We start from the raw sequence: 55,621 nt of genomic DNA on the forward strand, positions 1-55,621 counted from the left end.
ACCTCTCGGGCCTCCTCCACCTCTCGGGCCGCCTGTACCCCCCGAACTGGCTCCGCCCCTGTCTCCCCGGCTGACACCGCCCGTGGTGCCCGAGTCGGCTCCGATCGTGCTTACCGGGCTGGCACCGGCCTGGCCTTCCGGGCCGGCTCTGACCTGCTCTTCGGCGCCGGTGTTGACCAGGTTTCCCGGGGCGGCTCTGACCTGCTCTTCGGGGCCGGAGCTGACCTGACTTTCCGGGGTGGCGCTGACCTGGCGTTCGGGGTTGGCTCTGATCTTGCCTTCCGGGGTGGCGATCCTGAGGCGTGGCCCGCGGCCGATCCCGCACTGCGGGCTGCCGTGGCCTCGTTGTTCCCCGGGGGCGTCGATCCTGAGCGGTGGCGGCCCTGGCAGGCGCTGGCCGCCATGCACCTGATCGCCTCTGCCTACTGAGCCGCGTCGTCAGATGGCGGCCTGGAAGGTGCTCGCCCGTACGCCTGCCAGCAGACCGGCCGTGTGCTCATTGGTGAAGCGGCGGGCGGGGTCGTGGTGCAGCAGGCCCTCCAGCAGCGGGCGGAGGATTCCGGCGCGGCGGGGGGTCGGGAAGCTGCCGGTGCGGGCCATGGCGAGAACGGTCGCGGCGTCCTGGCCCGGGTAGGGCGGCTGGCCCTCAAGGGCGCTGTACAGGGTCGCGCCGAAGGACCACATGTCGGCCTCTTTGGTGGCGGCGCCGCCGTACAGGCGCTCGGGAGCCATGAACGCGGGGGTGCCGCGCAGACGGCGGGACGTCGTCGTGCGGATGTCGCCCTCGGCGGTCGCGATGCCGAAGTCCGTGAGCACCACGCGGTCGCCGGTGAGCATCACGTTCGCCGGTTTGATGTCGCGATGCAGAACGCCCGCCTGATGCGCGGTACGCAGGGCGGCGAGCAGGTGCTGCCCGATCGCGGCGACGCTCTGGGCGGGCAGCGTGCCCACCTGGGAGAGCAACTGGTGCAGGGAGAGGCCGTCAAGGTACTCCATGACGATCCAGAGCTTGCCGCTCTTCTCGATCAGGTCATGGACCGTGACGATGTTGGGGTGCGTCAGTCCGGCGGCCATGCGGGCTTCCCGCAGCACTCGCCTGCGCACCACCTCGGCCTCACCGGCCAGCGTCAGCTCCTTGAGGGCAACCTCTCGATGGAGGAGCTGATCGAAGGCCCGCCAGACGACTCCCATACCCCCACGACCGGCCTCCTCGCTGAGGAGGTACCGTCCGCCGATCTCCCGCATGCCATCCCCTCGTTGCTCCGGGGCAATCATGTCATCTCAGCGCAAGCCATAGGGTACCTAACGTGATCTGGTTATGTCGGGAATAGTCAAGGTCCAGCTCAACCCCCCGGAAATTAGATCCACCACCCGACACGCCCCCAACCCCCAAAGCCCCCACAACCCGACACCCCACCCCCAAACCCCCACCCACAAGGCCTCGACACCCTCCACCCCCACCCCCACCCCCACCCACCCACCGCGCGCCACCCTCCCCGCCACGCGCCACCTCCTCCGGCGTGCGCCCCACTCCTCCGGCGTGCGACCCTCTCCACCGCGCGCCGCCCACTCCTCCGGCGTGCGACCCTCTCCACCGCGCGCCGCCCACTCGACCCGCGTGCCACCCTCTCCACCGCGCGCCGCCCACTCGACCCGCGTGCCACCCTCCCCGCCGCGTCGCCACTCCGCCGCGCGTCGCCGCTCGACCGCGTGCCGCCCACTCGACCCGCGTGCCACCCTCTCCACGGCGTGCCACCGTCTCCACCGCCTCGCCCTCTCCACCGCGTGCCACACACTCGACCGGGGCCGTCGTGCCGTCTCGTTGCGCCCACCGGAGCGCCCACCCCTGCTCCCGTGTCACCCGCTTGTCAGGACGCCCACTCCGTCGCCGTGCCTATGGCGAGTTGGCGGGGTTGGCGGGGTGAGGAGGTGGCGGGGTGGGGTGGTGGGTTAGGGGTGGGGGGTTGAGGGGGTGAAGGCGGGGATTGCGCGGGCGATCAGGGCTACGGCGGTCAGGCAGATGGCTACGGAGGCGATGAAGACTGAGAGCAGGCCCCAGGTCTCGCCCATCAGACCGGCCACTCCCGCGCCGATGGGCATGCCGCCCATACCTATCAGTCGGTAGGCGGAGTTGACGCGGCCGAGCAGGCCCTCGGGGATGATCCGCTGGCGGGTCGAGATGACGATCACGTTGGACCAGGTGTTGGTGGCGCCCCACAGGACCGCCACGGGGAACAGTACGGCCGGGTGCGGGGTCAGGATGGGGGCTGCCAGTAGCAGGCTGCTCGCCAGCCAGGAACCCACCAGCGTCCGTCCCTCGCCGCCCCATCGGATCACCTGGTCGCTCACGAACGATCCGCCCACCGCGCCGACGGCGAAGGTGGTCATCATCAGGCCGTACGCGGCGGGTGAGAGTTCCATGCGCGATCCCGGGCCGACGACCCACAGCACGAACACGGCGAAGAAGGCGGCGTTGCCCAGGTTCAGCATCCCGCTGGAGATCGCCAGCAACCTCAGGAACCTGTGCGCCCACAGGTACCGCAGGCCCTCGGCGACGTCACCCATCAGACTCCGCCTGTGCGGCCCTGGCCCACCGCCGGCCCCGGACGGCTCGGGATCCGAGGGAGCGGCGCCCTCCGGATCGGGCCCGGCGTGTCCGGGCGAACCGGCCGGGTCGGGGGTGCTCGAACAGGCCGGGTCGGGGGTGCTGGCCGGGCGGGCTTCGGTGGTGTGGGACGCGTCCGTGTGGGCCTTGGCGTGGGTGACGGTGGTGGCGGGCTGGGAAGAGCTCGTGGTGGTGGCAAGCGTGTTCGTGGGGGTCACCGCGGGGGCGGCGGTGGTGGCGGGGGTGAGGGTGGTTGTGGGGGTGGAGGTCACTGCGGGGGTGGGGCGGTAGGTGCCGCGCATGCCCAGGAGCAGGAGGCCGGCGGCGCCGTACAGGATGCCGGGGGCGCCGAGGATGGCGGGTGGGAGGAGTGTGACCAGGACGCCCGCCAGCGGAGAGCCGATGAAGTCGTTGCCGACCGTCTGGGCGCCCACGATGCGGCCGTTCGCCCAGGCCAGGCGGTCGGATGGGACGGTCATCGGCAGGACGGACTGGGCTGAGGTGTCGGCGAAGACCTCGGCCATTCCGGACAGGAGTACGACGGCCAGCAGGATCCAGAGCGACAACGTGCCGGACCAGGCGAAGGCGGCGACGGCGACCAGCAGGGCGGCGCGGAAGGCGTTGGCGAGGACCATGATGCGGCGCCGGTCCTGGCGGTCGGCCACGGCCCCGGCGGGCAGGGCGAGCAGGAGCCAGGGCAGCGTGGTGGCGACTCCGGCGAGGGCGACCTCCGCGGGGGAGCGGGTCAGGGTGACGGCCAGCAGGGGGGTGCCGACCTTGAGCACGCCGTCGGCGAGGTTCGACAGCGCCGACGACGACCACAGAAACCTGAACGAACGCATCCCGCCCCCGCTAGTGTGTAAGGAAAACTGTGCATGTGTTTCTTTGCAAAGATAGGTTTGCACGCTGATGGCAGGCAAGCGGTTTTCGAAGAGGACGCTCGATGTGAACGCCATGAAGTCGTTCGCCCACCCTCTGCGACTGCGGCTGTATGAACTGCTGGAGGAGCTCGGCCCCTCCACCGCCACCCAGCTGTCCGGCCGCGTCGGCGAGAACACCGGTTCCACCAGCTACCACCTGCGCGAACTGGCCAGGCACGGGATGATCGAGGTGGCCGAGGGGCTGGGGAAGGGCAAGGAGAAGTACTGGCGGGTGACCCCCGGCGGCTTCGGCTACGGCACCCCCGAGGACGCCGCCGACAGCGAGACGCTCGGGGTCATCCGCGTTCTCCTCCAGGATCTGGTACGGCAACGCGGCGCCGAACTGGAGCGCTGGCTCACCGAGGAACCCGGCACCCCGAGGGAGTGGGTGGAGGCCAGCGGCCTGTCCCGCCGTTCGCTGAGGCTGACGACCGAGGAGAGCATCGCCATGCGCGACGCCGTCATGGAGGTGATCGAGCCCTACCGCGTGGTGTCGGACGAGCGCGGACCCGATCATCCGGACACCTCCCGGGTCATCGTGCACTTCGACGTCTTTCCCACGGGGGCCGGGTAGAGTGTGCGCGGACATTCATGCCATAACTGGAGGCCGCGTGGTATCCGACGAGGCTCTCCGTTATCCGCCGGGTTCGCTCGTGATTTTCACCGGGCTGCCGGGCGCCGGAAAGAGCACCCTGCTGACCCGTCTCTACGGCCTGACCGGCGACGAGCACGAGCCCGTCGCCATCGGCCCGGTCCGGGTGATCGACTCGCGCCAGTCGCGTAACCGGTGGGGGCGAAGGCTGTCGTGGGCGCCCAAGCCGGTGCGGACGTTCGTGGTCTACGTGGGGCACGTGTCGCGGATCGGGCGTGAACTGGCCGCCGGGCACTCCGTGGTCGCGCACAACCGGGGCGCCTGGCCGCATGTCCTGCATGGGTTCGCGTGGCTGGCCAGGCGGCGCGGCCGGCCGTTCCATCTGATCCTCTTGGACGTGGACCCGCGCACGGCGCTGGAAGGGCAGCACGCGCGCGGCCGGGTGGTGCCCGCCGCGACGTTCGACCGGCACAGCCGTCGCTGGCGGCGGCTGCTCGCCCAGGTCCAGGGCGGTTCGCCGGCGCCGGCGGCGAGCGCGACCGTGCTGGACCGCGCGGGGGCCGACGCCCTGCGCGCCCTGGTGTTCGAGGACGTTCCGACGGTGGTGGACACCGGCTCGTAGCCGGGTTCAGTCGTGCCGGGGGATGCCGGAGACCTCGTGGTCGGCGTGGAACAGGGCCTCGTGGATCAGCGCGCGCACGTGGGCGTCGCGCGCCCGGTAGAGGACCCGGCGGCCGTCCCTGCGGGTCTCGACCAGGCCCGCCAGGCGCAGCTTCGCCAGGTGCTGCGAGACCGACGGCCTCGGCACGTCCACGGCCTCGGCCAGGGACCCCACGTCGTACTCGCCCGATGACAGCAGCCACATGAGGCGTAGCCGCGTGCCGTCGCTGAGCATGCGGAACGCCTCGACGGCCGCCTTCACCTGCTCGGCGGTCGGTTCGGGTGCGCGCATGACTCCCTATGCTCCCCGTGGGCCCCGCCGCTGGCAAACCCGCGCGCCGCCTGAGGCAGTAGGTTCGCTGTATGTCCGCGCCCTTACCCGAGCTGGTGCCGCCCGACGAGCCGCTGGCCCTGCTGCTGAGCTGCCCGCCCGCGCTGCTCGACACCAGCCTCGACCAGCTCAGGACGCTGGCCGTGGTCCGGCGGACGGGCTCGGCCCTGCAGGCGGCGCGGCTGCTCGGCAGGGAGCAGTCCAGCGTGCAGAAGCAGCTCGACAGCCTCAACCGCACCTACCAGGCGCTCTGCGGCGAGGTCCTGGTCAGCAAGCGCGGCAGGGGCAAGGACTTCGTCTTCACCCCCACCGGCGAGACCCTGGTCGAACGGGCGCAGGAGGTGCTGGCCGAGCTGATGGACGACGTGCACGCCCGCCGCAGGCGCATCGGCACGACGCTGACCGTCGGCACGACCGAGTTCACGCTGTGGATCCTGTCGCGGGCGTGGGAGCGGGTGGCGCCGGAGTTCACCCGGCGCGGCGTGGAGTTCCGGCTCGTGCACGTGCGCACCAAGGACTTCTGGCCGCGCCTGGACGAGGGCCGGGTGGACCTGCTGTGCGGCAGCGTCGTCACCCCGGTCGGCGCGCCCGCCGCCCACGACGCCTACGACGTGCTGGAATGGCGCCGCGGCAGCCCCGTCCTGCTGACCAACCTGCCGCCCGAGGACCTGCCCGGCCCCTCCGCGCCGGTCAGCGCGCTCGCCAAACTGCCGCTGGTCGTGCCGGGGAGCGGGCTGATCGCCGACTTCCTGACGCGCTGGTTCGGGCCGGCGTTCCGTGAGCGCCTCACGATCGCCGCCGAGATCGAGGATGTCCAGTACGGCCTCGCCCTGCTGCGCTCCCGCCTGGCCAGAGGCTGCATGATCGTCACCCGCACGCTGGCCAGACGCGTCGCGGAAGGCGGATCGCTACGCGTCGTCGACCTGGTGCACGACGTCGAGCCCAAGGTCGAGATGGTCTCCGCGGTGTTCACCAGGAAGGGCGAACGCGAACGCTACGCCCCGGACCACCCGCTGAACCTCCTGTGGGAGGCCCTGCGCGAGGAGACCGCCGAGACCGGGCACCCGTCAGTTCGTTAGCGCCGCCAGCCTGCGGCTCGTCTCGTACGCCTGCTGAGCCCCGGTGTCGTCGCCGTGCCGGGCGCGCACGTGCCCGATCTGCTCGGCCGCCTCCACCACGTCGCGCGCCAGGTCGCCAGCCACCTCCAGCACCCAGCCGAACGCCCCCTCCGCCTGCGCCGGGTCCCGATGCAGCACCCACAGCAGGCAGGCGGCGGCCGGGAAGGCGTCGCGGGCCGTGCGGGGGACGGTGCGCCAGGCGGCTTCGGCCGCGTCGAGGTCGCCATGCCGTACGGCCAGCACCCCGAACAGCACCCAAGCCCTGGGCTCCAGCTCGGCCCGTCCCGCCTCGTTCAGCCGGGCGATGCCCACCTCGGCGCCCTGCCTGCCCGACTCGATGGAGAACAGGAACCCGACATACGCCGCGCCCCACGGCGCGTGCAGCGGATGGCCGCTGTCCATGGCCAGCTCGAACTCGCGCAGCGCCGCCTCGGGTTCGCCCTCCGCCAGCAGGTGCGCGCCCCTGGCGACGGAGTCGGCCGGGTCGAGGAGGCTGAGCCGTTCCAGCATGTCGTGGGCCTTGGCCTGGTCCTCGGGCCCGCCCACCCGTACGGCCAGCCGCCAGGCGGTCTCGGCAGCCTGGAGATCGCCCTCCCTGGTCTCCAGGATGCCGAGGTTCACCGCGGCCTTCCCGCTGAACATCGGCTGCCCCAAGGCCACCGCGTCCTGGTACGCGCGCCGTGCGCCGGCGGCGTCGCCGTTCTCCTCCAGCAGGGTGGCGAGGTTGAACAGCCCGCCCGCGGCCGCCATCGGGTCGGAACCGGCGGCGACGCGGCGCAACTCGGCGAGACCCGCGTCGAGGTCGCCCAGCTCGCGCGCGAGCAGCACCCCGATGTTGACCGCCGCCATGGAGGCCGCCCAGCCCTCGCCCCGCTGCGCCTGCCTGAGCACGGCGATCGCCCGGTCGTGCTGCCCCCGGCCGCTGAGGATGGACGACAGGTCGACCGCCGCCATCGGGCCGTAGCGGGGGTGCCCGGTGGCGATCGCGCGCTCCAGCGCCGGCACGGCCCGGTCGGGCTCGCCCGCCAGCGCCAGCGCCGAGCCCAGGTAGGCGAAGCCCTCCGCAGCCAGGTCGGGGATCGGCGACTCCGTGGCCTGCTCGAACGCGTGGCCCGCCGCCCGCAGGTCGCCCTCCGCGACCCACATGCGGCCGCGCGCGAGCGCCGCGAGGCCGACCACCTCCTCGGCCGTGGCGGGGCTGGTGCGCGGTTCGACGTCGTGGCGGGCGAGCACCTCGAAGTTCTCGCGCGCGGTCATCGCGACCCGCTCGGCGCCGTGGTCGGCGGCGTGGCGCCAGGCGGCCTGGGCGGCGCCCATGTCCGCGTCGATGAGCACGTCGCCGATGCGCAGCGCCGCGTGCGGGGCGAGGTCGGGCTCGCCGCCCTCCACGATCAGCGAGAACCAGTCGAGCGCGTCGGCGTCGTCGCCCTCGGCGAACAGCGTCTCCGCGCACTCGGCGAGCATCTCGGCGCTCTGCCGGTCGCCGGACATGGAGGCGGCCATGGTCAGGATCACGATGTTGAGACCGCTGTCCGGCGGCAGCTGGGGGACCCTGCCGATTTTTCGCGTCAATGCCTTGCCTTTCCTGCGCTCCGATCAAGAACAGAGTGCTTTCTACCAAGAGGCATGAAGGAAATGGCTGGATTTAGCGGTAATTATCGGAGGATCATTCGGGGTTATCTGCTGGACATTTCTCCTAGTCAGCGGCGTGACCGCCGCACCCAGAGACGCCCACCCGGGCATGCCACCTGGGGATCGCGGGTGAGCGGGCGAGGGGTTGTCAGGTGGGGCGTTTCAGCAGGGTGGGGGTGAGGCCGGGGGCGGGCATGGCGGGGTCGAGGGGGTGGATGGGGCGGGTCAGGCGGGTGTAGGGGAGCGCGGTCAGGTCCTGGCTCACGCCGCCGGGTGTGAGGGCGAGGATCGAGGCGGCGGCGGCGCGGTGCAGGTCGGGTTCCAGGTAGCCGATCTTGATGGCGGTCAGGTCGTGCTGCCACGGGTCGAGGTTCAGGTCGGTGAGGTCCTTCACGAGGTGGTACGGCTTGCGCCGCGTGGTCAGGACCGCGTAGACGCCTCCGGACCTCACCGCGGCCAGGTCGCCGCCTACCGGGTCGGCGCGGCGTACCGCGTGGACGGTGCCCTTCAGGGGCACGGGTGGGTCGCCGGAAAAGACGCCGCCTATCTGCAAGGTCACCTCGCCGCCGACGCCGGCCGTCATGCAGACGGCCACGGCCGGCGGGTCCACGCAGGATGCCCAGATCGCGGTCTTGCCGCCGTCGGTCAGCGCGGGGGTGGAGAGGAGGTCGGACAGGAAGAAGGACGCGTCGCCGGAGCCGCCGGCCGTGGGGTTGTCGCCGGAGTCGCTGATGAAGAACGGGCGCTGTGGCAAGGACAAGGCTTGTTCGATGGCGGCGCGGGGTGGCAGGGCGGGCATCGCGAAGGCGAAGTCGTCGCGGGAGCGCCACAGGGCTTCGGCGAGTTCGGTGGTGGCGGTGGTGACGGCCTCCGGGGAGGTGCCGGTGGTCAGGACGTTGACGCTGGAGCGCGGGGCGTCGGCCCAGGCGTAGCCGATCCAGATCGAGGCGTCCAGGACGCCGGGGCGTCGCTCGATCTCCGGCAGGCGGGCGTAGATCGCGGCGGCCGGGTCCAGGCGGGTGCTGGTGCGTTCGCCGGGCAGCAGCAGCGGCAGCCGTACCCAGGAACGGACCACGTCCAGGTCCTCGGTCAGCGCGCGGACGAGCAGGCGGCAGGCGCGCTCGCGCGTCTCCTCGACGTCGACGTGCGGGGCGGTGCGGTAGGCGGTGGGCAGGTCGACGAGTTCGGCGAAGCGGCGCGACACCTGGCCGTGCAGGTCCATGGAGGCGGCGATCGGCGCGGCGGGGCCGACGACGTCCCTGATCGCGGCGGCGAGACCGGCCTCGGCGTCGTCGCGGCCCTCGACGTGCATCGCGCCGTGCAGGTCGAGATAGACGCCGTCGAACGGCCCCGCCGTCCACAGCCCGGCGAGCAGTTCGGACTCCAGCCGTTCGTACGCCTCCCGGGTGACCTGGCCGCCCGGCAGCGCCCGCGCCACCAGGATCGGGACGAACTCCACCCGGCCCCCCGACTCAGGCCACCGCCCAGAGTCCTGACAAAGAAACGGATAACGCGAAAAATCGTGCCAAAGGATGAAGTCGTCATAGCCCGTGCGGTGCGCGCTGAACGTGCTCGACTCCGTCCCGATGCCGCAGATCGCCACGCGCCTAGTCACGGGTGTGGTCACGGTAGACCTCCAGTTCCCCGTCCAGACGGACCTCCAGCACCGTGCACAGCGGATCGAGGTCGGAGTCGGCCAGGTAGACGTACTCCCATCCGGGCACCTCGTGCAGCCCGCCGAACCGCTCGTGCCGCAGCTCCGCGCCGCCGCCCAGCACGCGCACCGAGCTGACCTTGTTACGCACCCCGCGCAGCACCACGAACTCGTTGGGCCGGTCGAACACGAACAGATACAGCGTCCGCCGGTCGGCCGAGACCGTGCTGGCCCCGTTGAAGTGGCCGGGCGGCAGCCCGCGTCCCGTCGGGTAGATCGCCTCGGCACGCGGCCGGATCCAGGCGCCCAGCTCCCGCAGCCGCGAGGACTGCTCGGGGGTGATCGTCCCGTCCGCGCGCGGTCCCACGTCGAGCAGCAGGTTGCCGCCGCCGCCGATGGTCTCGGCGAAGATCCGGACGAGCTGCCGCACCGACTTGTGGTTGGTGTCGTGCCCCTGGTGGCCCCACGAGTCGTTGATCGTCAGGCACAGCTCCCAGGGCCCGGCCGGCGGCTCGATCGGCACGCCCTGCTCGGGCGTGGCGTAGTCGCCCTCACCCTGCATCCGCCCGTTGATCACGACCTTCGGCTGCCGGCCGAGCAGCTCCTCGCGCAGCTCGGTCATCCGCCAGGTCGCCGCGTCGCGCTCCCAGTCACCGTCGAACCACAGCAGGTCGGGCGCGTAGCGCTCCTGGAGCTCCCGCAGCTGCCCCCGGTGGAAGGCCAGGAACCGCTCCCACGCGGCCGGATCCTCCTTCCCCGGCTCCGGGTGGGAGAAGCGGTTGTCGCCGGTGCCCACGCTGGCGTAGTCGGGGTGCGACCAGTCCAGGTGCGAGAAGTACAGCCCGGCGTGCAGCCCGCGCTCGCGCATCGCGCTCACGTACTCGCCGACGAAGTCGCGTTCGGTACGCAGCCCCGACAACGCCGTCGGCCAGAGCGCGAAACCGTCGTGGTGCTTGGCGGTCAGCACCGCGTAACGGGCACCGGCTTCGTCGAACAGATCCGACCACTGCGCCGCGTCGAAGCGGTCGGCGGTGAACCCGTCCACCTGCTTCATGTAGTCGTCGTAACCGACGCGTCCGTCGAAGAAAGACCACGACTCCGCCACGCCGTCGACGGCATAGATGCCCCAGTGGACGAAGATCCCCAGCTTGGCCTGGGGGAACCACGACTGTATCGCCATGACCGGAAATATCGCCTTTCATCGGATGTCTGGGGAACTACTATAGAAGCACCCCTCACCCCGATTTCCGGAGCCTGGTTCCGTTCGGGCACTCTTGCGGGGGAAGAGGTGAGGAAGAGATGCGAAAGATCGCAGTTTTCGGGGCCGGCTACATCGGCCTGGTGACCGCCGCGTGCCTGGCCGAGCTCGGGCACACCGTCGCGGTCCGCGACATCCAGGACGAGCGCATCCGCCTCCTGAAAGCCGGGCGGGTGCCCATCCACGAGCCCGGCCTGGGCGAGCTGATCACGGGCAACGCCGAACGCCTCACCTTCACGCTGAGCGCCGAGGAAGCCCTCGCCGGCACCGAGATCGTGTACGTCTGCGTGGACACCCCGCCGACCGCGGCCGGCGACGCCGACCTGTCGCGCGTCTGGTCGGTGATCGGGTCGCTGAAGGGCGCCGAGCACCTGAAGGCCGTCGTGGTGAAGAGCACGGTCCCGGTCGGCACCGGCGCGAGGGTACGGGCGGTGCTCGACGAGAGCGACCTGGCCCACGTCGGCTACGCCTCCAACCCCGAGTTCACCGCGGAAGGCCAGGCGGTGGCCGACTTCATGCGCCCGGACCGGGTCGTCGTCGGCGCGTCCGACGAGGGCGTGATCCGGCTCGTCACCGAACTGCACGAAGGCGTGGACGGGCCGGTCGAGGTGATGGACGTGGCCTCGGCCGAGATGGTCAAGCTGGCCAGCAACGCCATGCTCATGACCAGGATCAGCTTCATGAACGAGATCGCGGTGCTGTGCGAGCTGACCGGCGCGGACGTGGAGCAGGTCTCCAGGGCGGTCGGGCTGGACCACCGGATCGGCCCGCACTTCCTGCGCGCCGGCATCGGCTGGGGCGGCAGCTGCTTCCCCAAGGACTCCGAGGCGCTGAAGCAGCTCGCCAGCAACACCGGACACCACACTCAGCTGCTGAACGCCGCCATCGAGGTGAACAACCTGCAGAAGCGGCGGGCCATCCAGAAGCTGAAGGACGCGCTCGGCGGGCTCGGCGGCGCCAAGATCGCGGTGCTCGGCATGACGTTCAAGCCGGGCACCGACGACATGCGCGAGGCGCCGAGCACCGTGCTGGCCGCGCGGCTGCTGGCCGAGGGCGCCAAGGTGACGTGCTGGGACCCGCTGGCCCCGGACGGGCAGCCCGAGCCCTGGGCGTCAGCCGTGCGGCATGGCAGCCCGCAGGAGGCGCTGGCCGGTGCGGACGCCGCGATCCTCGCCACCGCCTGGCCCGAGCTGCGCGACGTGCCGTGGGCCGACGTCCGCGACACCATGCGCAGGCCGGTGCTGTTCGACGGCCGCAACCACCTCGACCCGGCCACCATGCGCGCACTCGGCTTCACCTATATGAGCGTCGGACGCCCCTAAGCCCTGAGGCGCCGCACCGCCCCGAACACCAGCGCCGCCGCACCCAGCGCCGCGAGCGCGCCGAGAACCTGCTGCTGGCGGCGGACCCGGCGGCGCACCCGCGCGTACGGGACGGTGGAGAAGGAGATCAGCTCGTAGCGCGAGACGTAGCGGCCGGGCAGCGCCTCCTGCAGGGCGTGCTCGGCCCGCCTGGCCAGCCGGTAGACGGGCGAGGCGACCTTGTCGCGCATCTCGACGAAGTTCGCCAGCGCCATCTCGGCGATCGCCTCGGTGTCGGCCCGCCGCCGCCGCTCGAACGTCGGCAGCGCGCGGGCCCAGTCGTCGCCGGTCTCGTCCAGGCAGCGGTCGAGCACCACGACGTCCTCGAACGCGCAGTTCGCGCCCTGCCCGTAGAAGGGCACGATCGCGTGCGCCGCGTCGCCGATGAGCCCCACACGCCCGCCCGCCTGCCACGGTACGGCCCGCACCGTGCCCAGCCGCCCGACGGGGTTGGCCGCGAAGTCGTCCACCAGATCGGGGATGAGCGGGACCGCGTCCGGATACACCTCGCCGAAGTGCCGGGCGACCGCCTCCGGTGAGCCGAGCGCGTCGAAGTCCTCGTCCGGCCAGAACAGCGTGCACGTGAACGAGTGGTCCGGGTTCGGCAGCGCGATCATCATGGAGGTGCCGCGCGGCCAGATGTGCAGCGCGCCCGGGTCCATCGCGAACTCGCCGTCGCGCGCCGGGATCGTCAGCTCCTTGTAGCCGTGGCCGAGGAAGTCGGTGCGCTCGCGCAGCCCCGCGTGCTCGGCCAGCCGCGCCCGTACGGCGGAGCCCGCCCCGTCGGCGCCCAGCACCACGGCCGCCTTCTCCTCCTGCCCGCCCTCGAAGCGCATGGTCCCGGTGACCGGGTCCAGCCCGGTGAGCCGGTGCTCGAAGCGGACTTCGGCGTGCTGTTCGGCGGCGTTCAGGAGGGCGGCGTTGAGCCGCGCCCGGCTGATCGAGTTGATCGAGCGGAGCCCGTCGGAGCTGTAGAGCTGCAGGTCCAGCTCGCCCCGCACCGGGTGGATCAGCCGGCCGCGCATGGGCAGCGCCTCGGCCATGACCTGCTCCTCCAGGCCGATGCCGCGCAGCGCCGACAGCCCGCGCTCCGACAGCGCGAGGTTGATCGAGCGGCCGCGCTCGGCGCCCTCGGCGCGCGGGTCGGGCCGCCGCTCGTAGAGCGTGACCTGATGCCCGCGCCTGGCCAGGTAGCAGGCGAGCAGGCACCCGGCCAGCCCGGCGCCGACGATCGCGACCTCTTGGGAACCTGCCACGGGAAAACTCCTCACATGAAGGTGCGGGCGGTCCACAGCTCGGGGAAGACGGTCCGCGCCATGCTGCGCTCCAGCCAGACGAGGCCGGCCGAGCCGCCGCTGCCGGCCTTGGCGCCCATGGCCCGCTTCACCGACTGCAGGTGGTGGTAGCGCCAGTCGCCGAAGCGCTGGGCGACCTCGGTGAGCGCCTCGCCGAGCAGGCGCAGGTGGTTGTCGGGGCCGGTGTCGGCGTAGATGGTCACCCAGGCCTGGACGACCTGCTCGGGCTCGTCGGCGAGGCCGCGGCGGCGCAGCAGTTCCAGCGTCTCGTCCCACAGCGAGGGCGCCTCGAAGCTCTCGCGCAGCTCGGCGTGGACCTTGGGCTGGCCGCGGAAGGGGCGCATGAGCTGCTCGGACTTGAGGCCGAGGGTGAACTCCAGGTGCCGGTACATGGCCGACTGGAAGCCGGAGCCCTCGCCGAGCAGGTCGCGGAAGCGGTTGAACTCGGCCGGCGTCATCCAGCGCAGCCCCTGCCAGGAGGCGTTGAGCGCCTCCAGGTGCAGCGCGGACCTGCGCAGCGGGGCCAGCGACGCCCAGACGTCGTCTCCGGCCAGGAGGTCCTGGGCGTGGCGCAGCTCGTAGCGGATCAGCCCGAAGTAGAGCTCCATGACCTGGCTGACCATGAGGAAGGACATCTCGCCCGGGTCATCGCTGAGCGGGGTCTGCAGGGCGTGCAGCGTACTCGCGCGGACATAGCGGTCGTAGGGCGCCTGCCGCTCGAACTCGAGCGTGGGCGCGCCGCCGTTGGCCTGGGCCCGCTCCTGCCGTTGGAGTGCGGTGATCGGGGTGACATCCATGTGGCTCATGATGCCCGCGCGGGCCCCGCGCGTGGAATGACGATCCAACGGCCTTTAGGGTGTTTCACCAGGCGGATGGCGCCTAATTTTGCCTTCTGGGTTTCGGTGGTGAAAGTGGACGAGATGGATTGGCTGCTGTTGCGTGAGCTGCAGGCCGACGCGCGGCTGTCCTTCAGCGAGCTGTCGCGGCGGGTGCACCTGTCGCCGCCCGCGGTGGCCGAGCGGGTGCGGAAGCTGGAGGAGGCCGGGGTGATCGCCGGCTACCGGGCGCACGTGGACCCCCGGGCGGCGGGGCGCGGCGTGGTGGCGCTGGTCACGATGTCCTGCTACGGGCCGGGGTGCGTGCTGCGGCACCCGGACGTGCTGGACTCCTCCGACATCTTCGAGGTGCACCGGGTCACCGGCGGGGCCTGCTGCGTGCTCCGGGTCGCGGTCGCGACGATGACCGACTTCGAGGGGCTGATCGACCGGCTTGCCGGGTACGGCACGCCGAGCAGCTCGATGGTCCTGTCGACCCCGGTCCCCTGGCGAGCCACCCTGCCCCCGAGCTAGCGGGGACGAGTGCGGTAGGTTAGCCTAACCTAAATCCCCCGTGTGATCAGTGGAGTTTGTCGTGGTTGAACCCTTTCGCTTGTTCGATGTGCAGGTGCGGGGGCTGGAGTTGCTCAGCCCGTCGTTCCTGCGCGTGACCTTCACCGGGGAGGACCTCGACCTCTTCGCCGACAACGGGTACGACCAGCGGATCAAACTCATCTTCCCCCTGCCCGGCCACGGCCTGACGCAGTTCCCGACCGGCCCCGACTGGTTCCAGCGCTGGCGGGCCCTGCCCCAGGACCGCTGCAACCCGATGCGCACCTATACGGTCCGCAACGTGCGCCCCGACGTGCGCGAGGTGGACGTGGACGTGGTGCTGCACGGCGACGGCGGCCCCGCCGCGCGCTGGGCCGGCGCCGTCCGGCCCGGCGACGAGATCGCGCTGTTCGGCCCCGACGTCCGCTACGGCGAGCCGCACGGCGGCCTGGAGTTCCGCCCGCCGGAGGGCACCGGCGCCATCCTGATGGCCGGCGACGAGACCGCCGCCCCGGCGATCTGCGCCACCCTGGAGCGACTGCCCGCCGGCACCCGCGGCGAGGCGCTCATCGAGGTGCCGCACACCACCGACTTCCTGCCGGTCGACGCCCCGGGCGAGGTCACCGTCACGTGGCTGGCCCGCGAGGGCGGCGAACACGGCGACAAGCTCATCCCGGCCGTCGAGGCGGCCGCCGGACGCCTGCTTCCCGACCACAAGCCCGCCGACTCCTTCGAGGACATCGACTTTAGCGAAATAGACGTCGACGTCGACGAGCTCTGGGAGGTGCCGGAAGAGCAGGCGGAGGGCCCCCTGTACGCCTGGCTGGCCGGAGAAGCGGCGATGATCAGAGCCCTGCGGCGCCACCTGGTGGCCGAGCGTGGCATGGACAAGCGCGCGGTGGCCTTCATGGGCTACTGGCGCATGGGCAGGGCGGAGAACAACGCGTGAAGCGCATCATCCTGGCGGTCGCCGTCCTCCTGGGCACGGTCGCCTGCGCCCCGGACAACCTGGCCGCCGCCCCGGCCACGAGCGCGCCGGCGGCGAAGGGGTTCACCCCGGTCACCATCGAGCACAAGTACGGCAGCACCACCGTCAAGGCCCCGCCCCAGCGGGTGGTCACCGTCGGCCTCGTCGAGCAGGACGCCCTGCTCGCCCTGGGCGTGGTCCCGGTGGGCACCACCGAGTGGTTCGGCGAGCACCCCGGCGCCGTCGGCCCCTGGGCCAAGGACAAGCTGGGCGGCGCGGCCGTACCCCAGGTGCTGAAGGACACCGGCACCGGACCGCAGGCCGAGAAGATCGCGGCGCTGCGCCCCGACCTGATCATCGGCCTGTACTCCGGGCTGACCAAGGAGCAGTACGCGACGCTGTCGCAGATCGCCCCCACCGTCGCCCAGCCGAAGCAGTACATCGACTACGGCATCCCGTGGCAGGAGCTCACCAGGACGATCGGCTCGATCGTCGGCAAGCCCGCCGAGGCCGACACGATGGTCAAGGGCGTCGAGGCGCGCTTCGAGCAGATCAAGAAGGACAACCCGCCCTTCGCCGGCGCGGGCGCGCTGATGGTCAGCATGTACGAGGGGTACTTCGTCTTCGGCAGCCAGGACCCGCGCAGCCGCCTGCTGGCCTCGCTCGGCTTCCAGCTCCCGCCCGACCTGGACAAGGTGATCGGCGACAAGTTCGGCGCCAACATCAGCCGCGAGCGGCTCGACCTGCTCGACCGGGACGTGCTGATCTGGAGCGTCACCAACGCCGACAAGGACGTGGCCACGCTGCGCGGCGACGGCGTCTACAAGAACCTCAAGGTGGCCAAGGAGGCCCGCGAGGTGTTCGTCGTGGACGGCACCGACTTCGCCGACTCCGCCTCCTTCATCACGGTGCTCAGCCTGCCGTACCTGCTGGACCGGCTGGTTCCCATGCTGTCGGCGGCGGTCGACGGCAAGCCGGAGACCAAGCCAGAACCCTCCTCGTGAGATCGGCCGCGCTGAAGCCCGGCGCGCGCGAACGCGCGGGGCTTCAGCCCGCGGCGCGCCTGGGCCGCGGGGCCATCCTGCTCGGGGTGCCGATCGCCGGGCTCGTGGTGCTGTGCGCGCTGTCGCTGTCGGTCGGCGCGCGGGCGATCCCGCTCGACCAGGTCGTGCAGGCGCTGAGCGGCGGCGAGGTCACCAAGGCCGTCCACGACGTGATCTGGTCGGTACGCGTGCCGCGCACGCTGCTCGGCCTGATGGCGGGGGCGGCGCTCGGCCTGTCCGGCGCGCTCATGCAGGCGCTGACCCGCAACCCGCTCGCCGACCCCGGCATCCTCGGCGTCAGCGCGGGAGCCGCGTTCGCGGTCGTCGTGGCCATCGCCGCGTTCGGCATCGGCTCGCTCTACGGCTACGTCTGGTTCGCCTTCGCCGGCGCGCTCGTCGTCAGCGTCGCCGTCTACGTGCTGGGCGGCCTCGGCCGCGACGGCCTCACCCCGGTGAAGCTGGCACTGGCCGGAGTCGCCGTCACCGTCATGCTCAGCTCGCTGACCAGCGCCATCGTGCTGGCCGACCCCGAGTCGCTGAACCGCTACCGGTTCTGGTCGGCCGGTTCGCTGGCCGGGCAGGGCTCGCAGCTCATGCCGCAGCTGGCGCCGTTCGTCGCGGTGGGCATCGTGCTGGCGCTGGCCTCGGCGCCCGCGCTCAACAGCCTCGCGCTCGGCGACGACGTCGCCGTGGCGCTGGGCCGCCGGGTGGGCCTGGTCAGGCTCCAGGGCGCCGCCGCCGTGACGCTGCTGACGGGCGCCGCGGTCGCGGCGATCGGCCCCGTGGTCTTCGTCGGCCTGGTCATCCCGCACCTGGCCAGGCTGGTCGCCCGCTGGGCCGGTGGGGAGACCGACCACCGGCTGCTGCTGCCGCTGTCGGCGGCGCTCGGCCCCTGCCTGCTGCTGGCCGCCGACGTCGCCGGGCGGATGATCGTCCCGCCGATCGAGGTGCAGGCGGGCATCATCGTCGCGTTCATCGGCGGCCCGATCTTCGTGATCCTGGCCCGCCGCGCCCGTCTCGCGGAGCTCTGATGGCCAACCTCACCGTCCGCCTGCCCGCCCCGCCCGTCTCCTGGCAGGTGCGGATCCGGCTCGTCGCCGTCTGTCTCGGCCTGGCCGTGCTCGCGTTCCTGGCGTTCTGCCTCGGGGTCGGGCTCGGCGACATCCCGCTCGGGCTCGGCGAGGTCGTCGGCGCGCTGTTCGGGCAGGGCGAGCAGGGCCAGCTGTTCGTGGTCTGGCAGCTGCGCCTGCCCAGGGCGCTGGTCGGGCTGATGGCCGGGGCGGCGTTCGGGCTGTCCGGCGCGCTGCTGCAGACCATGACCCGCAACCCGCTGGCCAGCCCCGACATGATCGGCGTCACCCAGGGCGCGGGCGTCGCCGTCGTGGCCGGGATGGTGTTCGGCCTGGACTCCGGTCCCGGCATCCAGGTGCTCGCCTTCGCCGGCGCCGTGGCCGCCGCGCTGCTCACCTACGCGCTCGCGTGGCGGCGCGGCGTCACCGGCTACCGGGTCGTGCTGATCGGCGTCGGGCTGTCGTGGGTGTTCACCAGCGCCACCGAGTACCTGATGGTGATCACCGAGGTCTTCCAGGCGCAGGCCGCGCTCGGCTGGCTGTTCGGCAACCTCAACGGCCGCACCTGGGACCAGGTGACGCCGCTCGCCCTGGCCCTCGCCGTGCTCGCGCCGCTCGCCCTGCTGCTCGGCCGCTCGTCGCGGGCGCTGCAACTGGGCGAGGACGTCGCCGTCGTGCTGGGCACGCCGGTGCAGCGGGCCCGGCTCGCGCTGCTGGCGACGGGCGTGGGGCTGGTCGCCTTCGGCACCGCCGCCGCCGGTCCCATCGCGTTCGTCGCGCTCGCCGCCCCGCAGATCGCCCGCCGCGTCGCCGGTACGGCCTGGCCGCCCCCGCTGGCCTCCGCGCTCACCGGTGCATTCCTGGTGCTCGCGGCGGACCTGGTGGCCAGGCGCGTCATCCCGGACCTGGAACTGCCGGTGGGCGTGGTCACCGGCGTCCTGGGCGCCCCGCTGCTCCTGTGGCTCCTGGCCAGAGCCCGCCGCGCCTGAGGTAGGAGCCCGCTGAGCCGTAGAGCCCGCCACGCCAAAGGGCCCGCCGCGTCTGAGCGGGCCCTCACCGCTAGTCGGCGACCAGGCGGCTGCCGCCGCCGCGCCGCCAGCCGCGGTGGTCGAACTCCCGCTGGCGGCGCACCACGTACGTGCCGGGGGTGAAGCCGGTCGCCCCGTGCTCGGGATGCAGGAGGTAGACCGGCCGGGTACAGCGGAAGACACCCAAAGCCAGGTCCAGGGTGTCGCGGACGTCCCAGGTCCACGCGCAGGCCCCGTCGTCGGCCACGAGCGTGTGCGGATTGCCGCCCGCGGCCCCGCGCAGGACCTCCAGGCCACTGCCGAAGACCTTCGCCCACCGGGCCCCCGGCCGGAACGTGATGGCCACGGCCACCATCGGCATCGGGACGATCAGCAGGTCGCCCTGGGCCTGGAGGCCGTCGATGACCGGGATGGCGACCTGCCGCTCCAGATGGTCCAGGACGGTCAGGCCGGTACGCCGGGACAGGGTGTCGAGGTTCACGGTTTCTCCTTTCATGTGCGCCGGGCCAGCTGGGTGTAGTGGTGGGCGGACAGGCCGTAGGTCCAGGCGGCCGCCGCCACGGGCTCGTCGATGAAGTGCGGGACGCCGAGGCCGTAGCGCCGCCGCCGCCCGTCGCGTTCCTCCGAGCCGTTGACGGCCAGCAGTACTCTCGGACGGCGGCCGAGCGCGGTCGGCGGCAGGTCGTACAGCTCCAGGTCGAAGCCCGGGTTGCCGGGGTCGGGGGCCGAGGCGACCAGGCGCAGCCCGGCCTCCTCGATGTAGCGGCCCCAGCCGAGGCGTTCGATGGCCAGGCGCCTGACCTCCACGTTCGGCTCGGCGGCGATCTTGCCGGGTGTGGGTCCCGTGATGACCCACTCGGGGACGACGAAGCCGTTGAGCGCGTGCACGGACCAGCCGTCCGGGAAGGTGACGGCCGGGCCGTCGTCGTTGTGGAGGCGGCCGTCGCGCAGGCGGATCGACAGCGGGCGCTCGGCGATCACGCAACGATCTTCCAGGGGCCACCACCAGCCGCAGGATCGGGCCAGCTCGGCCCACGGTTCGAGCTGGGCGGCCAGGGCGCCGTAGCGGCTGCCGCCCGCGCGCCGCCAGGCGTCGTAGTGGGCGATCCAGTAGGCGTCGTGCTGGCCGTACCAGGTGAGGCGGTCGGCGAGGGGGAGCGCGAGGCGGATGGGGGTGCACACGCCGTCGCGGACGGTCTCGCGCAGGGGATCGCGTACGGCGGCGTCGAGCGGGTCGGGGCCGCGTGACGACCAGCCGGGGTTCCAGACGTGGCCGACGCGCTCGTCGAGGGCGTGGCGCAGGGTGGAGACGAGGGTCGCGAGGCGTTGCGCGACGGACAGTTCGGCGGCCGAGTCGAGCCTGCCGAAGGCCTGGACGGGGATGCCGCGTGGCACGTGGTCCAGCGCGGCGGCGGGGGAGGCGGTCCATACGAACGCGGGCGCGGGACGGCCGAGCCGCTCGTACAGGGAGGTGATGGCCGCCTGCGCGGTGGGCCGGTCGGCGGGCAGCGTGGACAACGCCCGGACCAGCCATTCATCGTGGATGTCGGCGGCCACCGGCCGCCTCTGCTCACTCACGGAGCGAGGGCGCGCACGCCCTTTCTGTCGACGATCATGTGAGCCAGGATGGCAGGCCGGGCGCGGCCTTCGCAAGTGCCGGTCAGTGCGGGATCACCATCGGCGTGGCCCTGCGCGGGCCGACGGGGACGATCCCCAGCGCGATCGCGGTCTCGGCCGAACCCTGTCCGAGCGTGACCACGCGCTTGGGCTGCTGCGTGATCTTCGCCTGGCCGAGCGCGCTGTCGATGGTGACGGGGAACGCGCCCGCCGCCTGCCCCGCGGCCGGCTGCTCGGCGGCGGGCTTGTCGGCCGAGCGAACCTTGATCCAGGACTGAAGGTGATTTTCCTGACACTTCGGTACGTTGGGATATATGCCTGCTGCCCGTCCCGACGACGTCGCCGCCGCCCCGCCCGTACCCGCCGTCGCCGCCGGGACGCCCGCGCGGCTGGCCTGGCTCGATGCCCTGCGCGGCCTCGGCGCGCTCGCCGTCGTGGGCGAGCACCTGCTGACCTGGGCGATGCCGTGGCTGCGCCCCACGTCCTTCAACCTCGGCATGTACGGCGTGCTCGTCTTCTTCCTGGTCAGCGGCTACATCATCCCGGTGTCCCTGGAACGCAGGGGCGACGTGCGCGCGTTCTGGATCAGCCGTTTCTTCCGCCTGTACCCGCTTTACCTTCTGGTGATCGCGGTGGTGCTGGCGCTGTCGTTCTGGCTGCCGGTGCGCCGGGAGGTGCCACGCGACGCCTCGGCGCTGGCCTCGCACGCCACCATGCTCCTCGACGTGGTGGGCGCCGGAGGCGTGGTCAACACCATGTGGACCCTGTCCTACGAGATGGTCTTCTACCTGCTGGTCGCCGCGCTGTTCGTGGCGGGCGTGCGGGTCGGCCGCGGCGCGCTGTCGGTCGCCTTCGCCGCCGCCGCGATGGCCGCCGGTCTCGTGCTGAGCAACGCGCCGCTGACGGGCGCGTGGCTGTCCTGGGTGTCACTGGCCGTCTTCGGGCTGGGCCTGACCTGCGTCATCACCGGATATTTCCGTACGGCCGCCGCCGTCGCCCTCGGCGTCATGGCCCTCACCCTGCTGCTGACCGCCAGCCCCACGCCGTGGTTCGGGGCGGCGATCCTGTCGGTGATGTTCGCCGGGACCGCCATCCACCGGTGGGAGCGCGGGACCGGGCGGTTGTGGCCGGTGGCCGTGGCCGCGATCCTCGTGGCGCTGACCCCGGTGTGGGCGCTGGACGCGGGGTGGTGGTGGGTGCGGCCGCCGGTGTGGATCACCACGATGGTGCTGGCCGCGGCCACGTTCGCGGGCGGCATGCTCCTGCGCACCCGCCGGGTGCCCGCGCTGCTGGTGTGGCTCGGGGTGATCAGCTACTCGCTCTACCTTCTGCACCTGCCGATCCTGACCGGGGTGATCGCGATCACCGGCGACCTGCGCTGGGCGCCCGCCCCCTTGCAGATCGGGATCAGCCTGCTGTGCCTGCTGCTGATGCTGCCCGCGAGCTGGCTGACCTACCGCTACCTCGAACGCCCCATGCAGTCCTACGCCCGCCGCCTCACCACCCCACATCAGGAAAAGACGGCGGCCAGCTCCGGGACGCGCGCCCGGTAGGCGTCGAGCAGCCGCCGGGCGACGTCCACCGAGTCGACCAGCGGATGCAGCGCCAGCGCCTCGACCGCCAACGCCGAAGAGCCGGTGAGTGCCGCCTCGATCGTCGCCTGTTCCACCGCTTTGACCTGCTGCATCAGGCCCAGGAACCGGCCGGGCAGCGGCCGCGTGGCCAGCGGCTGCACGCCCGCGCCGCTCACCGCGCACGGGATCTCGACCACGGCCTCCGCCGGCAGCCCGGGTACGGCGCTGCCGTTGCGCACATTGAGGATCATCGTGGACGGCTCGCCCCGCGCGATGGCCGCCATGAGCGCCAGCGCGATCCCCTCGTACCCGCCCGCCTGAAGGTCGGCGTCCGCACGCGCGCCGGCCCCGGTCAGGTCGCGGGTGTCGGCCATGTAGCTGGCGTCGCGCTCCCGGCGGGTCTGGGTCCATTCGGTCAGCGCGTCACCGGGGCGCTCGGCCACGGCGGTGTAGAAGCGGTCCTGCTGCAGGACCAGCGACTCGCCACGGGTGTGCTCGGCGGCCCGGGCCGCGGCCACCGACTCGCGGTTGAAGTAGTAGTAGTACAGGTATTCGTTGGGCAGCGCGCCGAGCGTGCGCACCCAGTCGCCGCCGAAGATCCGCGCCTCCTCCACCTGCCGCAGCGCCGCGTCGTCGGCGAGCAGGGCGGGCAGCACGTCGCGGCCCTCGTGGACCAGCCCGCGCAGCCAGCCGAGGTGGTTGAGCCCCACGTAGTCGGGGGAGACGCGGGCGGAGTCCAGGCCGAGCGCCGCCGCGGTCCGCCTGATCAGCCCGATCGGCGAGTCGCAGATGCCGACGACCCGGTCGCCGAGCACGCCGCGCATGGCCTCGGTGATCATCCCGGCCGGGTTGGTGAAGTTGATGACCCAGGCGCGTGGCGCCACCGCCGCCACCCGCTCGGCCACGTGCACGGCCACCGGGATCGTGCGCAGCCCGAACGAGACGCCGCCCGGCCCGGTGGTCTCCTGCCCGAGCAGGCCGAACTCGAGCGCCACCCGCTCGTCGGCCGTGCGCCCCGCCAGCCCGCCCACGCGGATGGCCGAGAAGACGAAGTCGGCGCCGGCCAGCGCGGAGTCCAGGTCGGTGGTGGTGCGCACCCTCGGCGGGCGCTCGTGCCCGGCCGCCAATTGGCCGAGCACGCTCTCGATGGCCGCCAGCCGCCGCTCGGAGACGTCGTGGAGCACCACCTCCTCCACGCGCGGCTTCGCCTGGTCACGCAGGAGCGCGCCGTACACGAGAGGGACCCTGAAGCCCCCGCCGCCGAGAACGGCCAGTTTCATGCGAGTACCACCTCCGCGCCGGCCGCCGCGCAGGCGCGCAGCGTGCTGTCGTCGGCGCCGTCGTTGGTGACGACGACGTCGAGATCCTCTGGCCCGCACACCCGCAACGCGCCGGTGCCGGGAAACTTGTGCCGGTCGGCCAGCAGCACCACCTGCCCGGCCGCCGCGATCATGGCGCGCTTCAGCGGGACCTCGGCGAGCGTCGTGTCGACGATCTGCCCGTCGCGGCGCACCCCGCTCGCGCTGAGGAAGACCCGGTCGGCGACCACCTGCCGCAGCGCCTCCTCCGTGAGCACCCCCACCAGCGAGTGGTACGGCCGGCGCACCATCCCCCCGAGCACCAGCAGCTCCACCTCGGGATCGGCGCGCAGCACGTCGAGCACGGCCAGGCTGGAGGTGACCACGGTGACCCGGCGCCCGCGCAGCTGCCTGGCCAGGCGCATCGTGGTGGTGCCGATGTCGAGCAGGACCACGTCGCCGTCGCGCACGAGCCGCCCGGCGCACACCGCGACCGCCTCCTTGTCGCCCTCGTGGATCGCGGCGACCTGCGCGAACGGCATGTCGGTGTCGGCGTCGACACTGGGCAGCGCGCCCCCGCGCACCCGCTTGAGCGTGCCGTCGCGGTCGAGGACCTCCAGGTCGCGCCGGATGGTGGACGGACTCACACCGAGCTGCCTGGCCAGGTCGTGCACGCTTGTGGCGCCGGACAACCGGACGCGGCGCATGATCTCCTCATGCCGGAGGCGCTGAAGCACGTACGGATCGTATCAGTCATTTTCGCGCATCAGTGAGCACGATTTATCAATGGCCCTTGCTATGAGCGAGCAAACGTGCAAGATTGCGCACATCTTCGATCTGTCGAGGAGGACCGGCTATCGTGTACGACCCTCTCGCCCAGCGGCGAAGCTCCGAGGGCCCCCAGTTCGACGTCTTCCTGGCAGGCATGGTCTTCCTGGACATCGTCTTCACCGGCCTGCCCGCCATGCCCACCGCCGGCAGCGAGGTGTGGGCCGAGGGGATGGGCTCCTGTCCCGGCGGCATCGCCAACCTCGCCATCGCCACCAGCCGCCTGGGGCTGCGCACCTCGCTGGCCGCCGCGTTCGGCGACGACGACTACGGCGACTTCTGCTGGCGGACCCTGGAGGAGCAGGAGAGCGTGGACCTGTCGAGGTCGCGCCGCTTCGAGCACTGGCACTCACCCGTCACCGTCTCCATGGCCGTCGACCGCGACCGCAGCATGGTCACCCACGGCCATCCCTCGCCCATGTCGGCCTCCGAGATGATCGGCAAGCCGCCGCGCACCCGCGCCGTCATCGTCACGCTCTCCCCCGACGAGCCGCTCGGCGGCCCCGAGGGCGACTGCAACTGGGCCGACCTGGCCTACCGCGACGGCGCCCTGGTCTTCGCCGACGTCGGCTGGGACCCGTCGGGCGCCTGGTCGCAGGCGCTGCTCGACCAGCTCGCCGTCTGCCACGCCTTCATGCCCAACGCCGTCGAGGCCATGGCCTACACCGGCATGGACACCCCGCGCGACGCGCTCTACGCCATCGCCGACCGGGTGCCCGTCGCCGTGGTCACCGACGGCGCCAACGGCGCGATGGCCATCGACTCCACCACCGGCGAGGAGGCGTTCGTGCCCTCGCCGAGGGTGAACGCGCTCGACCCCACCGGCGCGGGCGACGTCTTCGGCGCCGCGTTCGTGCTCGGCACGCTGTGCGAGTGGCCGCTGACCGACCGGCTGTCGTTCGCCGGGCTCTGCGCGGCGCTGGCCGTCCAGCAGTTCGGCGGGTCGCTGGCCGCGCCGGGCTGGGGCGACATCGCCGACTGGTGGCACGAGGTGCGGGCCTCGGCCGGGCACACCGGCGCCTACGGCGAGTCGCTGGCGCGGCGCTACGCCTTCCTCGACACCCTGGTCCCCGCGGTACCGGTCGGCGCTGTCCGCAGGGCGGCCGCGACCATCGCCCGCTACGCCGATTTGGGGATGGCTCCCCAGCCGCCTGCCCAGAAGGAGTAACCCATGAACGCCTCCACGCGCGCCGCGCTGGCCGCCGGTGCCGTGGCGCTCGCCGCGGCCGCCTGCGCCCCCGGGTCCTCGGCTCCGCCGGCGGCTCCGTCGTCGGCACTGTCGGCCCCGTCGAGCGGCCCGGCCGCGGTCCGCACCGACGCCGCCGCGCTCGGCAAGGTGACGCTGACCGTCTGGGACCAGGAGGTACGCGGCGCGCAGAACGCCCAGATGACCGCGCTCAACACCGCGTTCCAGGCCAAGTACCCCAACATTACGATCAAGCGGGTCTCGCGCTCCTTCGACGACCTCAACACCACGCTCCGCCTGGCCCTGAGCGGCAACGAGCCGCCCGACGTGGTCCAGGCCAACAACGGCCGCCCCCAGATGGGCGCCTTCGTCAAGGCCGGCCAGCTCCGCCCGCTCGACGCCTACGCCGACGCGTACGGCTGGAAGAAGCGCTACCCCCAGTCCGTCCTGCAGTACGTCAGCTACACCCCCGACGGCAAGGACTTCGGACAGGGCAGCGTGTACGGCATGCCCCAGGCCGGCGAGGTCGTCGGCCTCCTCTACAACCGCACCAAGCTGACCAAGCTCGGCCTCCAGCCGCCCACCACCTGGGCGGACTTCCAGGCCGCGCTGGAGAAGGCCAAGCAGGCCGGAGAGCAGCCGCTGATGCTCGGCAACCTCGACAAGTGGCCCGCCGTGCACGTCTTCGGCACCGTCCAGGGCCAGTTCGTGCCCAAGGATCAGATCGCCACGCTCGGCTTCGGCCGCAAGGGCGCCACCTGGTCCACGCCGGAGAACACCAAGGCCGCCCAGCAGCTCGTCGACTGGATGGACAAGGGCTACCTCAACAAGGACGTCAACGGCCTCGGCTACGACGCCTCCTGGCAGGCGTTCGGCAAGGGCAAGGGCGTCTTCTACATCGGCGGCAGCTGGCTGATCGGCGAGCTCGGCAAGAGCATGGGCAAGGACCTGGGCTTCTCCCTGCCGCCCGGCACACCCGCGGCCACCGGCGGCACCGGCCTGCCGTTCGCCGTCACCGCCAAGAGCCCCAACCCCGACGCCGCGGCCGCGTACCTCGACTTCATCACCAACGCCGACGCGATGAAGGTGCTCACCCAGAACGGCCTGCTGCCGGTCGCCGACACCGACCGGCAGACGGTGGAGGAGGGGCCGACCAAGGACATGTTCACCGCCTTCGCCGCCATCACCAAGCAGGACGGGCTGCTGCCGTACCTCGACTACGCCACCCCGACCTTCGCCGACACGCTCGGCGCGGCGCTGCAGGACCTGATGGCCAAGAAGGCGACGCCGGAGGAGTTCCTGGCCACGCTGGAGAAGGACTACAAGAAGTTCGTGGACAGCAACGGATGACCCGGCCGCCAGGCGAGCCCCGGCGCGTCGCCTACCTGTTCCTGCTGCCGGCCTTCGCCGTCTACGCGGCCTTCCTGCTCTACCCGATCGGCCGGGCGGTGCAGCTGTCGCTCTACGACTGGGACGGGCTGACGCTCGGCACGTGGGCGGGGCTGGACAACTACGCGGCGATCATCGCCGACGGGGAACTGCGCGACGCCTTCGGGCACGCCCTGGTGCTCATGTTCTTCTACGCGGCGCTGCCGCTGGCGATCGGGCTGATGCTGGCGGCGATACTCAACCACGCCAAGGTGCGCGGGCTGGGCTTCTTCCGGACGGTGGTGTTCCTGCCCCAGGTCGTGGCCATGGTCGTGGTGGCCGTCGCCTGGCGGCAGGTCTACTCCTCCGACGGCTCGCTCAACGCCCTGCTCGAAGCGGTCGGCCTCGGCGGCCTGGCGCGCGGCTGGCTGGGCGACTACACCTTCGCGCTGCCGGCCGTCGGCGTGGTCGGCACCTGGTTCGAGACCGGGCTGGTGACCGTGCTGATGCTGGCCGGGATGAGCAAGATCCCGCTGGAGCTGTACGAGGCGGCGCGGCTGGACGGCGCGGGCGCGGTGCGCGAGTTCTTCGCGGTCACGCTGCCCTCGGTGCGCGGCGAGATCGCGGTCGCGCTCACGCTGACCGTGATCGCCGCGCTGCGCACGTTCGACCTGGTCTACATCACCACCGGGGGCGGGCCGGGCAACTCCACCTCGGTGCCGTCCTACGAGGTCTACCATCGCGCCTTCGAGCTCGGCCAGGTCGGCTCGGCGGCGGCGATCGGGGTCACGCTGACCCTCGTCATCTTCGTGATCTCCTTCGCGATCAACCGCTTCGCCGACAGGAGTGTCTCGTGATCTCCCGCGCCGAGCGACTGGGCAACTACGCGATCCTGTCGGTCTTCGCGGTCTTCGCGCTCTTCCCCATCCTCACCATCCTTCAAGCGGCGGCGGGGGGTGGCGTCGAGGGGTTCGCGCAGGCCTGGGAGACCGGGCACTTCCACACCTACCTGCGCACCAGCCTCGGGGTGTCGGCGTTCGTCGTGGTCGTCAGCGTCACCCTGTCGATCATGAGCGGGTACGCCTTCGGCACCATGCGGTTCCGCGGGCAGAACATCCTGTTCTACCTCTTCCTGCTCGGGATCATGATGCCGAGCGAGGCCATCGCCGTACCCCTCTACTTCGACCTGCGCACGCTCGGGCTGACCGACACGTTCTGGTCGGTGGCGCTGCCGCAGGTGGCGCTGTCGGTCGCGTTCGGCACCTTCTGGATGCGCGCCTACTTCCGCTCCTCCAGCCGCGCCATCGTCGAGGCCGCCCGCATCGACGGGGCCTCGGTCTGGCGCACGCTCTGGCAGGTGCTCGTGCCGCCGGCCAGGCCCGCGATCGTCACCCTGATCCTGCTGGTCTTCATGTGGACGTGGAACGAGTTCCTCATCCCGCTGATCATGGTGACCAGCGAGGGGCTGCGCACCGCCCCGCTCGGGCTGGCCTTCTTCCAGGGCCAGTACACCTCCGACTTCGCCCTGCTCGCCGCCGGGTCGGTGATCGTCGCGACGCCGGTCGTGATCTTCTACCTCTTCCTCCAGCGCCACTTCATCCGCGGGCTGCTCCAGGGGGCGGTCCGCGAATAGCCCCTCCGGAGGTTCCATGCGCCTGCTGACACCCTTACTCTTTTCGTCGATACTCGCCACCCTGCTCGTGCTGACGCCGGCCGTACCCGCTCAGGCGGACTCGGCGGCGGGCACGGCCGACCTCGACGCGCTGTTCGTCGGCGCCCATCCCGACGACGAGGCGTTCAGCCTGTCCACGCTCGGCCAGTGGAAGGAAGACCACGACGTGCGCACCGGCGTCGTGACCGTCACCCGCGGCGAGGGCGGCGGCAACGCCGTCGGGCCCGAGGAGGGGCCCGCGCTCGGGCTGCTGCGCGAGGGAGAGGAGCGCCGGGCGGTCGCCAAGGCGGGCGTCACCGACGTGTTCAACCTCGACGACGTCGACTTCTACTACACCGTCAGCGCCCCGCTCACCGACCGGATCTGGGGCGGCGACACGCTGGCCAAGGTCGTGCGGATCGTCCGGCAGACCCGGCCGGAAGTGCTGCTCACCATGGATCCGGCCCCGTCGCCCGGCAACCACGGCAACCACCAGCAGGCCGCCAGGCTGGCCGTCGAGGCGTTCTACGCCGCCGCCGACCCCAAGGCCTTCCCCGAGCAGCTGCGCGAGGAGGGCCTGCGGCCGTTCGCGCCCGCCCGCCTGCTGCTCGGCGGCGCGCGCGGCATCACCGCGCCGGTCGGGCCCGGCTGCTCGGCCGTCACCGACCCGGCGCGCAACGTCTACGGCGTGTGGAGCGGGCGCGCCTCGTCCGCCCAGGGACGCACGTGGGCGGCGATCGAGCGCGACGCCCAGCGCGTCTACGCCTCGCAGGGCTGGGCCGGGTTCCCCGACGTGCCCACCGATCCGGCCAAGCTCGGCTGCGACCTGTTCACGCAGGTGGACTCGCGGGTGCCGTTCCCGACCCCGGGCAGTCCGGCGGCCGCGGCGGCCACCGCGATCCTCGACGGCGCGCTGGTCAGGGCGCCGGGGACGGTGCCGCTCGGCACCGAGTTCACGCTCACCCCGAGCGCGTTCGACGTGCGGCCCGGCAAGGCGTTCACCGTGCGCGCCGCCGTGCGCGGACGCGAGGCGCTCGGCCGCTCGTCGGTGACGCTGCGGGCGCCCGCCGGGTGGCAGGTCAGCGGCTCCGGGGAGCTCGGCAGGCTGTCCGCCGGGCGCGGGGGCGCCGCCGTCTTCACGGTGACGCCGCCGCAGGGGGCCTCCACCGGCCAGCGGGTACGGCTCGCCGCCACCCTGGCCACCGAGCGGGGGAGCGGGTACACGGACCGGCAGGTCGAGGTGGGCGCGGCCGTACGGGTGACGCAGCAGTTGCTCCCCCAGGTCGGCCAGTACGAGACGTGGGCGGGCGAGCTCGCCCCGCAGTTGCGCGGCCTGGTCACCCCCGTGCTCACGCTGGGCTCCGGCGGCTCGCGGCAGGTCGGCGTCGTCGTCACGAACGTCTCCAGCACCGCGCAGTCGGGCACCGTGAAGGTCGAGCTGCCGAACGGGTTCACCGCCGACCGCGTCGAGGCTCCTTACAGCGGGCTGGCGCCCGGCGCCTCGGTCACGGTGCCGTTCACCGTCACCAACTCCGACCCCTCGCTGAAGACCTCCAACGAGGGAGGCGACTACGCCTACACGATCACCGCCACCAGCGGGGAAGGTTCCAGCGTGAGCAAGCCCGCGCTGGAACTCGTCCCCGCGACCGTGATCCCGGCCGCCGCGCCCACCGTGGACGGGACCGAGGCGGACGGCGAGTACCCCGGGCCCGCGCTCGACATCTCCCGGCTCTGGGAGGGCGGCGCCTGCGCCTCCCCGGCCGACTGCTCGGGCACGGCCAAGCTCGCCTGGCGCGAGGACACCCTCTACGTGCTGGCCCGGATCAAGGACGACGTGGTGGGCACCAAGCTGCCCGCCGCCGACTGCAAGCGGCACTGGCGCACCGACGCGCTGGAGGTGACGCTCGACCCGCGCGGCGTCTCGGAGAACACTTCCACGACGTTCAAGGCGGCGGTGCTGCCGGTGACCGCGGAAGGGCCGCCGTGCGTGCTGCGCGACGCCGACAACCGGCAGGGCCCGGTGAACCTGCCGGTGGCCGCCAAGGCCGGGGACGGCGGATACACGGTGGAGCTGGCCATTCCGCTGGAGCAGGTGCCCGGCGCCGTGGACCCCGCCCGGCTCGGGGTGAACATCCTCTTCTACGACTCCGACACCCAGGACAAGACCGGTCAGACCCGGATCGGCTGGTCCACGTGGGGTGGCGTACAGGGGGACCCGTACCGGTGGGGGCTGGCCACCATGCCCGGCTACCAGCCGCCGACCGGCCGTCCCACCACGCCGCCGGACCCGGTGATCCCGGACACCGGGCTGTCCAGCCTGGACTCGCCGGAGTCGCTGGAGCAGGCCGTACGGCTGGACCTGCCGCTCGCGGGCGGCCCGCCGGTCGCGCGCGCCGCCTTCGGACGGGTCGTCTCGGCCGTGGTCCGCGGGGACTCGGTCAAGGTCACGCTGGTCACGGGCGCCGCGGGCAAGGCGCACCTGTTCGTGCGCGACGCCAAGGGCACGGCGGGCGGCCACGTGGTCACCGTGTCCAGGAAGGGGAGCACGACGGTCAGCGTGCCCCTCGACCGGGACGTGTCCGGCAGGGCGGCGGTGGTCGCGGGCTGGCAGGCCGGACCCGGCACGCAGGCCTCGCGGGTCCGGCTCACGGGCGGCAGGTGAAGTCCTCGCCGGGGAGCTCGCCACCCCCGAGGTAGGCGTTGACGGCGCGGTCCGCACAGGGCAGCGGACTGCCGCCGTCGGCGCCCCGCCCGTACACGCCGTGCGCGCGGATCTCGGCCGTCAGCAGCCGCGATCCGCGCAGCCGCCGGTGCAGGACGAGCGCGCCGTCCAGGTTGTCCGACCTGGCCTGCAGCATCAGCACGGGTACGGCGTTGCCGATCGCGGTGACCGGCTCACGCGAACCCGCGTCCCAGTACGCGCACGGCGCCATCATCCCGTTGACCAGCGGCCCGAACACCGGCTGCGCGGCCCGGCTCCGCCGCATGTTCCTCCAGTAGGTCTCCGGATCGTCCGGCCAGCCGCCCGCAGGCCAGCCCGCGTCGCCGCACATGAAGAACGTGGCGCCCACCATGCTGTCGGCCAGCTCGGGCGAGCGGAGCAGGTCCAGCATCGCCCGCAGGTGCGGTCCCGGCCTGACCGGCCTGTTCACCAGGTCGCGCACCACCCCGGCCAGCGCCTCGTTCTGCTCGCCGTGCTGGACGAGCTGCCTCAGCAGCAGGCGCAGGACGGCCGGGTCCAGCCGCACGCCGTCCACCACGGGCGGCCTGCGCTCGGCGCCCTCGACCAGCCGCCGCACCGCCGCCCGCACCTGCGCTCCGGTACGGCCCAGCCGGTAGCGGTCATGCCGGGCGGCGGTCCAGCGGGCCCACTGGTCCAGGGCCCGTTCCAGCGGCTCGCCCGACTGCCGGAACAGCTCGTACTGCGTGGCGTCCGGGTCGCTGGAGGAGTCGATGACCATGCGGTCCACCCGGCCGGGGAACAGCTGGGTGTAGACCGCGCCCAGGTCGGCGCCGTAGGAGACGCCGAAGAAGGACAGCCTCCGCTCGCCGAGCGCTGCCCGGATGGCGTCCATGTCCCTGGCGACGTTCGCGGTGGAGGCGTGGGCGAGGAGCTCCCGGTTGTCACCCTTGTCCAGGCAGCGGCGCGCGGTGTCGCGGGCGGCGCGCAGCGACTCCTCGAACTCTCTCCGGGCCGTGGTGACGCGTGGCTGCTCGGGTTTGGGGCCGGGCTCGCCGCAGGTGATCGGGGTGCTCTCGCCGAGGAAGCGCGGGTCGAACCCGATCAGGTCGTACCGGCCGGCCACGCCCTTCAACGTGGCCCGCAGATGCGACGCGAACCCCAGGCCCACGCCGCCGGGCCCGCCCGGGTTGGCCAGCAAGATGCCGCGCCGCTTGCCCGAGGCCTTGACGCGCGAAACGGCGATCTCGATGGTACGGCCCGCCGGATCGCCGTAGTCCAGAGGCACGCGCACCTTGGCACACTGGGCGCCCGCTTGCCTGAGCTGCTTGTCTTCGCACGCGCCCCAGACGGTGATCGTGGGTTTCGTGACGGCGGTCGCCGGTTGGGCGAGTCCGGGGAGCAGCGCCAACCCGAGCCCGGCCGTCACCACGCGGACCGTTAACCGTGCTCGCTGGGACGTGCGGAAGGAAATGTGGATCATCGGCATGTCCAGCGACGCTAGTGGCCGCCGATTTCCCGGCGTATCGGCCGGATGACGGAGATCACCTGGCCGTTCGGACGAGGGCGGGGCCGTACCCCGGAGGAGGGTTGTTGATCGTCGGCATGGCGTTGTGTGTGGGGTGGGGGTGAGGTGGGAATCTTGGGAAAGGGCGTCACGGGGGCGGACGGTGGTGGGGTCGGGTCTGGTGGGGCGGTGGCTAACGCTGAAACCCTGAAAAACCCGGAAAAACCAGAAATACCACCTGATGGTTGGATATATGGCGGGTTGGTCGGCTGAAAGCCGGGGGTTTCGGGCCTTGACAGTGTTTATTGGCTTTTGTCATGTCGGCGTTATGGTGCTTATTCGCACGCTGATCGCGACCACCCTCATCGCGACAGCCTTCCACGCCCCGGCCCACGCTCAGCCGGCCGACATCGATTTCACCCGTCCGGAAGTAGTGGCCAGCAACCTGCAGATTCCCTGGGGTCTGGCCTTCCTGCCGGACGGGAGCGCGCTGGTCTCAGAACGCAACAGCGCCAGAATCGTCCAGGTACGCCCCGGCGCGGCCCCCGTCGAGGTGGCCCGCGTCCCCGGCGTCTCGGCCTCCGGCGAAGGCGGGCTGCTCGGCATCGCCGTATCCCCGACCTACGCCCAGGACCGTTACGTCTACGCCTACCACACCGCAGCCTCCGACAACCGGATCGTCCGCTTCACCCTGGCCGCCCCCGGCACACCCACCCTGATCCGCGGCGGCATCCCCAAGTCCGGCATCCACAACGGCGGCCGCATCCACTTCGGCCCCGACGGCATGCTCTACGCCAGCACCGGAGACGCCAACCAGACCTCCAACAGCCAGAACCTCCAGAGCCTCGGCGGCAAGATCCTGCGCATGCGCCCCGACGGCACCGTCCCCCCGGACAACCCGTACGCCGGCTCGCCTGTCTACACCCTCGGCCACCGCAACGTGCAGGGCTTCGCCTGGACCGCGGCCGGCCAGATGTACGCCACCGAGTTCGGCCAGAACACCTGGGACGAGGTCAACCAGATCGTCGCCGGCGGCAACTACGGCTGGCCCGTCGTCGAGGGCAACGGCGGCGCGCCCCGCTACCGCGACCCCCTCGTCACCTGGACCACCGCGGAGGCCTCGCCGAGCGGCGCCGCCATCATCGGCGACACCCTGTTCGCCGCGGCGCTGCGCGGCACTCGCCTCTGGCGCGTCCCCCTCCCGGGCGGCGCACCTGACAACGTCCTGCGGGGCACGTACGGCAGGCTCCGCCACGCCGCGGTGGCGCCCGACGGCCACCTCTGGATCCTGACCGGCAACCGCGACGGCCGCGGCACCCCCGCACCCCAGGACGACCGCGTCGTCCGCTTCCCGCCCGGAGACACCGGCGGCGGCGAGACGGTCTACGAGGACGACTTCGAGACGGACAAGGGCTGGACCACCCCGGGCCCGTCCGACACCGCGACGTCCGGACGCTGGGAGCGCGGCGACCCCGAGCCCACCACCTACTCCGGCGCCACCATCCAGCCCGGCAACGCAGCCGGAGGCGCCAACGCCCTGGTCACCGGCCGCACCGCCGGCAGCCAGGCGGGCGCCAACGACGTCGACGGCGGCCTGACCACCATACGTTCCGCGCAGATCACCCTGCCCGCCGCGACCCGCCTGACCCTGACCTTCTCCGCCTACCTGTCCCACCTCAACAACGCCTCCTCGGCCGACTACCTGCGCGTACGCGTGGGCGGCACCACCGTCTACGAGCGCCTGGGCGCGGCATCCCAGGTGGCGGGCGCGTGGCAGCAGGCCAGTGCCGACCTGACCGCGTTCGCCGGCCAGACCGTCCAGCTGGAGGTCCAGGCCAACGACGCCGCCACCGCCAGCCTTCTTGAGGCCGGCCTGGACAGCGTCCGCATCACCAAGTCCTGACCCGGGGGGTGCCGCGCTCACCCCACACGGCACCCCACCCCGGCGATGTGTATCAGCCGGCGCTCAGCGCCCTCCGTACAGGTGGCACGTAACTCGCACCCCGGAGGGTCACATGAGCGGCCGGATCACCGACACCGGCGTGGAGCAGTACTACGACGACGAGCTCGTCGTCGACCTGGTGCACCTCAAAGCGGTCACGCACCTGATCGACGCATGGGCGGGCGGCGCGACTCCCGCGTGGGTGCGGCGGGACGACGAGGCGGGCAGCGCCCCGCTGGGGCTGGCGCGGATCGAGGTCGCCGGTCTGCCGGCGGTGGCACGGACGTTACGCGAGCGGCGGGACCTGGTGCCGCGGGGCACGAAGACACCGGTGGAGGATCTGGATCTGCTGCTGCGCGCGCTGCGGGAGGAACGCCCGGAGTTCGTGGTCGGCAAGCACCGGCTGGTGGAGAACGTCGAAGGCCTGCCATCCACGGGCGCCCCACGGAACGTCCCCGGCGGGGTACGGCTGCCGCACAGGAGCATGACCGACCACCCGAGGCTGCGCGTCGGCATCCTGGACACCCCGATCTGGCCGCACGACCAGCTCGCCGGCCGGTTCATGGCCGACTCCGCGGCCCTGCTGCCGCGGGTGCGCGAGGCGCCCACGCCGATGCTGGCGGGGCACGCCACGTTCGTCGCCGGGATCATCGCCGCCCACGCCCCGGACGCTGAGCTGGTCGTGCGGGCCGGGCTGGCCGAGGGCGCCGTCTGCGCCGACTCCTGGGACGTCGCCACCCGCATGGTGAGCTTCGTCGCCGAGGAGGTGGACCTGCTGCAGCTGTCCTTCGCCTGCTTCACCGCCGACGACGAGCCCCCGCTGGTCATCGAGCGCGCGGTGGCGCGCCTCAGGGAGCAGGCGGTGCTGGTCGCGGCGGCGGGCAACCACGGGACCGAGCCGGGCGGGCGGCGGCACGCGAAGGCGTTCCCCGCCGCCTGTGAGGGTGTGCTGGCGGTCGGGGCGGAGGCGGAGTTCAGCCCGAAGGCGTCCTGGGTGGCCCTGCACGCCCCGGGGGCGGGGGTCACCTCGACCTACCTGGAGGGCAAGGTGAGCCTGCCCAGGGGCGAGGAGGCCTTCTACTCCGGCTCCGCCACCTGGAGCGGGACGTCGTTCGCCGCGGCGGCGGTGAGCGGCGCCATCGCGGGCCTGGCCCACCGGCGCGGATCCAGCGCCAGGGAGGCCAAGGAGTACCTGCTCCACCGCCCGGCGGTACGCGACATCCATCCACCGGGCCAGACCTGAGCCGATGAGGGACGACCCTGAGGTCGTGGACCTGGTCACGCGGGCGAGAAAGGGCGACCGGGCGGCCTGGGACGAGATCGTCGAGCGCTACTCCCCGCTGGTGTGGTCGATCTGCCGCCGCTTCCGCCTGGTGCGGCCGGACTCCGACGACGCGGCGCAGACGGTGTGGCTGCGCCTGGTCGAGAACCTGGACACCCTGCGCGAGCCGGCCGCCCTTCCCGGCTGGCTGGCCAGGACCGCCCACCGGGAGTGCCTGCGCCGCGCGCGGGAGATCCGGCGGCGCGACGGCGCGGAGCGGCCGCTGGACTTCGAACCGGAGACCGGTCCTGACCTAATCGCCGAGGAACTGGAGAAGGCCGAGCGCGACCTGCTCCTGCGCCGCGCCTTTGCCCAGCTCCCGCCGCGCTGCCGCGACCTGCTGACACTCTGCCTCGGCCCGGACCCGGTCCCTTACGCCCAGATCGGCGAGCGGCTCGGCATGCCGGTCGGCGGGATCGGCCCGAACCGCAGCCGGTGCCTTGCCAGGCTCCGCCGCATCCTGGAGGGGGGCGGGCATGCCGCAGGGTCATGACCGCTGGAGCGACGAGCGGCTGCTGGGGGAGCTGGCGCGGGCGCTGCGCGCGGGGGAGCGGGTCCCGCCCGAGGCATTGGCGGCGGGCAAGGCGGTCTTCGCCTGGCGCGCGCCCGACGCCGAGCTCGCCGCGGGCGACCTGGACACCAGGATCTACCACGCCGCCGGGCTGACGATCGAGGTGGAGATCGCGCCGGACGCGCTCCACGTCCGGCTCACCCCCGCCCAGCCCGCCGAGGTGGAGGCGCGCGGCCCCATCCCGCCGTCCCACCCGGCCACGCCGGGCGAGAAGGGCCGCTTCACGATCCGGCCGCTGCCCCGCTTCCCGTTCTATCTGCTCTGCCGTACGGCCGGCGGCAGGAAGATCGTCACCGGCTGGATTCTCGGCTGACCGGATGTATCACGCGGGGTCCGCCCGCCTCCGTAGGGGTGAACGGAACGTTCCCACGCAGGAAGGCGATCTTCATGATCCCTCTCAAGCACGGCGACTCCGGTCCAGACGTGCGACAGCTCTACATGTTCCTCAAGCGCTTCGGCTACTTCCCCAACCCCGGCCTGCGCACCGGCAACGCCTTGTTCCGCCCCGCGGTGGTCTTCGCCCCGGAGGACCTGACGCTGTTCGACGACCGGATGGAACTGGCGCTCTCGGAGTACCAGCGCCAGCACGGCATCGAGCCGACCGGCGCGCTGAACGAGGAAACGCTGAAGATGATCCGCACCCCGCGTTGCGGCTTCCCCGACCAGCCGTCGGCGGGCCAGTTCGTCGCGCAGGGCAACCGGTGGCCGACCAACGAGGTCACCTACAGCTTCACCCCGCCCTTCAGCCCGGACGTGTCGGAAGCCGACCAGCGCGCGGCGCTGCGGGCGGCCTTCGACCGGTGGGCGGCGGTCACGAACCTCACCTTCACCGAGGTCGGGAACAACAACGGCCAGATCCGGATCGCCTGGGCGGCCGGCGACCACGGCGACGGCTTCCCCTTCGACGGGCAGGGCAACGTGCTGGCGCACTGCTTCTACCCGCCGCCCAACGGCGGCGACATCGCCGGGGACTGCCACTTCGACGAGGCCGAGACCTGGTCGGTCAACGTCCCGCCGAGCGGGTTCGACCTGTACACGGTGGCGCTGCACGAGATCGGCCACGGGCTGGGCCTGGCCCACTCGGCCGACAACAACGCGGTCATGTTCCCGTCCTACCAGGGTGTGCGCCGCGAGCTCAGCGACGACGACATCCAGGGCATCCGCTCCATCTACGGCGCCCGCCCGCAGTGGTCGTCGCTGCAGGGCATCGTCTTCGCCACGGCCGCGGGCACCAACGCCGACGGCCGCCTGGAGGTCTTCGTCCGGGGCACCGACAACGCCGTGCACCACAACTGGCAGACGAGTCCCGGCGGCGGATGGAGCGGCTGGTCGAGCCTGGGCGGGGTCCTGCAGGGGCGGATCGCGGTCGGGCGCAACCATGACGGGCGGCTGGAGATCTTCGGCCGGGGCACCGACGGCGGGCTGTATCACAACTGGCAGACGGCTCCGAACAGCGGCTGGTCCGGCTGGTCCGGGCTCGGCGGCTGGATCGAGGACCCGGCCGTGGGCAGCAACGCCGACGGCAGGCTGGAGGTCTTCGTCCGCGGCACCGACGGCGCCGTCTACCACAACTGGCAGGTCACCCCCGGCGGCGGCTGGTCCGGCTGGTCCGGGCTCGGCGGCGTCGTCCAGGGGCGCATCGCGGTCGGGCGCAACCACGACGGGCGGCTGGAGATCTTCGCCCGCGGCATCGACGGCGGGCTGTATCACAACTGGCAGACGGCTCCGAACAGCGGATGGTCCGGCTGGCACGGGCTCGGCGGCTGGATCGAGGACCCCGAGGTCGGCGTCAACCCCGACGGCCGCCTTGAGGTGTTCGTCCGGGGCTCCGACTCGGCCCTGCACCACATCTGGCAGGTCACCCCGGGCGGCGGCTGGTCGGCGTGGGCCTCGCTCGGCGGCTGGATCGACGAGCCCTCCGTGGCCCGCAACGGCGACGGCAGGCTGGAGGTGTTCGTCCGCGGCCTGGACAACACCGTCTACCACATCTGGCAGGTCACGCCCGGCGGCGGCTGGTCCGGCTGGTCCGGGCTCGGCGGCGAGATGCTCGAGGGCCCGCTCGCCACCGCCAACCACGACGGGCGGCTGGAGGTCTTCATCAAGGGCACCGACTCCGCCCTCTGGCACCGCTGGCAGACCGCGCCCAGCAACGGCTGGTCGTGACCTCAGCGTGGCCCGCCGGTCACCCAAGGGGTCCGCACGACGCCCTCCTGCGAGCGGCAGCGGATCCGGAAGGTGCCGGACGGCGCTGAGGAGAAGACGAAGCAGCCGGCCTCGTCGATCGGGGTGGTCTCGGCCTCCCCGGTCGCGAGCTGGCGCTCGGCCGTACCGGGCCGGGGTGGGAGCAACTGCCCGAGCAGCGTCTCGGGTCCCACCTCGGCCTCGATCGTGTCCGTGCCGGAGCGGAAGATCAGCACCCGCTGCCCGCCCCTGGTGACCGCCACGAGCTCCCGGTCCAGCGCCGAGTCGTAGACCAGCGCGGCCAGCTCGGCCTCGACGTCACGCCACAGGAACGCGACCTTGGCCGCGCTCACGAACTCCGGCGGCACCTCGTCGGCCGCCCGCCTGGCCTGCCCGAGCGCCGCCAGCAGCCGCTCGTCGTCCGCCCACCACGGTGTCTCCATCGCTAGCCCCCTGTCCCCATCGCGCTAGCCACCTTCCGAGCGGATCAGCGCCGCGACCTCCGGGCGCCGCCGCAGCTCCGCCAGGCAGCGTCCGCGCGTGGGGCCGATCGAGCCCACGGGGATGCCGAGCGTCGCGCTGATCTCCTCGTACGGCGCCGGCGGCAGCCGTACCAGCAAGGACAGCAGAGTCCTGCACCGCTCGCCCAGCTGGCGGAACCCCGCGTAGAGGGCGGTGTTGCGCTCGGCCTCCAGCAGTTCGCGGTCGACCGGGGCGTCGTCGGCCGGCGCGTCGTGGTCGGCCCAGGGCTTCAGGTGCGTGCGCTGCCAAGCGGCGGACGCGCTCCGCCGGCCGCACTCGCGCCGCGTCACCGTGGCCAGCCAGCCCGGCAGCGCCGCCGGCTCGCGTAACCGGTGGTCGAGCAGCGCCAGCCACACGGTCTGGGCCACGTCGTCGGCCTCGTCCCGGCTGAGGCGGAAGGCCCGGCAGGTCGCCCACACCAGCGGAGCGTAGCGCTCCACGATCTCGTCCCACGCGTCCTTGTCGCCGGCGTGTGCGCGCCGGACGAGGGACACCACCGTTGGATCATCCCGCATCACGCCATTTTCGTACGGCGGGCGCCGCCAGGAAAGCGCATCATGTCGGCCTCCGTCACAGTCGTTCTTACTCCTTACGGAGGCGGACGGCGGCGCCCTGATACGTCACAGCCGCAGAACCGCCCCCAGACCCCGCTCCTGCCGGGCCGCGTCCAGCACCGCCCGCCTGGCATCCTCGGGCCCGCCGCCGTGCGCGGCCAGGTGGGCGGCGGCGATCCCGGCGACCAGCGGCGCGGAGAAGGAGGTGCCGTCCCAGCGGGCCATGCCGGCGAAGTCCTGCCGGGCGGGCCGCCGCGGCGGCTCGCGGTAGGTGTAGGTGCCGGTGGCGTAGGCGTTGACCAGGCCTTCGCCGAGCGTGTAGACGTCCACCCACGGGCCGTGGTTGCTGAACCAGGCGCGGTGGTTCTGGTCGGGGCCGAGCGCGCCGACGGCCAGCGCCCACGGGAAGGCGGCGGGGTAGAAGGGGCGGCTGGTGCCGTCGTTGCCGGCCGCGGCCACGAGCAGCACGTCGGGGAAGAGGTGGGGGAACAGGGAGAAGCCGAGCGAGCTCCACCGGTTGCGGGTGTAGGTGCCGGCGGACAGGTTGACGACCTGCGGGCGCAGATCCCTGACCAGCCGGATGATCTTGTTGATGATCACGTTTTCGCGCTCCGCCCCGGACTCGGCGAAGTGGTCGGCGACGTAGACGTCCGCGTCCGGCGCCGTGCAGCGCGCGACCCCGGCCGCGAAGGTGCCGTGGCCCTGGAACTGCTCGATGTGCGCCAGCCCCGACGGCAGGACCGGCCCGATCCGCTCGACGTCGCCGCCCACCCCCGCCAGCCACGGGTGCGGGAGGTCTTCCAGGATGCCGGTGTCCACGATCCCGATCAGGATCCGCCCCGCCTTCTCGGCCGGGGCCCGCTGGGGCGGCCACGGCTGCGCGGGCATCCCGCTGGGCACCTCGGGCTCGACCGCCGGGCACAGCCGGGTGATGTGCAGCACGTGGTTGGGCGAGGCCAGCGGCGGCTCGTCCTCCCCTCGGGCTCTGCCGTCGCGCTCCTCCAGGAGGTCGAGCGCCTCCGGCACGCTCCGGCGGCCGTCCTCCAGGTTCTCGATCGACAGCAGCATCGTGGTGTTGCCCGGCTGGCGATCGTCTCCTTCCGGTCGCTGCCGGTCCTCGGGAACGACCTCGGCGCCGGGCAGCAGCTCCCTGACCCGGCCCATGTTCCCGCCCTCGTCGATCACCAGCAGGCGATCGGCCTCGTACACGTAGTCGACCTGCCCGTCGGGGGTCCACGCCACCTCGGCGGTGACCCCCCTTGCCGCCATCCTGCGCTGGATGGCTCGGAACTGCGCCTCGAAGACCGCATCCATAGCCTGTACATCGCCGAAGGGCTTGCGGGCGCTACGGCCGGCGCGCATTGTCGGACTCATGGCGGCCGACCTGCTCCCCCTGGCGCTGTCGCGTCCCAACGAGGCGCTGGAACGCGCCCGCCGGCTGCTGGCCGACGATCCGGGCCCGTACGCCGCCTCGCTCGCCCGGCAGGCCATCGGCATCGTGCTGCGCGAGTTCGGCGACATCGAGCAGGCGGTCCGGGAGCTGCGCGCGGCCCGGCGGCTGGCCAGGAAGTCCCGCTCGGCCGAGCGGGAGGCCGACGTGCTGGCCACGCTCGGCGTCGCGCTCGTCTTCGCCGGGCGCACCGCCTCCGGCCGCACCGCGCTCAACACCGCCGTCGGGCTGTCCACCGGCCTGACCCACGGCCGCATCCTGCTCAGGCGCGGCGGCGTGCTGCTCGTGCTGGGCCGCCACCGGGCCGCGCTGGCCGACCTGAACGCCGCCATCTCCGTGCTGCGCGTGGCCGGCGACCTGCTGTGGGAGGCCCGCGCCCGCACCGAACGGGCCTTCTGCCACCTCGCGCTCGGCGCGCTGGCCCGCGCCGCCGCCGATCTCGGCCGGGCCGAGGAGCTGTTCGTCCAGACGGGGCAGGAACTGGAGTCGGCCGACGCCACCGCCAACCACGGCGTGCTGGCGCTGCGCGTCGGCGACCTGCCCGCCGCCCTCGGCCACTTCGACGCCGCCGCCCGCCGCTACGACCGGCTCGGCGCGGTCGACGCCAACCTGAGCCTGCACCGCTGCGCCGCCCTGCTGACCGCCGGGCTGCCCGAGGAGGCGCTGGCGGAGGCGGACGAGGCCATCGAGCGGCTGCTCGGCACCCGCGGGCAGCGCTCCAAACAGGCCGAGCTCATGCTGACCGCGGCCGACTGCGCGCTCGCGGCCGGCCGCCCGGCCGCCGCGCTGGAACGTGCCGAAGGCGCCGCCCGGCTCTTCGACCGGCAGCGGCGCCGCTGGTGGCGGGCGCACGCGCGGCTGGTGATGGTGCGGGCCGAGTTCGCCGCCGGGTCGCCGACCGGGGCGCTGCTGCGGGCTGCCGGGGCGTGCGTGCGCGAACTGGCCGCGCTCTCCTCGCCACACCTGCCGCTCGGCCACCTGCTGGCCGGCCGGATCGCGCTCGCGCTGGGCCGTACCGGCGTGGCGCGCGAGCACCTCACGGCGGCGGCGCGGGCGCGGCGGGGCGGGCCCGCGCAGGCACGCACCACGGGCTGGCTCGCCCACGCCCTGCTCGCGCAGCTCGACGGCGACGCGCGGGCGCTGTTGCACGCCTGCGGCCGCGGCCTCGCCGTCATCGACGAGCACCGCGGCACGCTCGGCTCCTCCGAGCTGCGCGCCCAGGCCAGCGCGCAGGGCGCCGAACTGGCCGCGCTCGGCCAGCGCCACGCCCTGCTCGCGGGCCGGCCGAGGACGCTGCTGACGTGGAGCGAGCGGTGGCGGGCCGGCGCGCTGGCCGTCCCCCCGGCCCGCCCGCCTGACGACCCCGACCTGCAGTCCGACCTCGCCGCGATCCGCGCGGTCGCCGGACGGCTGGCCGACGCGCACGCCCGCGGCCTGCCGACCGCGCTCCTCCAGGCCGAGCAGGTACGGCTGGAGCGCGCGGCACGGGCCAGAGCGCTGCGTGCCCGCGGCGACCGGATCGCCTGCCCGCCCTTCGACACCGGCAGGCTCCTGGCGGCGCTGGACGAGAACCTGCTGCTCGAACTCGTCGAGGTCGACGGCCGTCTGCACGTCCTGCTCTGCGGCGACGGCCGGGTACGGCGGCTGCCAGCAGGCCCGGTCGAGCAGGCGGCGCGGCAGCTGCACCTGGCCAGGTTCGCGCTCTCGCGGCTGGCCCACGGCCGCTCCACGCTCGCCCCCACGGCGCTGCTCGGCCAGCTGGAGAGCGCGGGCACCGAGCTGGAACAGCTGCTGCTCGGGGCGGCGGGCCGGGTGCTCGGCGACCGGGACGTGGTGATCGTGCCGCCCGGCCGCCTGCACGGGGTGCCGTGGAGCCTGCTGCCGTCGCTGCGCGGGCGCGTCGTGAGCGTGGCGCCGTCGGCCACCTCCTGGCTGCGCGCCCATGAGCCGGAGGCGGACGGTGACGGCGTGGTGCTGGTACGCGGGCCAGGCCTGGCCTCGAAGGGCGCCGAGGTGCCGAAGATCGCCGCCGGGCACGCCGACCCGGTCGTGCTGGAGGACGGGACGGCGACCGTACCCAGAATCCTGGAGGCGATGGAGGGACGGCGGCTCGCGCACATCGCCGCGCACGGGACCTTCCGCGCCGACAGCCCGCTGTTCTCGGCGCTGCGCGTGGACGACGGGCCGCTGACGGTCTACGACCTGGAGCGCCTGCGCCGACCGCCGCGGCAGGTGGTGTTGTCGAGCTGCGAGTCGGGGCGGGGCGCGGCGGCGGGCGCGGACGAGCTGCTCGGTCTGGTGGCCTGCCTGGTGGAGCTGGGCACGGCCGGGGTGGTGGCCAGCGTCGTCCCGGTCAACGACGCGGCCGCGGTGCCGCTGATGGTCAGCCTGCACCGGGAGCTGCGGGCCGGGGCGCCGCTGCCCGCCGCGCTGACGGCCGCCCGCCGCGAGTGCGCGGGTGACCCGGTGGCGGTGGCGACGGGGTGGTCGTTCCAGTCGTTCGGGGCGGGATGACGCAACTCCTTACGGCCTAAGGTATTGTGGTCTTCGGTAATCGCTTATGCCGTAAAGAGATAAGGGGGCATCCCATGCCGAACGCGACCCTCCACGACGGGCAGACCATCGAGTTCGAGATCCACGGAGACGGGCCGGCCCTGCTGCTGCCGGCCAACCCGCACCCGGCGGAGGACGCCGCCAAGGCCGAGGAGGCCGCCAAGTGGGGCGCCGACCTCTCGCTCGGCCACCACCTGGTCCAAGGGCTGAGCGACGGCTTCCGCGTCATCGTCTTCGACTACGAGGGGCACGTGCTGAGCCGGCCCAAGCCCGAGACGCTCACGCCGGACAACCTCGCCCGCGACATGCTCGCCGTCGCCGACGCGGCGGGCGCCGGGACCTTCGCCTACTACGGCTACTCCTGGCTGGCCCTGACCGGGCTGCAGCTCGCCATCCGCACCGACCGGCTCTCCGCGCTGGTCATGGGCGGGTATCCGCCGATCGGCGGGCCGTACGAGGCGATGCTGGCCGTCACCATGGCCACCTACCAGATGGCGCTGGAGGCGCCCGCCCAGCCTGCAGAGCCCGCCGAGCCGGGGGAGGCGGGGGACTGGTCGAGCGTCACGGTGACGATGTCGCCCGCGCAGACCCGGCAGTTCGCCACGCTCTACCAGGCGTTGAAGGGCTTCGACGACGCCGCCGTCCAGGATCGGGTGACCTGCCCCCGGCTGGCCTTCGCCGGGTCAGGCGACGTGATCGAGTACGGCCCGGCGTGGGGCGACACGGTCGTCGACATCGCCGGGCCGTTCAGAGAGCGGCGGGCCGAGATGGAGGCGCACGGCTGGGACGTGCGCCTGCTCGACGGGCTCGACCACATGAGCGCCATGCAGGCCGCCACGGTCGTGCCCCTCATCCGGCCTTGGCTGGCCGCCGCTCTCTGAGTGACCTCAGCGGTTGACGTGAACCTTGCCGAACTCGACGGCCGGGGTGCCGCCGGCGAAGTTCCGGTCCACCTCGGCCCGTTCGGCCGCGTTCGGGTTGGGGTTGGTGCAGCTCGTGCCGGCGCTCGAACCCGACATCAGGTCCGTGCAACGGCCGGTGCGGCGGTCGGGCAGGCCCAGGATGTGACCGATCTCGTGGGTGGCGATGCGCAGCGGGTTGTGACCCTGCGCGGTGGCCTGCCGGCCCATCCAGATGGTGCCGCGGCCCAGGCTGGTCGGCAGTGCCCGGGGCCAGCCGTTGTCGGCCAGGACGGTGATCTGCGCGGGGGTGCCGGGGACGAGGCGGACGTTGACGACGCTGCTGTTCCAGATCTGCGCCGCCTGGTCCACCGTGGCCCGGAACTCCTGCGCCCGGCTGGCGTCGTAGCGCAGCACTCGCACCACGGAGCCCTGCGCCGGGGAGCTGAGCAGCAGGAAGGTGAGGGAGAGGACGAGGGACAAGGACAGTCGAAGGATTCGTGACATGGATCCTCCTCAAAGTGGGGGGTGCTGTCACGGTAAGCGGCTCTTGCTCTCCAGGGGGCCCCGCCAGATTGCCCCTATCACCGTGTTATGCCCGGCGCGGTTCGGCGGATCGGAAGGGTTATGCCCGGCGTAGTTCGGCGGAGCGGAAGGCCGCCACGCACACCAGGAGCGCCGCCGCGAACACCGGCAACCAGGCCACCCGGGCCACCACCCAGCCCGATTCGACGGGCGCGGTGTGCAGTCCCGGCAGGGGTCCGGCCGCCGCCAGGCCCAGCGCGGTGACCGCGATCATGGCCGTCTGGTGCCAGAGGAACACCGTCATCGCCGACAGGTTCGCCAGCGCCACCGCCGCCCACGCCGCCGGACGGCGCAGCGCCCGCGTCAGCGGCCCGTGGGCCAGCAGCGCCGCCCCGCACTGGGCCAGGCCGAAGGCGACCGCGGCGAGCGTGGGCGGGTTCAGGTTGGAGATCGTCGCGCCCGGCACACCCACCATGGACGCCGGATACCCGCCCCAGACCACCAGCGCCGCGGCACTCACCCCACCGGCCACCAGCAGACCCCAGCCAGCGCTCCGGGAACGCAGACCGCCGCCGCCCTCAGCCACCCCCACTCCGCCGCGGGTCCCGGCCGCGCCCACCCCGCCAAGGGTCGCGCCGAGCCTGCCTCGGGTCCAGGCCGCGCCCAGCGTGTACGGCACCAGCCAGCCCGCGGCCAGGTTGACCCAGCCGAGCCAGTCCGGGGCGGCCAGGCCGTACCGGAGCAGGTCGACCAGCGCGACGACGGCCAGCGGCCACACCGGGTGCAGGCGGACGGCCAGCGGCGTGGCGGCGGTCAGCACCGCGAACACCAGCAGGAACCACAGCGGCGAGACCACCAGCCGCACCAGCGCGGTCACGGTCTCGAGCTCGGCCCCGGCCACGAGCATCCCGCCCGCCGCCGCGCACCACACCACCAGCACCGGCACGACGGGACGGGTCAGCCTGACCATGCGCGCGCGGATCCACGGCCCGTAGCCGGTGGCAGAAGCGTAGGACTTGGCCGCGGTCATGCCGCCGACCAGGAAGAACAGTGCGAGCGTCTGGAACACCCAGGAGATCGGGGCCAGTTCGGGCACGGCCTTGAGCGGGCTGGTCACCCGGACCGAGCCGCTGTCGGCGACCAGCGCGGTCACCAGCCAGTGGCCCAGCACGACGCCGAGGATGGCCAGGGCGCGCAGCCCGTCCACGGCGCGGTCGCGGCCGGGCGGGGTGGCGGCGTCGATGCGCCCGGACAGCGTCGGCTCAGCCTTCATGGCCGGCCACGATCGCGGAGATGGCGCGCAGCGAGGGCGTGCCGGCGTTGAGGTAGTCGCTGTGGGCGGCCGGGCCGGCGGGGAAGATCCGGGCGCCGAAGCCGGGCGAGACGGGGTCGGCGCCCAGGCCGAGGGTGGCGAAGGGCAGCGTGACGCGGGTGTGCGGCACGCCGGAAATCCAGTCGCGGTCGCCGCGCCCGGCCCAGACGTCGGCGGTGGTGCGGAGGGCGGCGGCGGTGTCCGCGCCGGTGCCGGGGCTGCCGTACAGGACGATCGCCTCGACGGGCAGGCCGGGCGCGGCGCTGCCGCAGACGACGGCGCCGTAGGAGTGGCACACGAGCGAGATCCGCGCGCCCGGCTTCGCGGCACGCAGTTCGCGCACGAAGGCGCGCAGGCCGGGCGCCGCCGCGTCGGCCAGGCCGGTGGTCAGCACCTGCGGGCTGACCGTGGCGGGGGTGCGGTAGCCCACCCAGGCGACGACGGCCGCGCGCTCGCCGAGCTGGGCGGCCAGCCGGGTGGCGCCGCCGTAGAGGCGGCCGTAGGAGTCGAGGTCGGTGTCGGAGCCGGGGACCAGCACGGCGATCCTCCCGGAGCGCGACAGGTCGCCGAAGACCTCGGCCGTCCGCCCGCCGTCGCGGCCGTCGAAGGACAGGAACGTGCGGTCCTGGCCCGCCATCGCCCGCAGCGCCGCGGCCCGCGAGGGGTGTCCCGCCGCGGCCGCCGACCGCTCGGCCGCCAGGACCGAGGTACGGCTCGCCGCGTACCGGCCGGCGAGGACGGCGGGATCGGCCGAGGACAGCGGCGGCTGGACGGCGGGAGGCGGGGCGGGCACCGCCGCCGAGCCCGTCGCCCCCGAGAACGGTACGGCCACCGCCGCGGCGACCATGGTGCGCAGCAGCAGCCGGCTGAGGAAGGACATGCCGGAAAACCTAGGGATCGCACCAGGTCGTCAGCGTCCCGCCGAAGAGTGGATCTTCGCCTAACTCTCAGGTACTACCCCCGCGCCTGGTCGATGCGGTCATCGGGGCATGGAAGGCTGACATCCTATGAGTACCGTCGAGTCCCTTCTTGCCCACCCTTATCCGCTTATCCGTGGTGGTGGGCTCTTCCTCCTGTTTCTCGGCCTCGGCTTCCTGCTGAGCTGGATCTTCCGCTCGCGCTGGCTGGTCTTCGTCATCGGCGGTTTCGCCACCGGCCTGACCGCCAGCGGGCTGAGCGCGCTGCTGCCCTCGCTGGGCAAGCCCTCGTTCATCCACATCGCCGGCCTGGCCGGCGCCATCGTGATCGAGATGGGGCTCATCTACCTGGTGCTGACCCGGTTCAAGGACGCGGGCGAGCGTACGCTCATCCTGTGGATCCTGCTCGTCGTGGGCGTGCACTTCCTGCCCATGGGGCTGGCGCACGGGCCGCTCATCGTGGTGCTCGGCCTCCTGCTGATCGTCAACGCGTTCGTCGGGCTGCGGGCGGAGCGGGTGCCCATGCAGGTCTTCGGCATCGTGGACGGTCTGCTGAAGATGGGTTTCGGGGCCGTGATGCTGCTGGCCTACCCGGCACTCACCTTCACCTGAGCCTTCATGTGAGCCTTCACGTGAGCCTTCAGCTGGGCCGGGCAAGTCTATTGACCTTGTAGGAAATATCGGAATCCTGGAGGTATGGCGCTCTGGACTCCTGATCCCACCTTCTATCCCTCGCCCCGCGACGCTGCCGCGGGGCCGCCCGAGAAGCTCGCCTACGTGGCCGCCTTCGACCGCAAGGCCGAGCGGCCCGACGCGATCGCCGTCCTCGACACCGACCCCGCCTCGGCCACCTACGGCGAGCTCGTCGGCTGGACCGACCTGCCCAACACCGGCGACGAGCTGCACCACTTCGGGTGGAACGCCTGCAGCAGCGCGCTGTGCCCGTCGGCCCCGCACCCGCACACCGAGCGGCGCTACCTTGTCGTCCCCGGGCTGCGCAGCTCCCGGATCCACATCTTCGACACCAAGGACCGGATCAGCCCGGAACTGGTCAAGGTCATCGAAGCGGACGAACTGGCCGTCAAGGCCGGGTACTCGCGCCCGCACACCGTGCACTGCGGGCCCGACGGGCTCTACGTCTCCGCGCTCGGCGGGGTCAACGGGGAGGAGGGGCCCGGCGGCATCGCCGTACTGGATCATCGGACCTTCGAGGTGCGCAGGCGGTGGGAGAGCGAGCGCGGGCCGCAGTATCTGGCCTATGACTTCTGGTGGCATCTCAACCACGACGTGCTGATCACCTCGGAGTGGGGCACGCCGTCGATGATCGAGGACGGACTCGTCGGCGAGCTGCTGCTCGGCCGCAAGTACGGTCACCGGCTGCACGTCTGGGACCTGCCCAAGGGCCGTCACCTGCAGGAGATCGACCTGGGCGACCAATATCAGATGCCGCTGGAGCTGCGCCCCGCCCACGACCCCACCCGGCAGTACGGCTTCGTCGGCGTCGTCACCAGCGTCGAGGACCTGTCGGCGTCGGTCTGGCTGTGGTTCCGCGAGGGTGAGCAGTTCGCGGTGCGCAAGGTCATCACGATCCCCGCCGAGCCCGCCGACGCCGCGGACCTGCCGCCGCTGCTGCAGCCGTTCGGCGCGGTGCCGCCGCTGGTCACCGACATCGACCTGTCGGTGGACGACCAGCGCCTGTACGTCTCCTGCTGGGGCACCGGCGAGCTCAAGCAGTACGACGTCGCCGACCCCTTCAACCCGGTCGAGATCGGCTCGCTGCGCATCGGCGGCATCACCGGACGCACCCCGCACCCGGCCCGCCCCGGCCAGGAGTTGCGCGGCGGCCCGCAGATGGTCGAGGTCAGCCGCGACGGCAAGCGCGTCTACCTCACCAACTCCCTGTACGGCGCCTGGGACGACCAGTTCTACCCCGAGGGCGTCGGCTCCTGGCTGGCCAAGGTCGACACCGACGCGTTCGCCTTCGACGAGCGGCTGTTCGTCACCGACTTCCGCGGCCTGCGCCCCCACCAGGTCAAGCTTCAGGGCGGCGACGCCTCCTCCGACTCCTACTGCTTCCCGTGACGGTCGCGGCGATCCTGCTGCTCGGCGCCTTCCACGGGCTCAACCCGGCCATGGGCTGGCTGTTCGCCGTCGCCCGAGGCCTGCAGGAGCGCTCACGCGGGCGCCTGCTGGCCTCGTTGCCCGCCATCGCCGCCGGTCACCTGGCGTCGGTGGCGCTGGTGGCCGTGGTCGTCGCCGTCACCGGCTCGCTGGTCACCGGCCGCGCGCTGGCGATCGGCGGCGGCGTCCTGCTGGTCGGCTTCGGCCTGTGGCGGCTGATGTCCGACCGGCACTTCCGGTGGGCGGGCATGCGGCTGATGCTGCCGCAGCTTGCCGGGTGGTCGTTCCTCATGTCCTCGGCGCACGGGGCGGGCCTGATGCTGCTGCCCGTCTTCTCCGGCATGCACGAGCACGGCCACGCCATGAGCGGCGGCCTCGCCGCCGCCGGTCTGCACACGCTCGCCATGTTCGCGGCCGCCGCCGTGACCGCGGTGCTCGTGTACGAGCTCGCCGGGCTGACCATCCTGCGCCGGGCGTGGTTCAACGTGGACCGCATGTGGGCGGCGGCGCTGGTGGCGGCGGGGGTGATCACGCTGGCGCAGGCCGTGCTCTGAACCTCGACAGGATCTCGACAAACCCTCCGGAAGCATCCCACACCCGCCTGATGTGCTGGCGCCGTGACCCTGACTCGACGGCGCGGGCCGGAGCCCCGCGAGGTGCGCTGGACCTTCGGCTGTGCGTTCCCCGCGGTCATCGCCGTGCTGTGCTCCACGACGGGCATGCTGCTGGAGATCCGCCTGGCGTGGTGGGCGCGGGCCAACTGCCTGGGCGGTGAGCGGTTCGCGCTGGTCGTGTCCAGTGTGTTCTGGGCGCTGGGGCGGATCATCGTGTTCCCGGCCGTCTCGATCGCGTCGGCTTCGATCGCGCTCCTGGTGCTGCTGGTCGCGCGGGCGCGGTTGCTCCGGCGGTGGTGGCTGGAGCCGTTCCTGCTCGCGCTGGTCGTCGCGATCTCGTTCGCCGGTCCGGTGATGCTGGCCGTGAACGACCATGACACGGTACGCGCGTGCGGACGGACGCTGGCCGGGTCACCACAACATGGCGCTCACCAGGCCGAGAAGGAGCAGGGCGGCGGCGAAGCGCATGACCCACGCGAACATGCGTCAACCATAGGTTGACGTTTGACGCCCGTCAACTCAACGTTGACGGACAGGCCGGGGGGTGGGAGGGAGGGTGCCTGCCCGGGGCCTATCTTCGGCCCGATCCGGCTCGTGGTCGTTCGACTTGGTCGCTGAACGGTGTGCCGGTGCCGCCGTCGTCGTAGGCCACGGTCAGGCGGATCCGTCCTGGGGTGTCGCCCGGACTCCGGGCGAGCGTGATGTCGGTGACCGTACCCGGTCTGCCGCCGACGATGACCTGGTCACCGACGGCGAAGCGGCTCATCTGGCCGCGGTCGCGGCGTACCCACATGCCTATCTCACGCAGTCCGAGCTTTCTCGGCTCGCTGCGGCCCGGCTTGCGGAGCGTCGCTGTTTCGGGAGCTGATCCGGAGAACGCCACCCAGATCTCCCAGTCATCGCGGACGAGCGTCATCATCGGCCCGTCCCCGTCGTGCTCGCTGACAACCTGCCAGCCGCGTTGCTGCGCTTTGGTCTCTAACGCGTTCGGATTCATTGTGACCTCCTCGTGCGCCGAATCGTTACCTTCCTAGTAGAAGAGATGGGGCGTGTGGTCGAAGTAAACAGACGGTCGATATTTGGTTGTGCCCTGTGACGAGGCGCCCATGTCTAGCCGTCCCGGCACTGTTCGCCACCTCGTAAGACACCCTTCTACCTGCGCTTTGACCATATGACAGCGCTTCGGCGGACAGAGAGGCCAATGTCACAAAGATTCATCGTCCCAGCGGCAGCGCGGCCCGTCTTTAACCGGTGGCGCGCCCGCCCGCGTCCTCCCTACACTCGCCGCAGACAGAGATCACCACGATGAGCGAGGGGAGACGGTCGTGCGCGACGCCACGTTCGTTCCCCAGGCCCGCCACGAGGTGATCCTGGTGTCTCCGGCCGCCCGGCGGCGGCTGCGCGCCCGCCACCGGTCGACGTCCTGACGAGCCCGGACGCACGTATCAGCACCGGCTGACGCCCACGCTCGCCCGGCCCATCGCGCCGTCCTGTCCAAGATCACGCCGAAAGGCACGGACCGTGCGCACCAACCCCCGCGACCTGCGGAACATCGGCATCCTCGCCCACGTCGACGCCGGAAAGACCACCGTCACCGAACGCATCCTGCACCTCACCGGCGCCACCTACAAACGCGGCGACGTCCACCACGGCACCACCGTCACCGACTTCGACCCCCAGGAGCGCGACCGCGGCATCACCATCTTCGCCGCCGCCGTCAGCTGCGACTGGAACGGCTGCCGCGTCAACCTCATCGACACCCCCGGCCACGTCGACTTCTCCGGCGAGGTCGAACGCTCGCTGCGCGTGCTCGACGGCGCGGTCGCGGTCTTCGACGCCGTCGCTGGTGTCGAGCCGCAGAGCGAGTCGGTGTGGCGGCGCGCCGACCGGCACGGCGTGCCGCGCATCGCCTTCGTCAACAAGCTCGACCGCGCCGGTGCCGACCTCGACCACGCGCTCGCCTCCCTGCGCGAGCGGCTGGGCGTGACGCCGCTGGCCGTTCAGCTGCCGATCGGCCGCGAGGACGCCTTCACCGGCGTCGTCGACCTCATCAGGATGCGGGCGCTGACCTGGGGCGAGAGCTTCACGGAAGGCCCCGTCCCGGCCGAGCTCCACGACGAGGCGGTACGGCGCCGCCACCTGCTGGCCGAGACCGTGGCGTCGCTGCACCCGGGCGCGCTGGAGGAATACTCAGAACTGCCCGAACTGTCCGAGTCCACCCTGACGGGCGCGCTGCGCGAGCTCACGCTGAGCGGGGAGGCGGTCGTCGTGCTGTGCGGCTCGGCCTACCGCGAACGCGGGATCGAGCCGCTGCTCGACGCCGTGGTCGCCTACCTGCCCTCGCCCGGCGGGGCCGTACAGGGGGAGTGGGAGGGGCTGCCCGAACGGCGGCCGGCCGACCCGTCGGCGCCGTTCGCGGCGCTCGCCTTCAAGGTGAGCACCGGCGCGGCCGGGCGGCTCACCTACCTGCGGGTGTACTCGGGAACGATCCGGAAGGGAGAGACCGTGCTCGACACGACGAGCGGGCGCACCGAGCGCGTCGGCCGGATCCTGCACGTGCAGGCCGACCGGTACACCGAGCTCGGCTCGGCGGGCGCGGGCGACATCGTGGCGGTGGCCGGGCTCAAGGCGGCCCGCGCGGGCGCCACGCTGTGCGCGCCGGCGGCGCCGCTGGTGCTGGAACGGCCCGCCGCCGCCGAGCCCGTGGTGTCGGTCGCCATCGAGCCCAGGCGGCGTACCGACGCCACCCGGCTGGCCGCGGCACTCGCCCGGCTCGTGGAGGAGGAGCCGTCGCTGTCCGTCAGAACCGACGCCGAGACCGGCCAGACGCTGCTGTCCGGGCTGGGCGAACTGCAGCTCGAGGTCGCGGTGGAGCGCCTGCGCCGCGGGCACGCGCTGGAGGTCGCCGTCGGCCGGCCCCGGGTGAGCTACCGGGAGACCGTGCGGCGCGGGGTGAGCGGGCTGCTGTACCGGCACGTCAAGCAGGACGGCGGCGCCGGCCAATTCGCCCACGTCGAGATCACGGTGGAACCCGCGGCCGAGGCGGGTCCGGCGGGTTCGGGTGGGTTTGTCTTTCGGTCGGTGGTGACCGGTGGGCGGGTGCCGCGTGAGTACGTCGGCGCGGTCGAGGCCGGGTGCCGGGACGCGCTGGCCGAGGGGCCGCTCGGCGGGCACCCCGTCACCGGCCTGCGCGTCACGCTGACCGACGGCGCCACCCACCCGAAGGACTCCTCCGAGCTCGCCTTCCGCACCGCCGGACGGCTCGCCCTGCGCGAGGCGCTGCGGCAGTGCGAGATGGTGCTACTGGAGCCCATCTCCGAGGTCACGGTGACGGTGCCGGAGGACGGGGTGGGCGCGGTCCTGGGCGACCTGGCAGCCCGCCGCGGCCGGGTGACCGGCACCACAACCCGCCCCGGCGGCGCGCTGGTCACGGCCGTGGTGCCCTTGGCGGAGCTGTTCGGGTACGCGAGCGGGTTGCGCAGCCGGACACAGGGGCGGGCCGGCTTCACCACCCGCCCCGCGGGCCACGCCCCCGCCTGACCCCGTGAGATGCCCTCCGGCCCAAACCGGAGGGCATCCCGCCCAAAAGCGCTGCGGCAGGCGGGGTCAGGTGGGTGGGGCGGTGAAGCCGGTGCCGGCCAGGGTTATGGCGTGGCGCATGGCGTCGGTGCGGGTGGATGGGGTGGCGTTCTGGGAGGCGACGGCGCTGACCGCGCCGACGCAGGCGCCCAGGTGGGCGGCGCAGTGGAGCGCGTCCAGCCCGGGGTAACGCTCGGTGATCGCGTCGAGGATGCGCGTCTGCACCCCATGCAGGCGTACGGCCAGCGACGGCGGCATCCCGCCCGACTCCCGCGCCACCAGCACCCGGACCGGTGCCAGCGCGTCGACGTTGGTGTCGGCCACGTCCAGGGCGTCGACCAGCGACTCCACCGCCCGCTGCACCGCCTCCCAGGCCGTGGTCCCGGCGGGCAACGAGGACACCCGGGCGACGGCGATGTCCACGTACCGCTCGATGTGGTGGAACAGCACGTCCTCCTTGGACGCGAAGTGCAGGAAGAACGTCCGCGGCGCCACCCCGGCCCGCTCCGCGATGTCGGCCACCGTGGTCCCCGCGAAGCCCCGGCCGGTGAACAGCTCGGTCGCGGCCAGCACGATCGCCTCCCGGGTCATCCGCCGCTTGCGATCCCGCAGCCCCGTCGATTTCGGCATGCCGCGCATCCTACCGCCTTCCGCTACATTAGTGCATAAATGCACAAGTGCAGTGAAAGGATGGACGATGACACGCACCTACGTGGTCACCGGCGCCGACACCGGCATCGGCGCGCTCACCGCCGAACTGCTGGCCGATCAAGGAGCCAGGGTGATCCGCTGCGGCGTGGCGGAGGGCGCGGACGTCCGTGCCGACCTAGGCACCGCCGACGGCAGGTCCGCGCTGGTCGGGGAGGTGGAGCGGCTGGCGCCGGCGGGCATCGACGGCCTGGCGCTGGTCGCGGGCATCGCCGCCCCCACCGAGGCGACCGTCCGGGTCAACTACTTCGGCACCCTCGCCGTCCTCAACGGCCTGCGCCCGCTGCTCTACCGGTCGGGCGCGCCGCGCGCGGTCGTGGTGTCGTCCGCCTCGTCGTTGTCGGCCGGCGACGCCGACGTGGTCGCCGCGTGCCTGCGCGACGACGAGGCCGCCGCCACGGCGATGGCGCGGCGCGCCATCGACCGGGGGAGGGGCGCCGTGCTCTACCGCTCCACCAAGATCGCCCTCAACCGGTGGGTACGCCGCGCCGCCCCCGACTGGGCCCGATCCGGCATCCCGCTCAACGCCGTCGCTCCGGGCATCGTCGACACCGAGAGCGCGCGTAGCACGATGCTCGGCACCCCTGCCCAGGCCAAGCTCATGGCCGAGGCGCTGCCGCAGCCGCTCGGCTTCCCCGGCCCGGCCGACGCGGTGGCCGAGGCGCTGGCCTGGACGCTGAGCCCGGCGAACACGTTCATGACCGGCCAGATCCTCTACGTCGACGGCGGCGCGGACGCCACCCTGCGCGGCGATACCCCTTACGCCGACGGCGTCAGGTACGGTCCGCTGGCGATGACCAAGATGATCTATTGGTCGCTGGTTGCCAAGCTCCAGGCGCGTAAGCCCACGGGTTGACTTGATTTGCTTGCACATACATACTTCTGCTCAGTCGCTTGTATGTGCAAGGAGTTTTCTCATGGCATGGATCTATCTGCTCGTGGCCTCGGTCTTCGAGGTGGTGTTCGCGCTGGGCACCAACGCGACCAACGGCTTCACCGAACTGGTGCCCTCCATCGTGACGATCGTCGCCGCGACGGGCGGCATCTTCTTCCTCAGCCTGGCCCTGAAGACCCTGGACGTGGGCGTCGGCTACACCGTGTGGACCGGCATCGGCGCCACCGGCACCGTCGTTCTCGGCACGCTGATCTTCGGCGAGTCCATGAACGTCTGGAAGGCGGTCGCCTTCGTCCTGATCATCGGCGGCATCCTCGGGCTGAAGTTGTCCGACAAGCTCACCACCG

50 protein-coding genes and 2 pseudogenes (1 of these 52 cut by a window edge) are annotated in these 55,621 nt (G+C 72.5%); 30 read left to right on the forward strand and 22 right to left on the reverse strand.

Annotated elements, in window-relative coordinates; genetic code table 11:
* Nucleotides 1–438: 438 nt before the first annotated feature.
* Together HNR40_RS13900 and HNR40_RS56230 are read right to left on the reverse strand one after the other, a co-directional pair.
* Nucleotides 439–1,245: a serine/threonine-protein kinase gene (locus HNR40_RS13900; protein ID WP_184961070.1), complete on the reverse strand. Its 807-nt coding sequence runs from the start codon at nt 1,243–1,245 to the stop codon at nt 439–441.
* Between the two features lie 705 nt (nt 1,246–1,950).
* On the reverse strand, nt 1,951–3,447 hold the full coding sequence (locus HNR40_RS56230) for an MFS transporter (protein ID WP_281395246.1): 1,497 nt from the start codon (nt 3,445–3,447) through the stop codon (nt 1,951–1,953).
* Nucleotides 3,448–3,559: 112 nt separating this feature from the next.
* Here HNR40_RS56230 and HNR40_RS13910 point away from each other — a divergent pair, with 112 nt between their 5' ends.
* Together HNR40_RS13910 and HNR40_RS13915 are read left to right on the forward strand one after the other, a co-directional pair.
* Nucleotides 3,560–4,099, forward strand: a complete 540-nt coding sequence (locus HNR40_RS13910; protein WP_246509108.1) for a winged helix-turn-helix domain-containing protein — start codon at nt 3,560–3,562, stop codon at nt 4,097–4,099.
* Between the two features lie 37 nt (nt 4,100–4,136).
* Entirely contained in the window at nt 4,137–4,739 is a 603-nt protein-coding gene (locus HNR40_RS13915) for an AAA family ATPase (protein WP_184961075.1), read from the forward strand.
* A gap of 6 nt (nt 4,740–4,745) precedes the next feature.
* Here HNR40_RS13915 and HNR40_RS13920 read toward each other — a convergent pair whose 3' ends face one another.
* A complete protein-coding gene (locus tag HNR40_RS13920; RefSeq protein ID WP_184961077.1) occupies nt 4,746–5,069 on the reverse strand; it encodes an ArsR/SmtB family transcription factor in 324 nt (107 codons plus the stop codon).
* A 71-nt stretch (nt 5,070–5,140) separates the two neighbouring features.
* On the opposite strand from HNR40_RS13920, the gene HNR40_RS13925 reads away from it, so the two are divergent.
* Nucleotides 5,141–6,187 carry a LysR family transcriptional regulator gene (locus HNR40_RS13925; protein ID WP_184961079.1) on the forward strand — a complete coding sequence of 349 codons (1,047 nt, stop codon included), beginning with the start codon at nt 5,141–5,143 and terminating at the stop codon, nt 6,185–6,187.
* Here the strand turns inward: HNR40_RS13925 and HNR40_RS13930 are convergent.
* The 3 genes from HNR40_RS13930 to HNR40_RS13940 form a co-directional block, all read right to left on the reverse strand.
* Nucleotides 6,176–7,798 (reverse strand): tetratricopeptide repeat protein, encoded by a 1,623-nt coding sequence (locus HNR40_RS13930; protein ID WP_184961081.1) that lies wholly within the window; start codon nt 7,796–7,798, stop codon nt 6,176–6,178. The genes HNR40_RS13925 and HNR40_RS13930 overlap by 12 nt on opposite strands.
* Nucleotides 7,799–8,006: 208 nt before the next feature.
* Nucleotides 8,007–9,485 (reverse strand): M81 family metallopeptidase, encoded by a 1,479-nt coding sequence (locus tag HNR40_RS57185; RefSeq protein WP_184961083.1) that lies wholly within the window; start codon nt 9,483–9,485, stop codon nt 8,007–8,009.
* A complete protein-coding gene (locus HNR40_RS13940) occupies nt 9,466–10,692 on the reverse strand; it encodes an alpha-L-fucosidase (RefSeq protein ID WP_184961085.1) in 1,227 nt (408 codons plus the stop codon). Before HNR40_RS13940 ends, HNR40_RS57185 begins: the two co-directional genes overlap by 20 nt.
* Before the next feature lie 119 nt (nt 10,693–10,811).
* On the opposite strand from HNR40_RS13940, the gene HNR40_RS13945 reads away from it, so the two are divergent.
* Complete coding sequence (locus HNR40_RS13945) at nt 10,812–12,092, forward strand: UDP-glucose dehydrogenase family protein (protein ID WP_184961087.1); 1,281 nt, start codon at nt 10,812–10,814, stop codon at nt 12,090–12,092.
* Here the strand turns inward: HNR40_RS13945 and HNR40_RS13950 are convergent.
* A complete protein-coding gene (locus HNR40_RS13950; protein WP_184961089.1) occupies nt 12,089–13,387 on the reverse strand; it encodes an FAD-dependent oxidoreductase in 1,299 nt (432 codons plus the stop codon). The two genes, HNR40_RS13945 and HNR40_RS13950, sit on opposite strands and share 4 nt — an antisense overlap.
* An 11-nt stretch (nt 13,388–13,398) precedes the next feature.
* Nucleotides 13,399–14,223, reverse strand: a complete 825-nt coding sequence (locus HNR40_RS13955; RefSeq protein WP_221340307.1) for a tryptophan 2,3-dioxygenase — start codon at nt 14,221–14,223, stop codon at nt 13,399–13,401.
* 123 nt (nt 14,224–14,346) lie between these two features.
* Between HNR40_RS13955 and HNR40_RS13960 the strand changes: the two genes are divergently transcribed.
* From HNR40_RS13960 to HNR40_RS13980, 5 genes are all read left to right on the forward strand, one after another.
* Nucleotides 14,347–14,775 carry an Lrp/AsnC family transcriptional regulator gene (locus tag HNR40_RS13960; RefSeq protein WP_221340401.1) on the forward strand — a complete coding sequence of 143 codons (429 nt, stop codon included), beginning with the start codon at nt 14,347–14,349 and terminating at the stop codon, nt 14,773–14,775.
* A 61-nt stretch (nt 14,776–14,836) separates the two neighbouring features.
* Complete coding sequence (locus HNR40_RS13965) at nt 14,837–15,742, forward strand: siderophore-interacting protein (protein WP_184961095.1); 906 nt, start codon at nt 14,837–14,839, stop codon at nt 15,740–15,742.
* Entirely contained in the window at nt 15,739–16,764 is a 1,026-nt protein-coding gene (locus tag HNR40_RS13970) for an iron-siderophore ABC transporter substrate-binding protein (RefSeq protein WP_312896338.1), read from the forward strand. The genes HNR40_RS13965 and HNR40_RS13970 overlap by 4 nt, the downstream gene beginning before the upstream one ends.
* A complete protein-coding gene (locus tag HNR40_RS13975; RefSeq protein ID WP_312896339.1) occupies nt 16,761–17,834 on the forward strand; it encodes a FecCD family ABC transporter permease in 1,074 nt (357 codons plus the stop codon). Before HNR40_RS13970 ends, HNR40_RS13975 begins: the two co-directional genes overlap by 4 nt.
* The gene (locus tag HNR40_RS13980) at nt 17,834–18,862 is read left to right on the forward strand and encodes a FecCD family ABC transporter permease (protein ID WP_184961097.1); all 1,029 of its coding nucleotides are present in this window, start codon (nt 17,834–17,836) and stop codon (nt 18,860–18,862) included. Before HNR40_RS13975 ends, HNR40_RS13980 begins: the two co-directional genes overlap by 1 nt.
* A gap of 70 nt (nt 18,863–18,932) precedes the next feature.
* On the opposite strand, the gene HNR40_RS13985 is transcribed toward HNR40_RS13980, so the two are convergent.
* The 3 genes and pseudogenes from HNR40_RS13985 to HNR40_RS13995 form a co-directional block, all read right to left on the reverse strand.
* Nucleotides 18,933–19,382 (reverse strand): DUF8820 family protein, encoded by a 450-nt coding sequence (locus tag HNR40_RS13985; protein WP_312896340.1) that lies wholly within the window; start codon nt 19,380–19,382, stop codon nt 18,933–18,935.
* Between the two features lie 11 nt (nt 19,383–19,393).
* On the reverse strand, nt 19,394–20,479 hold the full coding sequence (locus HNR40_RS13990; RefSeq protein WP_184961101.1) for a DUF6745 domain-containing protein: 1,086 nt from the start codon (nt 20,477–20,479) through the stop codon (nt 19,394–19,396).
* Between the two features lie 118 nt (nt 20,480–20,597).
* Nucleotides 20,598–20,732: pseudogene (locus HNR40_RS13995) on the reverse strand (iron-siderophore ABC transporter substrate-binding protein); the annotation flags it as partial.
* Nucleotides 20,733–20,832: 100 nt separating this feature from the next.
* Between HNR40_RS13995 and HNR40_RS14000 the strand changes: the two are divergent.
* A complete protein-coding gene (locus HNR40_RS14000; RefSeq protein WP_184961103.1) occupies nt 20,833–22,071 on the forward strand; it encodes an acyltransferase family protein in 1,239 nt (412 codons plus the stop codon).
* Here HNR40_RS14000 and HNR40_RS14005 read toward each other — a convergent pair.
* Together HNR40_RS14005 and HNR40_RS14010 are read right to left on the reverse strand one after the other, a co-directional pair.
* The gene (locus tag HNR40_RS14005) at nt 22,029–23,372 is read right to left on the reverse strand and encodes a 6-phospho-beta-glucosidase (protein ID WP_184961105.1); all 1,344 of its coding nucleotides are present in this window, start codon (nt 23,370–23,372) and stop codon (nt 22,029–22,031) included. The two genes, HNR40_RS14000 and HNR40_RS14005, sit on opposite strands and share 43 nt — an antisense overlap.
* A complete protein-coding gene (locus HNR40_RS14010) occupies nt 23,369–24,127 on the reverse strand; it encodes a DeoR/GlpR family DNA-binding transcription regulator (protein WP_184961107.1) in 759 nt (252 codons plus the stop codon). Before HNR40_RS14010 ends, HNR40_RS14005 begins: the two co-directional genes overlap by 4 nt.
* Nucleotides 24,128–24,249: 122 nt before the next feature.
* Between HNR40_RS14010 and HNR40_RS14015 the strand changes: the two genes are divergently transcribed.
* The 5 genes from HNR40_RS14015 to HNR40_RS14035 are packed head-to-tail and all read left to right on the forward strand — an operon-like array spanning nt 24,250 to nt 31,085.
* The gene (locus HNR40_RS14015) at nt 24,250–25,386 is read left to right on the forward strand and encodes a PfkB family carbohydrate kinase (protein WP_312896341.1); all 1,137 of its coding nucleotides are present in this window, start codon (nt 24,250–24,252) and stop codon (nt 25,384–25,386) included.
* Nucleotides 25,387–25,389: 3 nt separating this feature from the next.
* The gene (locus HNR40_RS14020; RefSeq protein ID WP_184961109.1) at nt 25,390–26,754 is read left to right on the forward strand and encodes an ABC transporter substrate-binding protein; all 1,365 of its coding nucleotides are present in this window, start codon (nt 25,390–25,392) and stop codon (nt 26,752–26,754) included.
* Entirely contained in the window at nt 26,751–27,629 is an 879-nt protein-coding gene (locus HNR40_RS14025; RefSeq protein WP_184961110.1) for a carbohydrate ABC transporter permease, read from the forward strand. Before HNR40_RS14020 ends, HNR40_RS14025 begins: the two co-directional genes overlap by 4 nt.
* Nucleotides 27,626–28,405, forward strand: a complete 780-nt coding sequence (locus HNR40_RS14030; RefSeq protein WP_184961112.1) for a carbohydrate ABC transporter permease — start codon at nt 27,626–27,628, stop codon at nt 28,403–28,405. The genes HNR40_RS14025 and HNR40_RS14030 overlap by 4 nt, the downstream gene beginning before the upstream one ends.
* 16 nt (nt 28,406–28,421) lie before the next feature.
* On the forward strand, nt 28,422–31,085 hold the full coding sequence (locus HNR40_RS14035) for a sugar-binding protein (RefSeq protein ID WP_184961114.1): 2,664 nt from the start codon (nt 28,422–28,424) through the stop codon (nt 31,083–31,085).
* Here the strand turns inward: HNR40_RS14035 and HNR40_RS14040 are convergent.
* A complete protein-coding gene (locus HNR40_RS14040) occupies nt 31,069–32,592 on the reverse strand; it encodes an alpha/beta hydrolase (RefSeq protein ID WP_221340308.1) in 1,524 nt (507 codons plus the stop codon). The genes HNR40_RS14035 and HNR40_RS14040 overlap by 17 nt on opposite strands.
* A gap of 346 nt (nt 32,593–32,938) precedes the next feature.
* Between HNR40_RS14040 and HNR40_RS14045 the strand changes: the two genes are divergently transcribed.
* From HNR40_RS14045 to HNR40_RS14065, 6 genes and pseudogenes are all read left to right on the forward strand, one after another.
* The gene (locus HNR40_RS14045; RefSeq protein ID WP_184961116.1) at nt 32,939–34,513 is read left to right on the forward strand and encodes a PQQ-dependent sugar dehydrogenase; all 1,575 of its coding nucleotides are present in this window, start codon (nt 32,939–32,941) and stop codon (nt 34,511–34,513) included.
* A 112-nt stretch (nt 34,514–34,625) separates the two neighbouring features.
* Entirely contained in the window at nt 34,626–35,795 is a 1,170-nt protein-coding gene (locus HNR40_RS14050) for a S8/S53 family peptidase (RefSeq protein WP_184961118.1), read from the forward strand.
* A 4-nt stretch (nt 35,796–35,799) separates the two neighbouring features.
* Nucleotides 35,800–36,366 carry an RNA polymerase sigma factor gene (locus HNR40_RS14055; RefSeq protein ID WP_184961120.1) on the forward strand — a complete coding sequence of 189 codons (567 nt, stop codon included), beginning with the start codon at nt 35,800–35,802 and terminating at the stop codon, nt 36,364–36,366.
* Nucleotides 36,350–36,757, forward strand: a complete 408-nt coding sequence (locus HNR40_RS14060) for a hypothetical protein (RefSeq protein WP_184961122.1) — start codon at nt 36,350–36,352, stop codon at nt 36,755–36,757. Before HNR40_RS14055 ends, HNR40_RS14060 begins: the two co-directional genes overlap by 17 nt.
* A gap of 74 nt (nt 36,758–36,831) precedes the next feature.
* Nucleotides 36,832–37,065, forward strand: a pseudogene (locus tag HNR40_RS57845) (peptidoglycan-binding domain-containing protein); the annotation flags it as partial.
* Nucleotides 37,066–37,074: 9 nt separating this feature from the next.
* The gene (locus tag HNR40_RS14065; protein WP_376773473.1) at nt 37,075–38,607 is read left to right on the forward strand and encodes a DUF8189 domain-containing protein; all 1,533 of its coding nucleotides are present in this window, start codon (nt 37,075–37,077) and stop codon (nt 38,605–38,607) included.
* Nucleotides 38,608–38,609: 2 nt separating this feature from the next.
* Here the strand turns inward: HNR40_RS14065 and HNR40_RS14070 are convergent, their stop codons facing one another.
* The 3 genes from HNR40_RS14070 to HNR40_RS14080 all read right to left on the reverse strand — a co-directional run bounded on the left by HNR40_RS14070 (nt 38,610) and on the right by HNR40_RS14080 (nt 41,015).
* On the reverse strand, nt 38,610–39,068 hold the full coding sequence (locus tag HNR40_RS14070; RefSeq protein ID WP_184961126.1) for a hypothetical protein: 459 nt from the start codon (nt 39,066–39,068) through the stop codon (nt 38,610–38,612).
* A 24-nt stretch (nt 39,069–39,092) separates the two neighbouring features.
* A complete protein-coding gene (locus tag HNR40_RS14075; protein WP_184961128.1) occupies nt 39,093–39,662 on the reverse strand; it encodes an RNA polymerase sigma factor in 570 nt (189 codons plus the stop codon).
* 105 nt (nt 39,663–39,767) lie between these two features.
* Nucleotides 39,768–41,015 carry a S8/S53 family peptidase gene (locus HNR40_RS14080; RefSeq protein ID WP_184961130.1) on the reverse strand — a complete coding sequence of 416 codons (1,248 nt, stop codon included), beginning with the start codon at nt 41,013–41,015 and terminating at the stop codon, nt 39,768–39,770.
* Between the two features lie 58 nt (nt 41,016–41,073).
* Between HNR40_RS14080 and HNR40_RS14085 the strand changes: the two genes are divergently transcribed.
* Nucleotides 41,074–43,665 (forward strand): CHAT domain-containing protein, encoded by a 2,592-nt coding sequence (locus tag HNR40_RS14085; RefSeq protein WP_184961132.1) that lies wholly within the window; start codon nt 41,074–41,076, stop codon nt 43,663–43,665.
* A 74-nt stretch (nt 43,666–43,739) separates the two neighbouring features.
* Nucleotides 43,740–44,585 (forward strand): alpha/beta fold hydrolase, encoded by an 846-nt coding sequence (locus HNR40_RS14090; RefSeq protein WP_184961134.1) that lies wholly within the window; start codon nt 43,740–43,742, stop codon nt 44,583–44,585.
* Between the two features lie 6 nt (nt 44,586–44,591).
* Here HNR40_RS14090 and HNR40_RS14095 read toward each other — a convergent pair whose 3' ends face one another.
* From HNR40_RS14095 to HNR40_RS14105, 3 genes are all read right to left on the reverse strand, one after another.
* Nucleotides 44,592–45,110: a snapalysin family zinc-dependent metalloprotease gene (locus HNR40_RS14095; protein ID WP_184961136.1), complete on the reverse strand. Its 519-nt coding sequence runs from the start codon at nt 45,108–45,110 to the stop codon at nt 44,592–44,594.
* Between the two features lie 118 nt (nt 45,111–45,228).
* Complete coding sequence (locus HNR40_RS14100; protein ID WP_184961138.1) at nt 45,229–46,401, reverse strand: acyltransferase family protein; 1,173 nt, start codon at nt 46,399–46,401, stop codon at nt 45,229–45,231.
* Entirely contained in the window at nt 46,391–47,320 is a 930-nt protein-coding gene (locus HNR40_RS14105; RefSeq protein WP_184961140.1) for an alpha/beta hydrolase, read from the reverse strand. Before HNR40_RS14105 ends, HNR40_RS14100 begins: the two co-directional genes overlap by 11 nt.
* A gap of 127 nt (nt 47,321–47,447) precedes the next feature.
* Between HNR40_RS14105 and HNR40_RS14110 the strand changes: the two genes are divergently transcribed.
* The 4 genes from HNR40_RS14110 to HNR40_RS14125 all read left to right on the forward strand — a co-directional run bounded on the left by HNR40_RS14110 (nt 47,448) and on the right by HNR40_RS14125 (nt 50,593).
* Nucleotides 47,448–47,969 (forward strand): DUF6609 family protein, encoded by a 522-nt coding sequence (locus tag HNR40_RS14110; RefSeq protein ID WP_184961142.1) that lies wholly within the window; start codon nt 47,448–47,450, stop codon nt 47,967–47,969.
* 84 nt (nt 47,970–48,053) lie between these two features.
* Nucleotides 48,054–49,439 carry a selenium-binding protein SBP56-related protein gene (locus HNR40_RS14115; protein WP_184961144.1) on the forward strand — a complete coding sequence of 462 codons (1,386 nt, stop codon included), beginning with the start codon at nt 48,054–48,056 and terminating at the stop codon, nt 49,437–49,439.
* Nucleotides 49,436–50,032, forward strand: coding sequence for a hypothetical protein (locus HNR40_RS14120; protein ID WP_376773470.1), 597 nt, complete (start codon nt 49,436–49,438; stop codon nt 50,030–50,032). Before HNR40_RS14115 ends, HNR40_RS14120 begins: the two co-directional genes overlap by 4 nt.
* A 63-nt stretch (nt 50,033–50,095) precedes the next feature.
* Complete coding sequence (locus HNR40_RS14125) at nt 50,096–50,593, forward strand: hypothetical protein (protein ID WP_184961146.1); 498 nt, start codon at nt 50,096–50,098, stop codon at nt 50,591–50,593.
* Between the two features lie 70 nt (nt 50,594–50,663).
* Here HNR40_RS14125 and HNR40_RS14130 read toward each other — a convergent pair whose 3' ends face one another.
* Complete coding sequence (locus HNR40_RS14130; RefSeq protein ID WP_184961148.1) at nt 50,664–51,089, reverse strand: hypothetical protein; 426 nt, start codon at nt 51,087–51,089, stop codon at nt 50,664–50,666.
* A gap of 524 nt (nt 51,090–51,613) precedes the next feature.
* Here HNR40_RS14130 and fusA point away from each other — a divergent pair.
* Complete coding sequence (gene fusA, locus HNR40_RS14135) at nt 51,614–53,632, forward strand: elongation factor G (RefSeq protein ID WP_184961150.1); 2,019 nt, start codon at nt 51,614–51,616, stop codon at nt 53,630–53,632.
* Nucleotides 53,633–53,698: 66 nt separating this feature from the next.
* On the opposite strand, the gene HNR40_RS14140 is transcribed toward fusA, so the two are convergent.
* Nucleotides 53,699–54,301, reverse strand: a complete 603-nt coding sequence (locus tag HNR40_RS14140; protein ID WP_184961152.1) for a TetR/AcrR family transcriptional regulator — start codon at nt 54,299–54,301, stop codon at nt 53,699–53,701.
* A 67-nt stretch (nt 54,302–54,368) separates the two neighbouring features.
* Between HNR40_RS14140 and HNR40_RS14145 the strand changes: the two genes are divergently transcribed.
* Together HNR40_RS14145 and HNR40_RS14150 are read left to right on the forward strand one after the other, a co-directional pair.
* Entirely contained in the window at nt 54,369–55,235 is an 867-nt protein-coding gene (locus tag HNR40_RS14145; protein WP_184961154.1) for an SDR family oxidoreductase, read from the forward strand.
* A 61-nt stretch (nt 55,236–55,296) separates the two neighbouring features.
* Nucleotides 55,297–55,621, forward strand: partial view of a DMT family transporter gene (locus HNR40_RS14150; RefSeq protein ID WP_184961156.1) — the 5' portion only. It continues 8 nt past the right edge of the window; 325 of the gene's 333 nt are visible here — the first part of the coding sequence; the start codon lies at nt 55,297–55,299; its stop codon lies off the right edge, out of view.

It is taken from the genome of Nonomuraea endophytica, assembly GCF_014203235.1.
Lineage (GTDB): Bacteria > Actinomycetota > Actinomycetes > Streptosporangiales > Streptosporangiaceae > Nonomuraea > Nonomuraea endophytica.

What these genes read in the sequence shown, in the direction of transcription:
- HNR40_RS13900 (WP_184961070.1), bottom strand. Translation starts at nt 1,245, where the DNA reads ATGCGGGAGATCGGCGGACGGTACCTCCTCAGCGAGGAGGCCGGTCGT.
- HNR40_RS56230 (WP_281395246.1), bottom strand. Translation starts at nt 3,447, where the DNA reads ATGCGTTCGTTCAGGTTTCTGTGGTCGTCGTCGGCGCTGTCGAACCTC.
- HNR40_RS13910 (WP_246509108.1), top strand. Translation starts at nt 3,560, where the DNA reads ATGAAGTCGTTCGCCCACCCTCTGCGACTGCGGCTGTATGAACTGCTG.
- HNR40_RS13920 (WP_184961077.1), bottom strand. Translation starts at nt 5,069, where the DNA reads ATGCGCGCACCCGAACCGACCGCCGAGCAGGTGAAGGCGGCCGTCGAG.
- HNR40_RS13925 (WP_184961079.1), top strand. Translation starts at nt 5,141, where the DNA reads ATGTCCGCGCCCTTACCCGAGCTGGTGCCGCCCGACGAGCCGCTGGCC.
- HNR40_RS13940 (WP_184961085.1), bottom strand. Translation starts at nt 10,692, where the DNA reads ATGGCGATACAGTCGTGGTTCCCCCAGGCCAAGCTGGGGATCTTCGTC.
- HNR40_RS13945 (WP_184961087.1), top strand. Translation starts at nt 10,812, where the DNA reads ATGCGAAAGATCGCAGTTTTCGGGGCCGGCTACATCGGCCTGGTGACC.
- HNR40_RS13955 (WP_221340307.1), bottom strand. Translation starts at nt 14,223, where the DNA reads ATGGATGTCACCCCGATCACCGCACTCCAACGGCAGGAGCGGGCCCAG.
- HNR40_RS13960 (WP_221340401.1), top strand. Translation starts at nt 14,347, where the DNA reads ATGGATTGGCTGCTGTTGCGTGAGCTGCAGGCCGACGCGCGGCTGTCC.
- HNR40_RS13980 (WP_184961097.1), top strand. Translation starts at nt 17,834, where the DNA reads ATGGCCAACCTCACCGTCCGCCTGCCCGCCCCGCCCGTCTCCTGGCAG.
- HNR40_RS14000 (WP_184961103.1), top strand. Translation starts at nt 20,833, where the DNA reads ATGCCTGCTGCCCGTCCCGACGACGTCGCCGCCGCCCCGCCCGTACCC.
- HNR40_RS14005 (WP_184961105.1), bottom strand. Translation starts at nt 23,372, where the DNA reads ATGAAACTGGCCGTTCTCGGCGGCGGGGGCTTCAGGGTCCCTCTCGTG.
- HNR40_RS14020 (WP_184961109.1), top strand. Translation starts at nt 25,390, where the DNA reads ATGAACGCCTCCACGCGCGCCGCGCTGGCCGCCGGTGCCGTGGCGCTC.
- HNR40_RS14025 (WP_184961110.1), top strand. Translation starts at nt 26,751, where the DNA reads ATGACCCGGCCGCCAGGCGAGCCCCGGCGCGTCGCCTACCTGTTCCTG.
- HNR40_RS14035 (WP_184961114.1), top strand. Translation starts at nt 28,422, where the DNA reads ATGCGCCTGCTGACACCCTTACTCTTTTCGTCGATACTCGCCACCCTG.
- HNR40_RS14040 (WP_221340308.1), bottom strand. Translation starts at nt 32,592, where the DNA reads ATGCCGATGATCCACATTTCCTTCCGCACGTCCCAGCGAGCACGGTTA.
- HNR40_RS14045 (WP_184961116.1), top strand. Translation starts at nt 32,939, where the DNA reads ATGGTGCTTATTCGCACGCTGATCGCGACCACCCTCATCGCGACAGCC.
- HNR40_RS14050 (WP_184961118.1), top strand. Translation starts at nt 34,626, where the DNA reads ATGAGCGGCCGGATCACCGACACCGGCGTGGAGCAGTACTACGACGAC.
- HNR40_RS14055 (WP_184961120.1), top strand. Translation starts at nt 35,800, where the DNA reads ATGAGGGACGACCCTGAGGTCGTGGACCTGGTCACGCGGGCGAGAAAG.
- HNR40_RS14060 (WP_184961122.1), top strand. Translation starts at nt 36,350, where the DNA reads ATGCCGCAGGGTCATGACCGCTGGAGCGACGAGCGGCTGCTGGGGGAG.
- HNR40_RS14065 (WP_376773473.1), top strand. Translation starts at nt 37,075, where the DNA reads ATGATCCGCACCCCGCGTTGCGGCTTCCCCGACCAGCCGTCGGCGGGC.
- HNR40_RS14070 (WP_184961126.1), bottom strand. Translation starts at nt 39,068, where the DNA reads ATGGAGACACCGTGGTGGGCGGACGACGAGCGGCTGCTGGCGGCGCTC.
- HNR40_RS14075 (WP_184961128.1), bottom strand. Translation starts at nt 39,662, where the DNA reads ATGCGGGATGATCCAACGGTGGTGTCCCTCGTCCGGCGCGCACACGCC.
- HNR40_RS14080 (WP_184961130.1), bottom strand. Translation starts at nt 41,015, where the DNA reads ATGGATGCGGTCTTCGAGGCGCAGTTCCGAGCCATCCAGCGCAGGATG.
- HNR40_RS14085 (WP_184961132.1), top strand. Translation starts at nt 41,074, where the DNA reads ATGGCGGCCGACCTGCTCCCCCTGGCGCTGTCGCGTCCCAACGAGGCG.
- HNR40_RS14090 (WP_184961134.1), top strand. Translation starts at nt 43,740, where the DNA reads ATGCCGAACGCGACCCTCCACGACGGGCAGACCATCGAGTTCGAGATC.
- HNR40_RS14095 (WP_184961136.1), bottom strand. Translation starts at nt 45,110, where the DNA reads ATGTCACGAATCCTTCGACTGTCCTTGTCCCTCGTCCTCTCCCTCACC.
- HNR40_RS14100 (WP_184961138.1), bottom strand. Translation starts at nt 46,401, where the DNA reads ATGAAGGCTGAGCCGACGCTGTCCGGGCGCATCGACGCCGCCACCCCG.
- HNR40_RS14105 (WP_184961140.1), bottom strand. Translation starts at nt 47,320, where the DNA reads ATGTCCTTCCTCAGCCGGCTGCTGCTGCGCACCATGGTCGCCGCGGCG.
- HNR40_RS14110 (WP_184961142.1), top strand. Translation starts at nt 47,448, where the DNA reads ATGAGTACCGTCGAGTCCCTTCTTGCCCACCCTTATCCGCTTATCCGT.
- HNR40_RS14115 (WP_184961144.1), top strand. Translation starts at nt 48,054, where the DNA reads ATGGCGCTCTGGACTCCTGATCCCACCTTCTATCCCTCGCCCCGCGAC.
- HNR40_RS14130 (WP_184961148.1), bottom strand. Translation starts at nt 51,089, where the DNA reads ATGAATCCGAACGCGTTAGAGACCAAAGCGCAGCAACGCGGCTGGCAG.
- HNR40_RS14140 (WP_184961152.1), bottom strand. Translation starts at nt 54,301, where the DNA reads ATGCCGAAATCGACGGGGCTGCGGGATCGCAAGCGGCGGATGACCCGG.
- HNR40_RS14145 (WP_184961154.1), top strand. Translation starts at nt 54,369, where the DNA reads ATGACACGCACCTACGTGGTCACCGGCGCCGACACCGGCATCGGCGCG.